Source organism: Pseudomonas sp. NPDC086251 (assembly GCF_044746405.1).
In the GTDB taxonomy this organism is placed as follows: Bacteria; Pseudomonadota; Gammaproteobacteria; order Pseudomonadales; family Pseudomonadaceae; genus Aquipseudomonas.
Genome location: NZ_JBIVBY010000014.1, coordinates 1 through 57,671, shown reverse-complemented (window position 1 = coordinate 57,671; position 57,671 = coordinate 1). Strand labels below are relative to the sequence as shown.

Sequence of the window (57,671 nt, the reverse complement as noted above, 5' to 3'; positions counted from 1 at the left end):
CTCTCCATTCTGCTCGGGCACATGCTCAACCAGGACGCGTGGATTCTCAGTCGCCACCCGGGCCTCAACACCCTGGCCGAACAGTGGACGCAAACCTACGAATCCCAAGGTGAGGACGCGGCCCAGGACATTCTGGAACAGCGCAAACGCCAGTATCACATCGACGTTCAAGTCCTGAACGAGAGCGGCGATCCGGTGGTGCGCGGTACCTTCCCACGGCGTGCGGCGGCCTTTGAAGCGCGCCAGAACAACGATGACCGACGCCTGCCGTGGCGTCGCCTGACCGATGAATACACCAGCGCAAAAACCGGCGACACCTACCTGTTGATCTACCGCATTCCGCACCCGGAACTGGACGCCTGGCACCGCGAAAGCCTGCTCTGGCCATTGAGTGCACTGGGGATCGCCCTGGTCGTACTGACCTTGTTCAGCCTGTTCGTGACCTTGTCCATCACGCGCCCACTCAATCGTCTGCGTGGCGCGGTGCATGACCTGGGGCAAACCACTTACCAGCAGAACAGCCTGGTGAAACTGGCCAACCGGCGCGACGAATTCGGCGTGCTGGCCAATGACTTCAACCGCATGGGTGCGCGTCTGCAAAGTTTGATTGGCAGTCAGCGCCAACTGCTGCGCGACGTATCCCACGAACTGCGCTCGCCCCTCGCCCGACTGCGCATCGCGCTGGCACTGGCCGAACGGGCCAACCCCGAGGAGCGGGAAAAACTCTGGCCGCGCCTGACCCGCGAGTGCGACCGCCTGGAAGCGCTGATCAGCGAAATCCTGGTATTGGCGCGGGTCGATGCCGACAACGCCAGCGCCGAAGACGTCGATCTCAACACGCTGCTCAACACCTTGCAAAAGGATGCTCAATTGGGTTCGCCGGAGCAGAGCGTGCGCCTTGAGGCCGAGCCGCAGCTGAACCTCAAAGGCTGGCCGACGATGATCGAGCGCGCCGTCGACAACCTGCTGCGCAACGCCCAGCGCTTTAACCCGGAGGGGCAATCGATTGAAATGCAGGCGGTGCGTCAGGGCGAGCGGATTGTGGTCAGTGTGCGTGACCATGGGCCCGGTGTAGACGCCGAGCATTTGAGCCAGTTGGGTGAGCCGTTCTATCGGGCGCCGGGGCAGACGGCGGCCGGGCATGGCCTGGGGCTGGCCATTGCGCGCCGGGCAGCGGAACGACACGGCGGGAGCCTGGTGCTGGCCAATCATCCAGATGGCGGATTTGTTGCCAGTCTGGAATTGCCGTTGGTGCCAGGAGCGGTGGTACAGCCCTGAGCCCAAAGCTGATCTGTGATGAACGCGGTATTTATGTACGACCTCAATTCAGTGTGGGAGCGGGCTTGCTCGCGAAAGCGGTGTGCCAGTCAACGTAGATGTTGAATGTGCTGACCTCTTCGCGAGCAAGCCCGCTCCCACATTAGATCGGTGGCGTCAGGATTTTCCGGGCCAGGCGCTGACGAATTCGGCGAGGTCAACCTTCTCCGCCACACGCGGCTCTTTCTGTGGCGTGCCCAGGTACAAGAACGCGATTACCTCTTCCCCTTCCGCCAACCCCAATCCTTTGGCCACGTGCGCCGAATAGGCCAGTTCACCGGTGCGCCACACCGCGCCAATGCCTTGCGCATACGCCGCCAGCAAAATCCCGTGGGCCGCGCAGCCGGCCGCCAGCAGTTGTTCGGACTTCGGATATTTGACGTGATCCTGTAAACGCGCGATCACCACCACAACCAGCGGCGCACGCAGCGGACCATTGCGCGCCTTGTCCAGCGCCGCTTCAGAGACTTCGCTGTCCTGCAACTTCGCGGCTTCAGCCAGCAGCTCGCCCATTTGCTCGCGTGCCGCACCTTCAACCGTCAGGAAACGCCAAGGCTGCAAGTGGCCGTGGTCCGGCGCCCGCATCGCGGCGGCGAACAGCACTTCGCGCTGCTCCGCGGTGGGTGCCGGGTCGAGCAGTCGTGGAACGGAAACACGGTTGAGCAAAGCGTCGAGAGCCTGCATCGGCCACCTCCTGAAAAAATTGTCCGGCCATTCTAGCGGTATCTACCGCCGGCATGCCCGTTTACATGCCCTGTCCCACAGGTAGAATGGCGCCCTTCCTTATTTCAGCCGAGCGGATTTCATGGCGTTGCCGACCTTACGTCTCATTGGATTCATCATCGGCCTCTTCCTGATCACGCTGGCCATCGCCATGGTCGTACCCATGGCCACGCTGGTGATTTTCGACCGCACCGGCGACCTGCCCTCGTTCCTCTGGGCCAGCATGATTACTTTTGTCGCCGGCCTGGCGCTGGTCATCCCCGGCCGCCCCGAGCACGTCCACCTGCGCCCGCGCGACATGTACCTGCTGACTGTCAGCAGCTGGCTGGTGGTGTGCATCTTCGCCGCGCTGCCGTTTTTGCTGACCCAGCACATCAGCTACACCGACTCGTTTTTCGAAAGCATGTCCGGCATCACTGCCACCGGTTCGACCGTGCTCAATCACCTGGACGACATGTCCCCCGGCATTCTGATGTGGCGCTCATTGCTGCACTGGATCGGCGGCATCGGGTTTATCGGCATGGCGGTAGCGATTCTGCCACTGCTGCGCATCGGTGGCATGCGGCTGTTTCAGACAGAGTCGTCGGACCGTTCCGAAAAGGTCATGCCCCGTTCGCACATGGTGGCGCGTTTGATCGTTGCGGCCTACGTCGGCATCACCATTTTCGGCAGCCTGGCGTTCTGGTGGGCCGGGATGAGCCCGTTCGACGCGGTCAACCATGCCATGTCAGCGATTTCCACTGGCGGTTTCTCCACCTCCGACCAGTCCCTGGCCAAGTGGACGCAACCGGCGGTGCACTGGGTCGCGATCGTCATCATGATTCTCGGCAGCCTGCCGTTCACCCTGTATGTGGCGACCTTGCGCGGTAACCGCAAAGCCCTGATCAAGGACCAGCAGGTGCAAGGCTTGCTCGGCATGTTGCTGGTGACCTGGCTGGTGCTCGGCACCTGGTACTGGTGGACCACCCAGCTGCATTGGCTGGACGCCTTGCGGCATGTGGCGCTGAACGTGACGTCAGTGGTCACGACGACAGGATTTGCACTGGGGGACTACAGCCTGTGGGGTAATTTCTCGCTGATGCTGTTCTTTTATCTGGGCTTCGTTGGCGGGTGTTCAGGTTCGACCGCCGGCGGGATCAAGATTTTCCGCTTCCAGGTCGCCTACATCCTGCTCAAGGCCAACCTTAACCAGCTGATACACCCGCGCGCAGTGATCAAGCAGAAGTACAACGGTCACCGCCTCGACGAAGAGATCGTGCGCTCGATTCTGACCTTTTCGTTCTTCTTCGCCATCACCATCTGCGTGATCGCGCTGCTGCTGTCACTGCTCGGCGTCGACTGGATGACCGCCCTCACCGGCGCGGCCAGCACGGTGTCTGGCGTCGGTCCGGGACTGGGCGAGACCATCGGCCCGGCAGGCAACTTCGCCACCCTGCCGGACGCCGCCAAGTGGATTCTCTCGTTCGGCATGCTGTTGGGCCGACTGGAGATCATCACCGTGTTTGTGCTGTGTATTCCGGCGTTCTGGCGTCACTGACAAGCACCGGCGCCGCCATCAGCCGCACCCGGTACTCGCCGGGGGTGGCATCGAACCAGCGGCGGAAAGCACGGAAAAAGTTGCTCGGATCGGCGAACCCCAACAAGTAGGCAATTTCCAGCAGGGTCATGTTGGGCTGCGCCAGATACTGCTCCGCCAGTTCGCGCCGGGTGTCATCCAGCAACGTCTGAAAACTCGTGCCCTCTTCCTGCAAGCGGCGCTGCAAGGTCCGTTGCGACAGGTGCAGCGTCTGCGCCACGGTGTCGCGCTTGGGTTCGCCCTGGGGCAGTAATCGGCACAACACCTGCCGCGCCTTGTGGGTCACGCGACTCTCGGAAAACCGCGCCAGGTACTCGCCGGCAAACCGGTCATGCAGCAGCGCCATGGCCTCGTTGGCCGTCGGCAGCGGCGCCTCCATGTCGGCACGCTCGAAGATCAGCGCGTCGTATGGCGCGTTGAACACCAGCGGCGCATGAAAGGCCTGTTTATAGGGTTCGAGATTGGCCGGCTCATCGGCCTGGACCAAGACCTTGCGCGGTTGCAGGGTGCGCCCGGTCAACCAGCCACACAGCGCCAGGGCGCAGGCCAGGGAGGCTTCGGCACTCTGCCGGGTCGGGGGCAGATGGTCGCCGTGGACCGTCAGAATCAGCGCATAGCCTTCATCCAGCAGTCGGAAACTCAGGTCGGCACTTTCAGCAATGATCCGCTGATAACGCACCAGTCGCTGAAAGCCCTCGGCCAGGGTCTGGCTGGACATCAAGGCGTAACCGGCAACATGGAAGGAGGCCGGTCGCACCACCTTGCCCATGTTCAGGCCGATCGCCGGATTGCCGGACAGCTCAACCGCGCGCTGCCACAGTCGTGTCATGGAATCTTGCGGGAAGCGTGCATCCGGATCATCCAGTGCCGCGTAGTCGAGCCCCAGCTGCTTGAACAGAACCCGGCAATCCAGGCCGTCCATCTCCAGTGCTTTGACAATCCCCATCGCCCAGCTTGCAGAAGTCGTTCGTTCGCTCATGGCGTTTTCTTACATGATGAGCCGCATGCTACGGCCAATTTCCGAAGGATACTAAAGTGGCGCCTATTGTCACTGGCTGATGCCAATGTTCACTCTAGACTCAAATAAGCTACCCGCAGAACAACTTGCAGTCATAACAATAACCACAGAGATCGCAGTCGTGGAAAACGTCAAACGTTTCAACAGCTTCGCTGAGTTCTACCCGTATTACCTCAGCGAGCACAGCAACAGCACCTGCCGACGATTGCACTTCATCGGCACGACGCTGGTCATTTTAATCCTGGCGTTGACCATCGGCCAAGGCGCCTGGCTGTTCCTTTGGGCCCTTCCGCTGGCCGGTTACAGCTTCGCCTGGGCCGGGCATTTTTTCTTCGAGAAGAATCGTCCTGCGACCTTTCAACATCCGTTTTACAGCCTGCTCGGCGATTTCGTCATGTACCGCGACATGATTCTGGGTCGAGTGCCGTTCTAGGTGCAATCCGTCACAACAAGAGGATAGGCGATGAATGCCAATGCCCGCTTCACCCACATGCAGGACGGTACGCAAGAGGACTGGGCGATCATCGCCGCCGATTTCAGTGCCTATGCGAGGCAATTGCCAACACGGATTGTCGCGCACCTGAAGCTGCTGGAGGGTGATTTTGGCGGCTTCCCGGTGGATCGCCTGACCCATTCCCTGCAAACCGCCAGCCGCGCGTGGCGCGATGGCCGCGACGAAGAATACGTGGTCTGCGCGTTGCTGCACGACATCGGCGACACCCTGGGCTCCTACAACCACCCGGACATCGCCGCGGCAATCCTCAAGCCGTTCGTCAGTGCCGAGAACCTGTGGATGGTGGAGAAACACGGGATTTTCCAGGGTTACTACTTCTTCCATCATCTGGGCATGGACCGGCATCTGCGCGAGCAATTCAGTGATCATCCGCAGTATCAGGCGACCATCGAGTTCTGCGCCAAGTACGATGCGGCAGCGTTTGATCCGGGGTACGACACGCTGCCGTTGAGCTTCTTTGAGCCGATGATGGCGCGGTTGTTTGCCCAGCCGAAGAATTCGATTTACAAGGCGGCGATGGAAGAACACGCGCCGGCCTGACATCAAGGGTGATCGTAATGACCTCTTCGCGGGCAAGCCTCGCTCCTACCGTTGGAATGCGTTCCCCTGTAGGAGCGAGGCTTGCCCGCGAAGGCGTCTGACCTGCCTACGCCGGCTCCGGGACCTTCAGCGCCTTCAACTCAGCCTCCCGCGCCTGCGCATCCGCCAACCGATACAACTCGATCGAGCCATCCCAATGCTCGATCAGCGCCGTGCACGATTCGACCCAATCGCCACAGTTGAGGTAATCCACCCCGCCGACCTTGCGAATTTCAGCATGGTGAATGTGCCCGCACACCACGCCATGCAATTCGCGCTTGACGCATTCGTGGGCGATGGCTTCCTCGAAATCGCTGATAAAGCTGACCGCGGTTTTCACCTTGTGCTTGAGGTACGCCGACAACGACCAATAGCCATAACCATAGCGGGCGCGCCAGTGGTTGAGCCAGCGGTTGAGGGTCAAGGTGAACTCGTAGGCCGAGTCGCCGAGAAAGGCCAGCCAGCGATGATAGCGGGTGATCACGTCGAACTGGTCGCCGTGGATCACCAGCAGATGACGGCCATCGGCGGTCACGTGCACGGCTTCGTCGACCAGTTGGATGTTGCCCAGAATCAGCTTCGAATAACGACGCAGGAATTCGTCGTGGTTGCCGGTAACGTAGATCACCTCGGTGCCGCGCTTGCTCATGGTCAGCAGGCGACGAATCACGTTGGTGTGCGCTTGCGGCCAGTACATGCCGCTGCGCAGTTTCCAGCCGTCGATGATGTCACCGACCAGGTAGACCTTGTCCGCGTGGTAGCCCTTGAGAAACTGCGACAGGTGTTCGGCCTGGCAATCCCGCGTGCCCAAATGCACATCGGAAATCCATAGGGTCCGCACACGTTGCTTACGACTGGGTTTGGCGAGCTCGGCGCTGGTCATGGGCAACCCTCTGGAAAAGTTTTTGCAAGCTTGCGCCGGCCCGGTGAACTGCCCATGACAGCGGCAAGTCAGTCCTGTGACAGCGCTCGCCGGTGTAGACTGGCGCCCTGCCTCAGGAGACCTGCGATGAGACCGATCCTCACGCTTCGCCACTACACAGACGACCTGATCGTCCACAGCCACGACCACGCGCAACTGGTGTTCGGGTTGTCGGGTGCGCTGGAGGTCGAGGTCGATGGGCGTGGCAGCCAGGTGGTTCAGCAGAGTTTCGCGGTGGTGCCGTCCGGGGCGCATCACGCCTGCGGCAGCGCCAATGGCAGCCGTTGCCTGGTGCTGGATGTGCCCGGTGACGATTGGGTTGCTCAGTCATTGGGGGATCACGCCGACGCCAGCCGTCGCTTGCTCGACAACGCCGGGCGGCTGTCGCTGGACGCCGGGCAAAGCCAATTGGTGAGTTGGCTGGCGGGCAGTCAGGTCGGCGATCCACTGATTGCGCAGCAAGGCGCGGTGCTGTTGTTGGCCAGCCTCAACCACGCCAAACCCGAGCGTGTCGGCGGCCGACGCCTGCCGTATGCGGCGCTGAATGCACACATCGATCAGTACGTTGCCTATCCGCTGCAAGTCGCCGATCTGGCGCGCCTGGCGGGCCTGTCCAGCGCCAGGCTGCATGCTCGATTCGTGGCCGAATGCGGGCAAACACCGATGGACTACATTCGCAGTCGGCGACTGCACAGGGCGGTGGAATTGCTGCGGGACTCGGCGCTGCCCATTGGCGAGATTGCCAGCCGAGTGGGTTACAGCTCCCAGAGTGCCTTTGCCGCGGCGGTGTTGCGGGAATTCGGTGCATCGCCGGGCCAGTTGCGCCGCGAGGCTGGCGACAAAGGACGATAGTCTGGCGACAGACACAGCGGGCTTCACACGGTTCAATGTAGGAGCTGCCGGCGGTGTCTGTTGGCCTGGCTCACTCTGTTTATCAAGGATTGCAATGACTCCCCGCTCCGCCCTCGGCGCCCTGCATATCGGCGCACTCATGTTCGGCCTGACCGGTGTGTTCGGCAAACTGGCGACGGCCTCCCCCGCCGTCATCGTCTTCGGTCGCGCGGCGTTCGCCGTGCTGGCGTTGGCGGTTTTTGCACGGTTTGCCAGCAACACGCGCTGGCAGAAACTACAAGCCGTGGACTGGCGCCGCCTGCTGCTCAGCGGCTTGCTGCTAGCCGGGCACTGGGTGAGTTTCTTTATCGCGGTGAAGGTGGCGGGCGTGGCGATCGCGACGCTGGGCTTTGCCAGTTTCCCGGCCTTTACCGTGATCCTCGAAGGGCTGATCTTTCGCGAACGAATCCGCGCCAACGAAATCCTGCTGGTGGTGCTGGTGAGTATCGGATTGGTATTGGTCACGCCGGACTTCGACCTGGCCAGCGGCGCCACCACCGGCCTGCTCTGGGCGGTGGGTTCGGGTTTGCTGTTTTCGCTGCTCTCGCTGACCAACCGCGCCAGCTCCGGGCGGATTGCGCCCGTGCAGGCGGCGCTGTGTCAGAACGTCGTGGTCGCGCTGTGCCTGCTGCCGGTGGCGGCACCGCAGTTGAGCGAAGTGCGCGCCATCGACTGGCTGTGGATCGGTCTGCTCGGGGTGTTCTGCACCGCTGTCGCACACAGCCTGTTCGTCGCCAGCCTGGCGGTGATCAAGGCACGAACGGCAGCGGTGGTCTTCGCGCTCGAGCCGGTGTACGGCATCACCGTGGCCTGGCTGTTGTTCAACGAAAACCCGACCCTGCGCATGTTGATCGGCGGTGCGTTGATCATCGTGGCGATCGTGGTTTCCAGTCGACTCTCGGGTGGTTCAAACAAGAAAGTCGTGGCCGCAGAAGCTGCGTCTCACTGAGTCCGGTCGTTGTGCCCCAGGTCGCGGTCCGGATCAATTTGATCGCGGACCCGCTGCTTGAGCACCTTGGCCTCGGGGAAACCACCGTCGGCCTTGCGCTCCCAGATTTGCACATCGTCACAGAAAATGTGAAAGACCCCACCGGTGCCGGGCACCAGTGACACTTTGCCCAGATCGTCGCCGAAGGTGCTGAGCAGTTCCTGGGCCAGCCAGGCGGCGCGCAACAGCCACTGGCACTGCGTGCAATAGGTGATGACGATTTCTGCTTTGTGGGCGGTCATGATCGGCGAAGCTCCTGAGCCTGAGGGCGTCATCATAACTGCCTTTTTGGCTCGAACGCCGTCAAAATGTGGGAGCGGGCTTGCTCGCGAAAGCGGTGCATCAGGCGCCATTGATGTTGCCTGACACACCGCTTTCGCAAGCAAGCCCGCTCCCACATTTTGATTAGCGGTGCGGCATTATCGGATGCCAGCCAACAGATTCCGGGCGGTCTGCTTGAGTGGCTCGTTACCTTCCTTGAGCAGTTCGTTGAGCAGTTCGATGGCACTGTCCAGGTCACCGTCGTCGATGCAGGTCTGGGCTTGCTCCAGTTTGCTGGAGCTGCCCGGCTCGGTCGGTTCCGGATGTAGCGGCTCCAGTTCCAGAGACTCGCCGGCATCGCTGAACTCGTTGAGAAAGGCGTCGTCCAGGGACTGTGAGTCCGGTTCCGCGACCCACTCGATTTCCGGCTCGTCCAGTATCGCGTCGTCGGGCATTTCGAACACCTCGGGCAACACGTGCAGGTTCGAGATGAACGCAGGCTCGTCGACGTGCGGCGGCGACACAGTCGACGGTTTCGCGGCGGCCGGTGGGTTTTCAAAGGGACTGATCAAGTCCCAGTTGGAATCCATCGACAAATCATCCAGGTTCAACTGGAACTCATCGCTGGGCATTGCTTCAGCGATTGATGCTTGGGTTGGCGTGACTGCCACGGCGGCAGCCAACGGTGCCGCACCGCTCAATTTCGGGAAGCGAGCGCGCAGGTCGTTGAGTTTTTGCACGTCGTACCCGGTGTCACGCAGGCTGTTTTCCTGCGCTTCATAGGCCGTCGCGTCCCCTTGTTTACCCAGGACTTCCAGCAGTTGCACGGCCAGATCGGTGCGATGCGGTTCCTTGATCAGCGCTTCTCGCAACAAACCGATCGCTTCGGAAAAACGACCATAGGCCAGATAGATGCCGACCCCTTCGAGCACATCGCCCGCTGGAGCTTCTTCAGCCGACCCGGTTGCTGATGGCCGCGCGGTCGCCTGCGTAACCGGTTCTGGCTTGGGTTTGAGCACCGGTTCATGCCGCGATGGCAACACCGCCAAAGGCTCGGGCAACACCTGGGTCTGCTGACGTTGACGCCGAACGAACAGCCCCAGCAACAGCAGAATCAGCAGCGCCAGTACCCCGAAGATCGGCAGCCAGTGGGTCGGTTCGGACTCGTTGTCCACCACCGGCGCAGGCGTCACAGCGACCGGTGCAACCGGCTCTGCTGGCGCTTGCCGGACCTCTGCCAATTGGGTTTGCAGTTCGGTCACCTGCTTTTTCTGGCCGGCGATCTGCTCGTCTTGAGCCTGGAGTTTCGCGTTCAGCTGATCGAGGCTGGCTTGCAGCTGCTGGTTTTGCAGCACGCTGGCGGCCAGTTGTTCAGCAACAGGATCAGGCACCGGCGCAGCGGCAGGTTGTTCGACACGAGGGGTTGTTGGCGGCTTCTTGCCTTTCGACGCGGGCGGGGGTGCAACACTCGGTTCGACGGTCGGGAATGCGGAAGACCGGGAATCGGCGACCGGTTCATCACTGACAGGAACAATCCCCGGTGAACCCGGTGGATCGATCAATACCGTGAACTCGCGCAGCACGCGACCGTTCGGCTGATTGAGCTGCACGAGGAAATTCAGGAACGGCTCTTTGACCGGTTTGTTCGAGCTGACCCGGATCAGGCTGCGGTTGCCGCGCAGAATCGGTGTGAACTTCAGATCGTTGAGGAAGAACACCCGCTCGACGCCGGCGCGGCTGAATTCGTCCGCTGTTGCCAGGCTGACGGAGAGCTCGCCCTCCTCCAGGCCGGCGGCATCCACCAGGGCGATGTCGGCGCGCAGCGGTTGATTCAGCGCCGAATGCAGGGTGATGTCACCCAAGCCCAGCGCAGGCGCCAATGCCGAGTAAGTGACAGCACCACCAACCAGAAGCCACCTGGCGCAACACCGCGAAACCATGTGCCAACTCTCGAGCATGAGCATCCCTTAAATAACCAGAACCAACCTTGTACGTATTCGCACATCCGGTACGAACACGATATTGCCTAGTAGTTCTTTATAGTCTGCCCAACGGGGTATCTCAAAAGTCCAGCGCGCGGTTATGCCTCAAGATTTTTCCAGGTTGGCCAGAATATGCCCGTGGACACGCATGCAGACCTTCAAGTCCGCCTCATCGACGCCTTCGAACAATTCGCGGCGCAGTTGGGTGGCAATGGTTTCAATTTGTTCGATCAAGGGCAGGGCTGGCGCGCAGAGGACGATTTTTTTCGCCCGACGGTCTTCCAGCACCGATTGACGTTGCACCAATCCCTGACTTTCGAGACTGTCCAGCAGGCGGGCCAGGGTCGGGCCTTCTACGCCGACGCTTTGCGCCAGTTCCCGTTGGGTCGGGGCCTCCTCGAATCGCGCCAGGTGCAGCAGCACCAGCCAGCGGGCCTGGGACAATCCAAGGCCGGCCAGCCGGCGGTCCAGCTCGGCACGCCAGCCGCGCGACATCTGGGCCAGTTGCATGCCAAAGCGGTGTTGATCGGTTAACGGCATAAAACACTCATGATCAGACTGAAATAGAGAAATACTAATTATTAGTCAGCTAAGCATGACCCTTGGCTGGAGGCAAGGCTTGGTCTGTACTGAATCGTTACATCTATGAGGCGGGTCATCTAAATCTCGAATTCCGATTGCAGCGCCGCCCGAACACAGTACAAAACCCCTTCCGGCACGCGACCGGCGAACAGCGCGGCGATCTCCGCCACGGGCGGCAATTCGCCTTCGCCGTCGAGGAACGCATCCTGGATTTCGCCCATCAGCTCTTCGGGCAGATCCAGCGCCTGCTCCAGTGACAACTGCTGTTTGCCAATCGCTTCGGCCAGCATCGTGTAGACATTCTTTTCCGAGCATTGCAACTGCCCGGCGATCTGCAGCGGCGTCATGCCGGCGCGGGCCAGGGTGATCAGTTCGTGGCGCACGTCGGCCACCACTTTCGGCGCCTCGACTTGGCCGCTGAGAACTTCCAGGAAAGCTTCGCCGTAACGCTCCAGCTTGCGCGCGCCGACGCCGCTGACCGTGGCCATCTCCGCCAGCGAGGTCGGCTGGCTGCGGAGCATTTCCAGCAAGGTCGAGTCGGGGAAGATGACGTACGGCGGCACGCCATGTTCTTCGGCGAGCTTGCGACGCAGGGCGCGCAAGGCTTCCCACTGCTCGCGTTCTTCGCCGCGCACCAGTTGGCTCGCCTGGCTCTTGCTGCTTTTCGCGGTGGTTTGCGGCTTTAGGTCGCGGCGCAGTTCCAGGGTGACTTCACCCTTGAGCAGCGGTCGGCAGGTGTCGCTCAGGCGAAGGCCGCCGTAGCCTTCAAGGTCGATGTCCGCCAGACCACGGGCAACCAGCTGTCGAAACAGCGAGCGCCATTCACTCTCGCCCATTGCCTTGCCGACACCGTACACCGACAGATGCTGATGGCCGAAGCTGCGGACCTTTTCGTTGTCCTTGCCCAGCAGCACGTCCACCAGATGCCCGACGCCGTAGCGCTGGCCGGTGCGATAGATCGCCGAGAGCGCCTGGCGGGCGGGTTCGGTGGCGTCCCAGGTCTGCACGCCATCGACGCAGTTGTCGCAATGGCCGCAGGGTTCGGGCATGTCTTCGTCGAAGTAGGCCAGCAGCGTCTGGCGGCGGCAGCGGGTTTCTTCGCAGAGCGAGAGCATGGCGTCGAGCTTGTGTTGCTCCAGACGCTTGTGACGCTCGTCGCCTTCGGAGTTCTGCAGCATCTGCTTGAGCATCACCACGTCTTGCAGGCCGTAGGCCATCCAGGCATCCGCCGGCAGGCCGTCACGACCACCGCGACCGGTTTCCTGGTAATACGCCTCAAGGGATTTCGGCAAATCGAGGTGCGCGACGAAGCGCACGTTGGGCTTGTCGATGCCCATGCCGAACGCCACGGTGGCGACCATGATCAGGCCTTCCTCGTTGAGGAAGCGCTTCTGGTGGTGGGCCCGCGTGTCGTTGGGCAGACCGGCGTGGTACGGCAGCGCCGGGAAGCCTTGTTCGCTGAGGAACACCGCCACTTCATCAACTTTTTTGCGCGACAGGCAATAGACAATGCCGGCATCGCTGCGCCGCTCGGCGAGGAATGCCAGCAATTGTTTGCGTGGCTGCTCCTTGGGCACGATGCGGTAGAAAATGTTCGGCCGGTCGAAACTCGAGAGGAAACGCTCGGCATTCTGCAGATGCAGACGGTCGACGATTTCTTCCCGGGTGCGCTTGTCCGCCGTCGCCGTCAGGGCGATGCGCGGGACGTTGGGGAACAGCTCCGCCAATTGGCCCAGTTGCAGGTATTCGCGGCGGAAGTCGTGGCCCCATTGGGACACACAGTGAGCTTCGTCGATGGCGAACAGGGAAATCTCGAGGCTTTGCAGGAAGGCCAGCATGCGCGGCTGCACCAGACGCTCGGGCGCGAGGTAGAGCATTTTTACTTCGCCGCGCTTGATCCGTGCGGCCAGGTCGCGCTGTTGCTCGGCACTCAATGTCGAGTTCAATGCGGCAGCGGCGACGCCCAGCTCTTCGAGGGTCGCGACCTGGTCGTCCATCAGCGCGATCAGCGGCGACACCACCACCGCCAGGCCTTCGCGCAACAGCGCAGGCACCTGGAAGCACAAGGATTTGCCGCCACCAGTAGGCATCAGCACCAGGGCGTCGCCGCCACTGGCCACGCGCTCAATGATTGCACCCTGACGGCCACGGAAACTGTCGTAGCCGAAGATGTCCTTGAGGACGCGTTGAGCCTGTTCGAGCATAAAAACTCCAAAAATCACCGAAACATCCCTGCAAGGCTGGTTCAGAACCACGAAGGCTGCACCGACAAATCGTAAGTGCGCATTGCATGACGCTTCACATTTCAGCCGTGACGCCAGCAGGGCATCACAAAACGCGCGAGTATACCCGACGCCTGCCCGGCAAAGGGCGCCGCTGAGAAGACACACAAATGCGATGCAACACAAAACCTGTGGGAGCGAGCCTGCTCGCGATAGCGGCAGCCCCGTCAACATTGATATTGAATGTAACGTTGCCATCGCGAGCAGGCTCGCTCCCACAGGGATTGCGGCGTTCCATACTCCTGCATGGGTGCAAATATGCCGCGCGGCTGGCCTGAGTGCTCAAGAAGGCCTAGAATTCCCGCATCTGTTTAATTCCCAAGGTAGCCCTTTAATGTCCTTCGCTGAGCAACTAACCCGCCTGCAAGTCTTCCTCGACGCCGACGAACTGCATGACGAGGCGCTGGACTACGTGGCCGCCCACGGCTACCTCACTGCGCTGTCGATCTGTTCCGAGACCGTTCCCGACCGTGAATGGATCGACGCCCTCTTCGCCGAAGAGCCGCATTACGCCGACGACACCGAGCGTGAAGCGATCGAATCCACCCTGCTGGCCCTCAAGGCTCACATCGCCCGCCAACTGGCGTCCGACGAAGAGTTCGAGCTGCCGTGCGACCTGGACCTGGGCGAAGAGCCGGACGATTCCGACCTGCGCGGCTGGTGCATCGGTTTCATGGAAGGCGTGTTCCTGCGCGAAGCGGCCTGGTTCGAAACCGCCGAAGATGAAGTCAGCGAAATGCTGCTGCCGATCATGGTCGGTTCGGGTCTGTTCGACGAGCAGCCTGAGTTCGAAGACATCGCCAAAGACGCCAACCTGATGGACGACATGATCGTCCAGATCCCGGAAGCCCTGACCGCGCTGTACCTGCTGTGCCAGGCGCCAGACGAAAAACCGGCGATCCTCAAGCCACGTCATCACTAAGGTTTTGCCTATGGACAACCCCATAGGCAACCGCTCCCTGATGTTGCGCTACGTACTGCTGGCCATCGGCTGGCTGAGCGTAGCGTTGGGGGTGATCGGGATTTTCCTGCCGGTATTGCCCACCACGCCTTTCCTGCTGCTGGCGGCCGCCTGTTTCGCCCGCAGTTCGCCGCGTTTCTATCAGTGGCTGGTGGAGCACCCACGGCTTGGGCCGTGGATTCGCGACTACCTCGAGGGCAACGGCATTCCGCTCAAGGGCAAGGTTTACGCCATCGGCCTGATGTGGGTGAGCATTCTGTTTTCCTGCTACCTGGTGCCGCTGCCTTGGGCGCGAGGGTTCATGTTGACCAGTGCGGTGTTGGTGACGGTCTATATCCTCAGGCAGAAAACTTTGCGCAAGTTTTGAGTCTGTTTTTTTGGGGTTTTTGATTGGGGGTATATCCGTTGCTGCGGTAACGGCTGCTTTTGGTTCCGCCCTTACGGCGGGTCACTTGGAAAAGCCCCAAGTAACCAAGGGCTCTTGCCCCGCCATTCGGTGCCTCGCTAAGGCTCGGCATGCCCTCACTCCGGCATTGCTCCGGGGGCCCGCCGCCATCGGCCATCCATGGCCGGGGGCGGCTACCGCGGCATCCTTGCCGCGGTACCCCCTGCGCAACGCCTGCGTTCGGCCTCTGGGAAAAGGGGCAACAGATCAAGATCAAAAGCCAAAGCAAAGCAAAGCAAAGCAAAGCAAAGCAAAGCAAAGCAAAGCAAAGCAAAGCAAAGCAAAGCAACGGCAAGATCAAAAGATCGCAGCCTTCGGCAGCTCCTACATTGACCGTGTTCGACCCTCTATTTGTATCGCACCGATCCCCTGTAGGAGCTAGCTTGCTCGCGATGGAATCATAGGCACCGCGTTTATCCTGTTAAAACGCGCCATCATTGGCGTTCTTCGCGAGCAAGCTCGCTCCTACAGGGGCTAGGTCGAGCGTTAGCTCGCCTGCTTTTGATCTTGATCTGAGCGCACCCTCGAGAGGCCGAGCGCAGGTTCTGCGCAGTGGGCAACCCGGCAGGGATGCCGGGTTAGCCGCCCCCGGCCATGGATGGCCGATGGCGGCGGGCCCACGGAGCAGGACCGGAGCGAGGGCATGCCGAGCCTTAGCGAGGCACCGAACGAAAGGGGCAAGAGCCCTTGGTTACTTGGGGCTTTTCCAAGTGACCCGCCGTAAGGGCGGAACCCATAGCAGCCGTTACCCAAGAAACGGATATGCACCCCATCAAAGACCCATAGACCCGACGACCAACCCGCCCTCGACAAAAACACCGCCTAGACTCTAGACATCTGCACTTGAGCAGCCAGACATGTCCCGTAGTCTGCGTAGTCCAGGATGGTCAACGCTCCGACTTCGGTTCGGCGGATGGCTACTGCTGTCGGTTTTGCTGCTGACTGGGCTTGGCAGCGTCTGGGCCGACTGGAATTTTGCGCAGATTATGCAAACCGCTGAAAACCGCTGAAAACCGCTACGGCCCGCTCGGCCCGGCCCAGGGACGGATCATGGCCTGGAGCCAAATGCTGCAAAGCGAAATCAACGCACCCGCTCCCGAGCAACTGAATGCAGTCAATCTCTTCTTCAATCAACAACTGACCTTTCAGGACGACACCCGCATCTGGCGTCAGACCGATTACTGGGCCACCCCCGTCGAATCCCTGATCAAGGGTGCCGCCGACTGCGAAGACTACGCCCTGGCGAAGTATTTCAGCCTGCGCCACCTCGGCATTCCCAGCGAGCAACTGCGCATCACCTACGTCAAAGCCCTGAGCCAGAATCAGGCGCACATGGTGCTGACCTTCTACAGCAGCCCCACGGCCGAACCGCTGGTGCTGGACAACCTCATTGGCGACATCCGCCCCGCCTCCCAACGCAAAGACCTGCTGCCGGTGTACGCCTTCAACGCCGAAGGCCTGTACTTGCCAGGAACCAATGGCGGCCAACGCAGCAGCGACTCGAAAAAACTGTCGCGCTGGCAAGACGTACTGAAAAAGATGCAGGCCGAAGGGTTCGCCGTGGGCGACGGCTAGCCATCCAGCAAGGAGCGATTTATGTCACTGCGCAAACAGTTGTTTCTGGCCATCTGCCTGTTCTTGCTGGTGGCGTTCAGCGGCAGTTTTTTTGTCGGCCTGGAAAGCTCTCGCGAGCAGACGCTCGGCCAGTTGCGCTCCCACGCCCAGGACGCCGCCACCGCGCTGGGTTTGTCGCTGACTGCGCAAATCGACGACCCGGCGATGATCGAGTTGATGGTCAGCTCGATTTTCGACAGCGGTTATTTCAACAGCATCCGGGTCGTCAACATTGTCGATGAGCACGTGTTGGTAGAGCGCAGCGCGTCTTCGCACATCAAAGGCGTTCCCGGTTGGTTCGTGAACCTGGTCAACCTGCGTCCACAAGGAGGCGAAGCGCTGATCATGCGCGGCTGGGAGCAAGTGGCGCGGGTCGAAGTGCTGAGCAATCCACAGTTCGCCCTGGCCAAACTCTGGGACAGCACCCTCGGCAGCCTGATCTGGCTGCTGCTGTGCGGACTGCTCAGCGCGGTGTTCGGTGGCTGGTTGTTGCGCCGGCAATTTCGCCCGCTCGACAGCATGGTCAAACAGGCCGAAGCCATCAGCAAACGCGAGTTTGCAAGCCTGCCGAAACTGCCGCGCACCCCGGAGTTGAAACGCGTGGTCCTGGCCATGAACCAGATGGTCGAAAAACTCAAGGCGCTGTTTGCCGAGGAGGCGGCGCGCAGTGAACAGCTGCGCGCCGAATCTTATCAGGACAGCCTGACAGGCCTGGCCAATCGGCGTTTACTCGACGAACAACTGGCCGACCATTTGCTCGAGTCCGAGCAGAGCAGCGACGGCCATTTGTTGATGTTGCGGATCAACGATCTGGTCGGCCTCAATCAGCGTATTGGCGGCCAACGCACCGACGCCTTGATCAGGTCCGTCGGTGAACTGCTCACTCGTCTGACCCAATTACCGGAGCGTCGGACCTGGCTCGCGGCGCGTAATCGAGGCGGCGAATTCAGCCTGCTGACGCCGGGTGTCGACATCAAGGAGGCCGTGCGATTGGCCTCGGAAATCAGCGCCACCCTGGAAAACCTGCGCCTGACCGGTGCCAGCGATTGCATGCCGGTCGCGCATTTGGGCATCGTCGCCTATCACCCCGGCGAACCGGCCAGCGACGTGCTGATGCGCCTCGATCACGCGCTGACCGAAGTCCGGCAACATCCCGAACGGCCGTGGATGCACCTGGCCTACTCCGCGAACGCGACGAACCAGACCCAACACGACTGGCGAAGCTGGATCGACGACGCCCTGACCGACGGCAAGCTGCAGTTGTATTTCCAGCCGGTGGTGCAATGCAGCGACACCAGCCAGGTCCTGCATCACAAAGTCCTGGCCCGCCTGCTCGACCCGCAGGGCCAAGCGATCGCCGCCGGGCATTTCCTGCCGTGGGTCGAGCGTCTCGGCTGGTCGGCGCGGTTCGACCTGGTCATGCTCGAAACCACGCTGGAATACCTCGTCGTCAACCGCTGGCCGTTGGCGTTGAGCGTGTCCGGCAGCACCCTGCGCGATCGAGCCCAGTTGCAGCAAATCCTCGACATGCTCGAATCGCTGCCCGACCTCGCACCGCTGCTGACCCTGGAAATCGATGAACGCCAACTGCCGCCTCCCGACGAATTGCAACGCCTGAGCCACAGCCTGCTCGACACCGGATACCGCATCGGCTTGCAGCACTTCGGCGGCAGCTTCAGCCAGATCGGCAACCTGACTCAACTGGGATTGGCTTACTTGAAAATCGATGGCGCCTACATTCGTGGCATCGATGAGCAACGTGACAAGCGACTGTTCATTGAGGCGATCTTCAGGGCCACTAACAGCATCGATTTGCCGTTGATTGCGGAGAGGGTCGAGACGCAGGGGGAATTGGAGACGATCAAGGAATTGGGGGTATTCGGGGTGATGGGACGGTTGATCGGGCCGCCGGAGCCGATGTGAGTTTTACAGGTACATAGCGGCATCATTCATTGCGGACAAGCTCGGTCCATGCCGCTACGCTCTCTGCCGAATCCTGTAGGAGCGAGGCTTGCCCGCGAAAGCGATCTTGCAGTTTTTTACATCAGGTTGTCGTTGCCACTGACCGAACGGCCTGATCGACCGTTTATCGAAAACACTTCATGACCTGTCATTTATGACAGTAGTCAGCCCCGCCAAAGAAGAGCCGAATAGAACGGACTTCATCAAGAATTGAAGCAGCGCCATCCCATTCGAACAGGAGTATCTGCCGTGACACTTCAAGAGACTATATTGCCCTCCCAAGCCCCGGAACTTCCCAAGTTCCAAGTACCTGAATCCGACGGCGAATTCCTCGACATGCTATCAATCCCCGGTGACGCAACCCTCATCACAGAGAGATGGTCACCGGCACACATATGGCTGCAAGTCGTGGGAAAAAACAGCGAGGGAGAGGATCTTTCTATTTCGCTGCTTGAGAATCATGAACTGTCCGACATCCAGTTCGAAAATGGACTGCGCGAGATGCTGCCCAGAGATAGATTGATGGAATTGGCGAACAATTCCTCTGCCATTCTGCAGTGTTTGATTACCTTCGACGGCAGCTCGGATGTCTCTACGGCCACAGCATTTCCAATGCTTCAACTGACCATTAAGAATCAGGAAGACACACTGGATGATTTCATCGACTTCAACGACCAAACACTGGGAGGTTGGGAGAAAGGTAGTGCAGGCAGAGAAATTCAGTTTTTAAAAGATGAATTATTTGGGGGATATTACTTATTCAACAACACCTCTGAACAATTCGACAACCATAGCGGCATTGTTCTGAAAAAAACATTTCCGACCACTACCGGCAAGAAATACAAATTCACCCTTGACGTAAAAAAAGAAAATACCGGCTCTCCCAACCCCCCAAAACTGGTACTACGAGTCGGAGACCACAGCTCCGTAACACACACCATCAGCAACATGAACTGGAGTTCGTACTCATTTGTCGGCACGGCAACGTCTGCCTCAACAACTATTAGCCTTGACAATCTGGAGCAAAAATGGAACGGCAATGATTTTTCCATTGATAATTTCAGAGTAGAAAGCCTAGGCGAAAAATAACAAAAGCCACTCATTACTTATCGATCACACCAGCACCGTTCGACAGCAATTAATTCCTACTCTGTATATTGCGACATGGAGAAAGTCATGACGTCTCGCGAATCTTCAACCTCGCTCGCAGCCGCACAATTGCCACAGCCCAAGGTACTGGAAGCCGAGGGTAACGGCGATGTACTGGATTTGACCAAGCATTTAGGAAACTTTACGATTACGGTCGACAAATGGGCAAAACCACTAATATCGTTATTTGTACGTGGCCGCAATGAATCAGGCGGCCTCATAAACCTCGACAAGTATTACAGAGAGGAGATATCGCCTGCCCAATTTAAAAACGGCCTCAATGAAACAATCGATAGAACCGAACTAATGAAGCTAGGCCACCTTACACCTCTAGAAGTCACCGGAATACTTAATCTTGACGGATCCACCAACTTCGCTCACACGAGGGAGTTTGACCTATTATCACTCACCATTAAAACAAAAGACCTTTCACTTGATGACCTGACAAACTTCAATAATGAAACACTAGGAGGCTGGCAAAAAGGTATTGCCGGCAGAGAACTAGCTTTCATCAGGGACAGCGCAAAAGGGGGCTTTTATTTACTCAACAACACTTCCGACCAATCAAGTGGCCATGCCGGAGTAATTTTGGAAAAAACCTTCCCAGCCATTCCAGGGTCAGATTACGAATTTACGATAGACGCAAGAAATCAAAATTCAGGCACTCCCAGACGGGCAAAGCTTGTACTGAGCATCGATAATAAAAGTTCCTCAGAATTTCCGATCGATGATACAGCATGGAAAAGCTATTCATTCGTAGCTACCGCGACATCTAACCGCATTACCGTGCGACTCGAAAATCGTCAAGCAGCATGGGACGGAAATGACTTTTGCATTGACAACCTGCGAGTAAGATCACAATTGTAAAGACAGGGCCGAAAAGCAATTATCACTCAACGAAAAACGATAAATTTCGTTGTTTTTGCTATTAATAAATCCAAGCAAAAAGCCCGCCACTCCCGAATTCAAAGAGTAGCGGGCTTTATCACCTCAGATCAAACCGTATCCACCTTCAACGAATGATCATTCAGCATCCCGTTGATAATCGTCGCCGTATCATGCCCCCCGGCAACCACCCCGCCCGCCCCCGGCGTCACCCCGTAATGGCTGGCCAGGTTTACCCCCGCCAGGTCGATGGTCTGGTTCGGCGCAGCGCCGGCCATGCCGCTGACGTCGATGCTGGTGACCAGTGATGCGCCGCTGCCGGTGACTTTGAAGTGCAGGTAGTCATCCAGCGAGGCGGTGCTGCCGTTTTCGCCTTGCAGCAGTTGCGACAGGTCGAGCTTGTCGGTGCCTGGGGTGAAGTCGGTGACGACGTCGTGGCCGCTGTTGCCTTTGAGCCACTGGAAGGTGTCGGCACCGCTGCCGCCGGTGAGGGTGTTGTTGCCCAGCCCGCCGATCAGGAAGTCGTCGCCGCCCCCGCCCTTGAGGATGTCGTCGCCCAAGCCGCCGTTGATGATGTTGCTGTTGTTGTCACCGGTGAGGCTGTCGTTGAAGTTCGAACCGGTGAGGTTTTCGATCCCCGTCAAAGTGTCAGTGCCGGCGCCAAGGGTGTTTTGCGCGGTGAGCAAGCTCAAGTCGACAGTGACCCCGGCCGTGGCGTGGGTATAACTGGCGGTGTCGTTGCTGGTGCCGCCGTCAAGCAGGTCGTTGCCGGCGCCGCTGAACAGCAAGTCATTGCCGGCGCCACCGTGCAGCTCGTTGTTGCCTGAACCGGCGGTGAGCACGTCGTTGCCGTCGCCGGCATTGATGACGTTGTTGCCCGTGCCGGCTATCAACACATCATCGCCCGCCGTGCCGGTGAGGGTGTGGCCTTCCTGATAGCTGATGGTCACGCCGGCGCTGTCGCTGCCGCCATGGTTGTCGTTGGCGGTGTAGGTGCCGTGGTAGTCCGGGGTGATGTCGTGCGCCCCGGCGTAGTTGACGGTCATGGTCAACTTGTAATCTTCCGAGCCCTTGCCGCCACTGCCCGAGCCATTGTCGTCGATGTTGATGAGATGGATCTGGTAGGTGCCATCCGCCGCCGCGGTGATGGTCTGGCCATCAGCGACGGCAATGAACGCGCCGCCGTTGACCGAGTACTCCATGACGATATGACCGGCCGCCAGATTGTGATCCAGGTTGAGGGTTTCACCCTGCTTCAGATTGACGGTGATCCGGTCTTCATCATTGGCGCTGCTGGTGGAGACCTGGCCCAGATAACCACTGACCACCAGCACCGCTGTCATGGTGGCCGCGTTGGCAGCAAAGGCGCTGCGCACATTGGCCAAGGCCTGGTTAGCTGCGAGGTTGCCGCTGTTGGCAAAACTGATGGCGCCGCTGCCGGTGAAGTCCCCACCCTTGGCGACCCAGCCGGTGTTGAAGGTCGTCGGCGAGGCCGTGAGCTGATCGCCGTTGGGATCGGTGTCGTTGGCCACCAGCAAATCACCCGGCACCACTACACTGCCCGACAGCACGTTGGTGATGACGTGATCATCGACCGCCACCGGCGGCGCGTTCGGAAGTACTTTGACCACCAGCGTGGAGCTGGCCAGGTCACCGTCGTTATCGCTGACGGTGAAGCCGATGTTTTCGGTGAGCACCACCCCCGTGGTTTGTTGCGAGGTGTAGGTGTACTCGCCGGTATCGAGGTTCACCACCAGCGTGCCTTTGTGGTCGGTAGCGATGCTCAGGGTGTTGTTGACCGTGTTGAACGTGCCGTGGTTGAGGCCACCGCTGAAGGCCAGCGAACCCTGGTTGCTGTTGCCTTTGGGGTCAAAGGTGTAAGTGGTGCCGTCCACCGTGATGGTTTTGATGAAACCGCCATCGGCGCCGAATGTACCGCCTTCACCCAGCAGCGAGCCAGTAACCGGCGCGCCGACCACGGTGCCCGACAGCACCGAATTGAGTTGGTTGAGGTCGGTCACCACCACGGCGTTGGTGTTGGTGTGGGAACTGCCGTCGTAAGCCAGTGGATCGAGGTTGGCGTTGCTGACACCGCTCCCCAGGCCAATCGCGTAGTTCTTGATGTCATTGGCGTCGAGGAACGCTTTCCAGGCCGCCTCATCCGCGGCACTGATCGTTCCAATGTTGGGCTTGCCGTCGGAGAAGAAGTAACCGACGTTCTGTGCCCCCGTCAGTTTGCCGCTGGTGTCGAACGCGTCTTGCGCCACGGCCACGGCCGCGTCGTAGTTGGTGTTACCGCCCGGCGTCAGGCCGGCGATGATCGACTTGGCCGTGGCCACATCGACCCAGACCGAAGTCTTGTCGGTGGCACCGGTGCTGAAGGTGACGATCTGCACTTTCACATCGCCCAGATCGTCGTACTTGTCGAGCAAGGCGCTGATCGCCTTTTGGGCCAGCTCCAGTCGCGACAGGCCATCCACACGGGAAGCTTCGGCCATGCTGCTGGACACGTCGATCACCAGCAGCAGGTTGGAGTCGATCTCCATGGCCGCCACCGAACGTTCCGACGCCACGGCTTTGGGCACGTCATCGACGATGTTGACCACGATGGTGCTGGTGGTGCTGTTGCCCAGCGCATCGGTGGCTTTGTAGGTGAAGCTTTCGCTCAGGGTGTTCGGTCCGTCGTTGGCGTTCGGCGAAGTTTTCGGCGCCGAGGTCAGGGTGTAGGTGTAGGTGCCGTTGGGATTGAGGAGGATTTGCCCAAAGGTGCCGGTGGCGCTGCCGACCAGCGTGTACGTCACTGCGCCACTGGCGCCGGTGACCGAGCCGACCAACGTGCCGGAAGCGGTTTCGCCGGTGTTGCCGGGCTCACTGCCGGTGACGGTACCCGCCGCCAGGTCCTGGCCGTCCTTGCTCAGATCCAGGGCTTTTTCGTAGACGGTCACGTCGGTATCGCTGACCGCCCTGATGCAACTGTTGCTGACATCGATGGTGATGGTGGTGGTGCTTTGATCGCCATCGGCATCGCGCACGGTGTAGGTGAACGTGTCCGTGGCGCCCGCTGCGCCCACCGAACCCGGATTGCTGTGATAGACCGCATTGCCATGGGCATCAAGGGTCAGGTAACCGTAGGTGCCGTTAATTTGTGAACCGAGGCCGCCAATGGCCGAGGTCGAGGTGTCACTGCCTGCGCGAACGCCGACCACCGCGCCACTGAGTGCAGGGCCGTCAGCGCCGCCGATGTCATTGTCGAGCACGTTGCCACTGACGGTGCCGCCTTCGACCACGCTGGCCGAATCCGCTTTTGCGGTCGGCAGATCATCAACGATGTTGACGTTGATTTGCCCCGACGCCGTGCTGCCATCGCTATCGGTGGCCACCACGTTGATGTTCTCGGTGAGGCTGTTGGCACCGTTGGCGTTCGGGTGGGTTTCGTTATCCACCAGGGTGTAGCTGTAGCTGACAACGCCCGTGGCCGGGTTGTAACCGGTGATGGTCAGGGTGCTGCCCAACGGTGTGACGATCGATTGCGGGAAGCCAGCCGCCACGCCGCCGGTCAACACACTGATGCCGCCCACGGTCAGGGTTTGCAGGCCATCGAGCGCGGTGACCGTAAAGGTGCCGCTCTGGGTCAGGGCTGCCGCGTCTGGATGGGTGCCGTCGCTGAGGTTTTTCTCGTAGACCGTCAGTTCACCACAATCGATATCCAGGCCTTTGATGACGACGGGATCGTTATTGTTGTGGACGTTCAGCACCAGGGTCGCGGTGCTGGTGTCGCCGTCGGAATCAGTGATGGTGTAGGTGAAATTCTCAGTGCCGTTGCCATTGCCGTGCAGCGCTTTGAAGTCGGCATCGCTGGTGTTCAGGGTGTAGGTGTACGTACCGTTGGCGTTCAACACCAGGGTGCCGTAAGTACCGGTAAAGGTGCCGGGAGTCACGGGGCCGGCGTTCGGGCCGGTCGGCACGCGGTCGGCGCCTTGCACGTCGTTGGTCAGCACGTTGCCGTCGAGGGTCAGCAAGGTTTCCGAAGCCGTGTGAGCGTTGCTGTCGTTCACCGCTTTGGGCACGTCATCGACAATGTTCACCACGATGGTGCTGGTGGTGCTGTTGCCCAGCGCATCGGTGGCTTTGTAGGTGAAACTTTCGCTCAGGGTGTTGGCGCCATCATCTGCATGGGGCGTCGTGCTCGGCGGCGTTGTCAGGGTGTAGGTGTACGTGCCGTTGGGGTTGAGCTGGATCTGCCCGTAGGTGCCGGTGGCGCTGCCGACCAGGGTGTAGGTGATCGCGCCAGCGGCGCCGGTGACCGAGCCGACCAACGTGCCGGAAGCGGTTTCGCCGGTGCTGCCAGGCTGGCTGCCGATGGCGGTGCCGGGCGCCAGGTCCTGACCGTCCTGGGTCAGGTCGAGGGCTTTTTCGTAGACGGTCACGTCGGTATCGCTGACCGCCTTGATGCAGCTGTTGCTGACATCGATGGTGATCGTAGTGGTGCTTTCATCGCCATCGGCATCGCGCACGGTGTAGGTGAAAACATCGGTCGCGCCAGGGCCGTTCACGGCGTTCGGGTTGCTGTGATAAACCGCGTTGCCATTGGCATCGAGGGTCAGGTAACCGTAGGTGCCGTTGATCTGTGAACCGAGGCCACCAATGGCCGAAGTCGAGGTGTCGCTGCCGGCACGTACGCCGACCACCGCGCCACTGAGGGCCGGGCCGTCGGCGCCGCCGATGTCGTTGTCCAGCACATTACCCGACACCGTTGCCCCCTCGGCCACCGAGGCGTGATCCGGGTTGGCGGTGGGCAGGTCGTCGACGATGTTGACGTTGATCTGCCCCGACGCGGTGCTGCCATCGCTGTCGGTGGCGACCACGTTGAAATTCTCGGTGAGGCTGTTGGCACCGTTGGCGTTTGGATGGGCTTCGTTGTCCACCAGGGTGTAGGTGTAACTGACCACGCCCGTGCTGGCGTTGTAACCGGTGATGGTCAAGGTGCTGCCCAACGGCGTGACGATCGACTGCGGAAAGCCCGCGGCCACGCCGCCGGTGACCACGTTGATCCCGCCCACGGTCAGCGTTTGCAGACCATCGAGGGCGGTCACCGTAAAGGTGCCGCTCTGGGTCAGTGCCGGTGCGTTGGGGCTGGTGCCGTCACCGAGGTTTTTCTCGTAGACGGTCAGTTCGCCGCCATTGGTATCCAGACCGCCGATGGTCACCGGATCATCGTTGTTGTGGATGTTCAGCACCAGGGTCGCGGTGCTGGTGTCGCCATCGGAATCGGTAATGGTGTAGACGAAGTTTTCCGTGCCGCTGCCATTGCCGTGCAGCGCTTTGAAATCGGCGTCGCTGGTGTTCAGGGTGTAGGTGTACGTGCCGTTGGCGTTGAGCACCAAGGTCCCGTAAGTACCGACGAAGGTGCCGGGGGTGATCGGCCCGGCACTCGGGCCGACAGGTACGCGGTCGGCGCCTTGCACGTCATTGGTCAGCACGTTACCGTCAAGGGTCAGCAAGGTTTCCGAGGCCGTGTGGGTGTTGCTGTCGTCCACGCCTTTGGGCACGTCATCGACGATGTTCACGTCCAGATTGCCATTGGCCGTGGTGCCGTTGTCGTCGACCACGACCACGGCAAATTGCTCGGAAATACTGTTGGCGCCGCTGGCGGCCGGATGCGCTTCGTTATCGGCCAGGGTGTAACTGTAGCTGACCACGCCGGTCGCGCTGTCGTACCCGGTGATGGTCAGCGTGCTGCCCAACGGCGTGACGACCGATTGCGGGAAGCCTGCGCTCACGCCGCCGACCACCACGTTGATGCCGCCGACGCTGAGGGTTTGCACCCCGTCGAGGGCGGTGATGGTGAAGGTGCCGCTTTGGGTCAGCGCGGTGGAATTCGGTGCGCTGCCGTCGCTGAGGTTTTTTTCATAGACGGTCAGCTCGCCGCCTTCAGCATTGAGGCCGCCAATCGTGACCGGGTCATCGTTGTTATGGATGTTCAGCACCAGGTTTGCGGTGCTGGTGTCGCCGTCGGCATCGGTCAGGGTGTAGGTGAAGGTTTCCGTGCCACTGCCGCCACCGTGCAAGGCTTTGAAGTCGGCATCGTTGGTGTTCAGGGTGTAGGTGTACGTGCCGTTGGGATTGAGTACCAGGGTGCCGTAAGTCCCGGTGAACGTGCCGCCGATAATCGGCCCGCTGTCAGGACCGGTGGGAATGCGATCTGCGCCCTGGGAGTCGTTGGGCAGCACGCTGCCGGTCAGGGTCACCAGTGTTTCCGAGGCGGTATGGGCGTTGCTGTCGTCGACGGCCTTGGGCACATCGTCGGTGATGTTGACGTCCAGCGTGCCAGTGGCCGTATCGCCGTTGGAATCACCGGCAACCACCGTGAACTGTTCGCTGAGGTTGTTGATGCCGTCACCGGCCGAATGGGTTTCGTTGCCGTTGAGGGTGTAGCTGTAACTGACCACGCCCGTGGCCGGGTTGTAGCCGGTGACGGTCAGGGTGTTGCCCAATTGCGTGGTGATCGATTGCGGGAAACCGACGACCACACCGCCGCTGATCACGTTGATCCCGCCGATGCTCAGGCTGGTCAGACCATCCGGCGCAGACACGGTGAACGTACTGTTCTGGGTCAATGCACCGGGGTTGCTGGCCGAACCGTCGGCCAGGTTGGCTTCGTTGAGGGTCAACTCACCCCCAACCACTGACAGCCCGGTGAGGGTGACCGGGTTGTTCGGTACCGGCGGAATAACGCCGGTGCCGCCGTCACCTGCACCGTTGTCGCCGTTGTCCGGATCACCGGCCAGACGTTCCAACGGAAATTCGGGAATGCCATTGAAGCCTGCCGTAGGGAACCCGATGGTCGGGTCGACCCGACCACCCACTTCTTCGAGCATCACAAAACTGTGCCCGCCACCCGCCGCACCGGGCGCCCCGGTTGCAGTCGGGCCGGCCGCCGTGGCTTCACCGGTCTGGGTCGGGTCATCCCCCGCCGCGATGGCTTTTTGCAGTTGCTCGACATCCGTCAGTTGCGCCTGAGTCGGCGTCACCGCTTCAGCGGTGTCGACATGGGGCGCCTGATGCGCGAGCAGCTGGGAGGTCATTTGCAGGCTGCTGCCACGCCCGAGCGTCAGTTCCTGGCCATTTTGCAGGTGCACCGCCACCGCGCCTTCGGCCCCGGTGATCAGCTGATCGCCGGCGAACAACCGGTCCCCCTCGACCAAGGCACGCCGGGTGCCGTCGCTTGCTTGCGCGAACACCTGACCAATGACCTTACTGACGATACCGATGAGCGTAGCCATGTGCATTTCCTCCGCTGCCAACCGCTGTCGGCGCCCTGTTTGTGCGAAGAACTGCTCATGGTGTAAGCGGGTTGACTGGCGGATCGTCTGCCGGGAAGCGGTTACTTGAAGTAAGCCGCTGCCCCGGCGACGTTCTCGCCAAGCGTGTCGCTCGAGGACGACGTGCCCGGTTCTGGATAAAACCCTATGCAATCAACGGCATCGGGATCCATTTCCAAACACGACTGCCCTGTGAGCGATGCGTAACAGTCCTGATCCACCTAAGTGACAAAAAACCGTCGCCACCAGACTGTTCCGTTTCCCTCCCCTCCAGCACTTCTCCGCCCTATGTCGCTAAGTGGATGAAACTATCCTCAGGCCCGAAATGAACTCCCTAAAGCTCATAAATCAAGGGCTTTCGCATTGAACAATGTGCTGGATTTTGCAGAGCGCATAAGTTTTTTTTGGCATAGGCGTTATGAAAAACAGTTCTTAGGTTCTCTCTAGAATGTTCTTAGCTCTGTTGTTACAAGCATGAAACGGTTTTACCTATAAAAGTCGTCAAATAATTGGCGACTGATAAGCACCATCAGGACTTCAGGGAGATGTATCCATGCGCGCCTTAACCCCTCTTTGCAGCGCAATTCTGTTGGCTATGGCCTTCACGTCCCACGCCCAAGCCATGTCATTGACCGAAGCGATCCAGAGCACCATTGCGACCCACCCGGAGCTGGCGTCGCGAGTGGACAGTCGCCTTTCGGCCGATGAAGACGTGAAAGTCGCCAAAGGGGGCTTTTATCCATCGGTTGATCTGAATGCCGCCTACGGGCGCGGGTACAGCGATAACACCAACACTCGGGCGTTCGGCAATCACCACACCGAAATCCTCACCTACACCCAATCGGAGCTGCGCCTGCGGCAGATGCTCTTCGATGGTTTCAATACCGCCAACGAAGTCGAACGCACCAAAGGCGTGGTCAACTCCCGGGCCTATTACGCGCAAGGCACCGCTCAGGATCTGGCCTTGCGCACCATCGAGGTCTACCTCGAAGTGCTCAAGCGCCGCGAGCTGGTGACCCTGGCCACCAACAACCTGCAAGCTCACCTGCGGGTCAATGACCAGATCGGCTTGCGGACGCAGCGCGGTATCGGCAGTAACGCCGACGCCGACCAGTCCACCGCGCGCCGGGCACTGGCGCAAAACAACCTCGACACCGCCGAAGTCGATCTCGCCGATGCCGAGTCGAATTTCTACGCCGTGGTCGGGCGCCTGCCCGATGAACTCGAAGCACCGCCGTCGATCCGTGGCGAGCTGCCCACTTCCCTGCCGGAAGCACAGCAGAGCATGGTGGAAAACAACCCGTACCTGAAATCCGCCCAGGCCGACGTGCAATCGGCCGAGAGCCAGTACGAAGTCGCCAAGTCGCCGTTCTACCCACGCTTCGACGCCGAAGCAGCGGTGGGCGCGAACAACAACGTGCAGGGTGAAGAAGGCCACGACAACGAGTGGCGGGTCGGCATCGTGATGAACTACAACCTGTTCCGCGGCGGCAGCGACAAGGCGCGCCTGCAGTCCGATGCGCACAAGATCAATCAGGCGATGGACATCCGCAACAACGCCTTGCGCCAGCTCAACGAGAATATTCACCTGGCCTGGAACGCCATGGTCAACGCGAAGAAACAAACCCCGACCGCCCGCGAATACGCTGACACCAGCCGACGCGTGCGCGTGGCGTATCAGGACCAGTTCGGCCTCGGCCAACGCACCCTGCTCGATTTGCTCGACAGTGAAAACGAGCTCTACAACGCCAACCGCCGCTACACCGAAGTGCGCTACACCGAGGAGTACTCGATGTACCGCGTGCTGGCGAACATGGGCCAATTGTTGAGCAAGCAACGGGTGGTGCTGCCCGCCGATGCGATCGCCCAGACCGAAGTGAAAAGCGAAGCCCGTCTGCCTGAGCTGAGATAGCCCACTGGAGCGATCACTGTGACCAGCTTGCAATCCGCCAACACCGGTATCGATCCACGCCTGAGCTTCGATGACCCGCTTCTGGACGGTCTGCTGATTCTCTGCAAACTTCATGGCGCGACGGTCAGTCGCGCCAGCCTGAGTGCCGGGCTGCCAATGGCACACCAACGCATGAGCCTGGACCTGCTGCCACGTGCGGCGGCCCGGGCCAGTTTGCAGGCGCGCTTGCTGCGCCGGAACCTGGCGGATATTTCCGCGCTCAACCTGCCGGTGATGCTGATCCTCAACAACGGCCGCACCGCGATTCTGCGGCGCTTCGGCGATGACGATCGCTTGCTGATTCTGCCCAGTGAAGCCGATGGCGGTGAGCAATGGGTGAGCCGTGAAGAACTGGCCGAAAACTACAGCGGCCAGGCGTTGTTCGCTCGGCCACGCCATGAACTCGAAGACCTGCGCTCGCCGCTGGTGCCACGCGTGGAAGCGTGGTTCCGCGACACCCTCAAGCTGTCGAAATGGCTGTACAGCGATGCGATCCTGGCCAGTTTCCTGATCAACCTGCTGGGGCTGATGGTGCCCTTGTTCGTCATGCAGACTTACGATCGCGTGGTGCCCAACCAGGCGACGTCAACCTTGTGGGTATTGTCCATCGGCTTGCTGATCGGCACCGGTTTCGAACTGGTGCTGCGCGTGGTACGCGCACACTTGCTGGACACCGCCGGGAAGAAAACCGATGTGATCCTGTCCGCCACGCTGTTCGAACGCATCACCGGCATGGCGATGAAAGCGCGGCCAGCCACCATCGGCGGTTTTGCCCAGAGCATCCATGACTTCCAGGGCCTGCGCGAATTCCTCACCGCCGTGACCCTGACCAGCCTGATCGACCTGCCCTTCGCCGTACTGATGCTGGTGGTGATCGGCCTGCTCGGCGGCTGGCTGGTGGTGATTCCGTTGCTGGCGTTCCCGATCACCATCCTCTTCGCCATGATCATTCAGGTCCGTCTGCGCGACACCGTGCAGAAAAGCCTGAGCCTCGGCGCCGAACGCCAGGCGCTGCTGATCGAAACCCTCGGCGGCCTGGAAACCCTCAAGGCCTGCAGCGCCGAAAGCGAACGCCAGCACACATGGGAAAGCACCCACGGCGCCCTCACCCGCCTCGACAGCCACGCGCGCAACCTCTCGGCGCTGGCCACCAATGGCACGCTGTTCATCCAGCAATTCTCCGGCATGGCGACCATCGTCGCCGGCGTCTACAGCATCATCGCCGGCAACCTCAGCGTCGGTGCGCTGGTGGCGACCTACATGCTCGGCAGCCGCGTACTCGCGCCGCTGGGGCAGATCGCCGGGCTGATCACGCGCTACCAACAAGCGCAATTGACCATGAAAAGCACCGATGCGCTGATGTCCTTGCCGCAAGAACGCGACGCCAAACAACGGCCGCTGGAACGCACGCAACTGCAAGGCGCACTGGACGTCAGCGGCGTGACGTTCCACTACAACGGCCAGAATGCCCCGGCGTTGGCCAACGTCAGTTTCAGTGTGAAACCCGGCGAACGGATCGGCATCATCGGCCGCAGCGGCTCGGGCAAAAGCACCCTGGCGCGGCTGGTAATGGGTTTCTATGCACCGGAAGAAGGTCAACTGCTGCTCGACGGCCTGGACCTGCGGCAACTGGACGTCGCCGACCTGCGCCAGCAAATCGGCTACGTCGCTCACGACCTGCCGCTGCTGGCCGGCAGCCTGCGCGACAACCTGACCCTCGGCGCACGCTACATCAGCGATTCACGGATGCTCGAAGTGGCCGAACTGACCGGCGTCACCGAACTGGCCCGTCAGCATCCGCAAGGTTTCGACCGGCCGGTGGGTGAACGCGGGCAACTGCTGTCTGGCGGTCAACGCCAGGCAGTATTGCTGGCCCGGGCCTTGTTGCTCGACCCGCCGATCATGCTGCTCGACGAACCCACCAGCGCCATGGACAACAGCAGCGAAGACGTTCTTCGGCAAAAACTCCACGGCTGGGTCCAGGGCAAAACCTTGCTGCTGGTCACCCACCGCACCTCGATGCTCAGCCTGGTGGATCGGCTGGTGGTGCTGGACAACGGGCGGATCGTCGCCGACGGTCCGAAAGAAGCGGTCATCGATGCACTGCGCAAGGGCCGTGTCGGCTCTGCGGCTGTCTAGGAGCTAGCCATGGCCCGTTCATCCTCCGACACATCCAAGGACAGGGGTTACTTCGGCAGTTTCAGCAAAAGCGCCGAAAACGAGTTCATGCCGGAAACCGCCGGCGCCTCGTTGCAGGATTCGCCGCGTTGGTCGCGAATCACCGTGTGGCTGGCCGCCGGGCTGATTATCAGCGCAGTGGTCTGGGCCAAGTTTGCGGTGCTGCAAGAAGTCACCATGGGCGAAGGCAAGGCGATTCCGTCGAGCAAGGTCCAGGTGATCCAGAACCTGGAGGGCGGCATCGTCACCGAGATCTTCGTTCGCGAAGGGCAAATGGTGAACAAGGGCGATACGCTGCTGCGCCTGGACGACACGCGGTTCCTGTCGAACAAGGGCGAAAGCGAGGCCGATCGTTATGCGCTGACGGCGCAGGTGGAACGTCTGTCAGCCGAGGCGGAAGGCCGGCCGTTCAAGTTGTCGCCGGAAGTGATCGCCAAGGCGCCACAAGTGGCTGAAGACGAACGCTCGCTGTACGAACAGCGCCAGCGTCGACTGGCCAGTGAGCAGCGCACCTTGAGCGAACAACTTCGGCAAAAAACCCAGGAACTGGCGGAATTCCGCTCTAAACAGGGCCAATACAGTTCCAGCCTGGGGCTGTTGCAGCAAGAGATGAACATGTCGGCGCCGCTGGTGGGCACCGGGGCGGTTTCGCCGGTTGAAATCCTTCGGCTCAAACGCAGCGCGGTGGAAATTCGCGGCTCGCTGAACGCCACGACCCTGGCGATTCCCCGCGCCGAATCGGCGATTAACGAGATCAAAAGCAAGATCGACGAGTCGGAACAATCCTTCCGCTCGGACGCGGCGAAAGAGCTCAACGAGAAACGCACCGACCTGTCGAAAATCACAGCGTCGAGCATCGCCATCGACGACCGCGTGACCCGCACCACGGTGGTCTCGCCGGTGCACGGGATTATCAAGGTGCTGAAGGTCAACACCATCGGCGGCGTGGTCCAGCCGGGCAGCGACATGGTGGAAATCGTACCGCTGGAAGATAACCTGCTGATCGAGGCCAAGGTCCGGCCACAGGACGTGGCGTTCCTGCATCCCGGGCAGAAGGCGATGGTCAAGTTCAGCGCTTACGACTACACGATTTATGGCGGGTTGAGTGCCAAGCTTGAGCTTATTGGCGCGGACACGATTACCGATGACAAGGGCAACAGCTTTTATCTGATTCAGGTGAGGACTGATAAAAATCACTTGGGCGGGGATGTGAAACCGTTGCTGATTATTCCGGGGATGGTGGCGACGGTGGATATCATTACTGGGGAAAAGAGTGTGTTGGATTATTTGCTGAAACCAGTGCTTAAAGCCCGGACGGAGGCGATGCGCGAAAGGTAGTCATTTTGCTGAGGCTGCGGTGATTGATCCGCCGCCTTCGCGAGCAAGCCCGCTCCCACATTCGACTGCGTTCTGCCAGGAAGAAATACGATCAAATGTGGGAGCGGGCTTGCTCGCGAAGAGGCCCTCATAGGCGACAACTATTTCGGCCCATGATTACGCAGAAAGGTCTCCTCCCCCATCGCCGCAATCTGCCCCTCGATCAACGCCTCGAACGGCTTTAACAACGGCTCGAAAGAAGTCGGCGCCTCTAGAGTCTGCAACGCCTGCACAATCGCCTCCACCGTCGACAACGCCCCAGGCCCCGGTGCCTTGCGCAATCGATACCGCGACACGCCGCCATCAACCAAGGTCACTCTCGGCAACGCCGCCAATAGCGGATTAAGGTGCAGCATCTTGCGCGCCTTGCGCCAGGTGCCGTCCGGGACCACCAGTAACAGCGGTTCGTCGGCTTCGCTGTATGCCTGCATCGGCTGCGCATCTTCAGCGGGAAACAACAAGCGCGCCCTATAACCCGGTTGATTCAACAACCCCGGCAAATCCTCAAACACCTCGCCGACAATCAACTCGGCATTCTTCAGACCCAACACCGCCAACCGCGCAGTGTTCAGCGCATGGTTCACTTCGCTCGGATGCTGCAACAGCAACACCCGGGTGCGGCTGTCGAGGCTCGGGATCAGCGGGCACAGGCAATGCGTTTGTGGGCGCAGGCAACGGGAACACTGGAGTCTGGACATCGATCACGCCTGATTCAGTTGTGCTTTAAGTAAATCGCGGAAGGTCTGGATCAGCGGTTCGCGGCTGCGGCCACGGCGCACGATCATCGAGAACGGTGCCTGATAACCGAATGTCGCCGGCAGCAAAACCCGTAAGTCGCCCTTGTCCGCCCAGGCTTGAGCGTAGTGCTCCGGGAGGTAACCGATGTAGGCGCCGGACAGCACCAGAATCAGCTGCGCCTCCATACTTTCCACGGTCGCCGCGCTGTGTTTGAAGCCGTGTCGGGCCAGTTCGGCCTGGCTCCAGTAACCGCGACCGACCATGCGTTGCTGCGTGATGACTTGCTCGGGAATGCGCCGCTCGGTGAACAGCGGATGCCGGCTGCTGCAATACAACCAGTGTTGTTCGCGGTACAGCGGCATGTAGACCAACCCGCTCATGCGCGTGGAGAACGCGCCGATGGCCAGGTCGAGACGATTGTCCTGCACGCCGAGTTGCAGTTCGTACGGGCTCATCACCGACAAGTGCAAATGCACCGCCGGGTGCTCCTGGCTGTAGGCGCCGATGGCTTCGGCAAACGGCAAGGCCTTGTCGCTGACGGTGGAGTCGATCACCCCGAGGTTTAGCGTACCGCGCAATTCGCCCTTGAGCGCGGCGGCGTACTGCTCGAAGCCTTCGAGCTCGCCGAGCAGGCGCAGGGTTTCCTGATGGAACAGCTCGCCTTTGCTGGTCAGGCTGAAACCACCGCGACCGCGATGGCAAAGCACCAGGCCCAGCGCCGCTTCGAGCTGGCTCATGTAGGTGCTGATGGCCGAGGTCGAGAGGTTGAGCTCTTGCTGCGCGTTGGCAAACCCCTGATGGCGGACCACGCTGACGAAGATGCGCAAGAGTTTCAGGTCGGGTAAAGCGTTGGCCATGGGGGGCTCCGAACATCAGCGAAATCATTTCCTGAGCGCAACCCTTTGTAGGAGCTGTCGAGTGAAACGAGGCTGCGATCTTTTGATTTTGATTGTTCAAGGTCAAAAGATCGCAGCCTCGTTTCACTCGACAGCTTCTACGAGGGCCATCGTCTCCGGCTGAAGTCTATCGCCGTCGTCGCCATTAGTTTAGAAAAATATGAACTAAGTATTTGCCCGTAGCGATTCTTCCCGGCCACTACATTTCGCAGAATCGGCCCACAGCGGTACCCGTGTCTCCCCGACCGGCGTCACCGACATAAATAAAACAACGACGATGAGGCCTTACCCGTGGACAAGATTCTTCACCAACCACTGGGCGGCAATGAAATGCCGCGCTTCGGCGGCATCGCCACCATGATGCGACTCCCCCACGTGCCCACCGCTGCCGGCCTGGATGCGGCTTTTGTCGGCGTCCCGCTGGACATCGGCACCTCGCTGCGCCCTGGCACCCGTTTCGGGCCTCGCGAAATCCGCGCTGAATCGGTGATGATTCGCCCCTACAACATGGCGACCGGTGCTGCACCGTTCGACTCGCTGTCGGTTGCCGACATCGGTGACGTGGCGATCAACACCTTCAACCTGCTGGACGCCGTACGGATCATCGAAGAATCCTACGACAACATCCTCGAACACGATGTGATCCCCCTGACCCTGGGCGGCGACCACACCATCACCCTGCCGATTCTGCGTGCCATCCACAAGAAACATGGCAAGGTTGGCCTGGTGCACATCGACGCTCACGCTGACGTGAACGATCACATGTTCGGCGAGAAAATCGCCCACGGCACCACCTTCCGTCGTGCTGTCGAAGAAGGCCTGCTGGACCCGGACCGCGTTGTGCAAATCGGTCTGCGCGCCCAGGGCTACACCGCTGACGACTTCAACTGGAGCCGCAACCAGGGCTTCCGTGTGGTTCAGGCCGAAGAGTGCTGGCACAAATCCCTGGCCCCGTTGATGGCCGAAGTTCGCGAGAAAGTCGGCGGCGGTCCGGTGTACCTGAGTTTCGACATCGACGGCATCGACCCCGCGTGGGCGCCAGGTACCGGCACCCCGGAAATCGGTGGTCTGACGACCATTCAGGCGATTGAAATCGTTCGCGGCTGCCAAGGCCTCGACCTGGTCGGTTGCGATCTGGTAGAAGTCTCGCCCGCTTATGACACCACCGGCAACACCTCGCTGCTGGCCGCCAACCTGCTGTACGAAATGCTCTGCGTACTGCCTGGCGTTGTCCACCGCTGAGGATGGGTCATGACCGAACATGATCAGGTTTTGAACGCGGCGGCCGATCTGGTCTCCGCCTTCGCCCGTAACGATCGCGAAGCCTACTTCGGCGCGTTCAGCGCCGATGCCAGCTTCGTCTTCTACACCCTCGAACAGCCTCTGCTGTCGCGCGATGCCTATCAGGCGTTGTGGGACACCTGGCGTTCCGAGGACGGCTTCGAGGTGCTTTCGTGCACCTCGAGCAACGCCTTCGTCAGCCTGCAGGGTGACGTGGCGATTTTCATTCATGACGTGGCCACCGAGCTGCGCATGCAAGGGGAGCAACACTTCAGCCAGGAGCGCGAGACGATTGTTTTCAAGAAACAAGCGTCTGGCCAAGAACAACAAGGCCTATGGCTGGCCTGCCACGAACACTTGTCCGCCTTGCCGGAAGGGCTGCCAACCCCTTAGCCAAACAGGTGACGCTCACGCACGATGAGCGCGCCTTTATGATCGGAGCTGATCATGAATAACAACAACAAAGACCAAAGCCTTACGCAAATCGAAACCTACGGGGTCGAACAGATCCCGGACAGCGAACGCACCGCAGGCCCGACGGATTTGTTCCGGATGATCTTCGGCGGTTCCAACACCTTTGCCACCGCCGTGCTCGGCAGCTTCCCGGTCCTGTTCGGCCTGTCTTTTCAGGCCGGCGTCTGCGCCATTGTGCTGGGCGTGTTGCTGGGCTCGCTGATCCTCGCGCCGATGGGCCTGTTCGGTCCGATCAACGGCACCAACAACGCCGTGTCTTCCGGTGCGCACTTTGGCGTGCACGGGCGGATCGTCGGTTCGTTCCTGTCGCTACTGACCGCCATCGCCTTCTTCTCGCTCTCGGTGTGGAGTTCGGGTGATGCGCTGATCGGCGGTGCGAAACGCCTGATCGGTCTGCCGGAAACCGACCTGACCCTGGGCCTGGCCTACGGTCTGTTCGCGATCCTGGTGCTGACCGTGTGCATTTATGGCTTCCGCTTCCTGCTGTGGGTCAACAAGATCGCGGTGTGGAGTGCCAGCCTGCTGTTCCTGCTGGGCATCTTCGCCTTCGCCGGTCCTTTCGATGTGAACTACGCCGGCACTGTGAGCATGGGGCAACCGGGTTTCTGGGCCGCCTTTATCGGTGCTGCGCTGGTGGCCATGAGCAACCCGATTTCCTTCGGTGCGTTCCTTGGTGACTGGTCGCGCTACATCCCCCGCGAAACGCCAAAAGGCCGGATCATGGCGGCCGTGGTGATCTCGCAGGTCGCGACCTTTATCCCATTCCTGTTCGGCCTCGCCACCGCCACTATCGTAGCGATCAAGGCGCCGGACTACATCGCCGCCAACAACTACGTCGGCGGCCTGCTGGCTGTCTCGCCGAGCTGGTTCTTCCTGCCGGTGTGCCTGATTGCAGTGATCGGCGGCATGTCCACCGGCACCACCTCGCTGTATGGCACCGGGCTGGACATGTCCAGCGTGTTCCCTCGCGTGCTGTCGCGGGTCAAGGCGACGCTGCTGATCGGTGTGATGTCGATTGCGTTCATCTTCATCGGACGCTTCGCCGCGAACCTGGTGCAGAGCGTGTCGACTTTCGCCGTGCTGATCATCACCTGCACCACCCCGTGGATGGTGATCATGATCATCGGCCTGGTTGTGCGTCGCGGTTTCTACTGCCCGGATGACCTGCAAGTCTTCACCCGTGGCGAGAAAGGCGGTCGTTACTGGTTCACGCACGGCTGGAACTGGCGTGGTCTGGGTGCCTGGATCCCGAGTGCACTGGTGGGTCTGTGCTTTGTGAACCTGCCGGGGCAGTTTGTCGGTGTGCTGGGCGATCTGGCTGGCGGCATCGATGTCAGCCTGCCGGTCACCCTGGGTCTGGCCTCGCTGGTGTACCTGACGCTGCTGAGCCTGTTCCCGGAATCGCGGGAAGTGTTTGGCCCAAACGATGCACGCAGCAAGGGCACGGATTCGCTCGCTAAACCGTCGGTGCGACAAGTCGCCTGATTAAACGCATTACCTGTGATCAACACATGACCTGTAGGAGCGAGGCTCGCCCGCGAAGAACGATGACGCGGTCTGCCTGACAGACCGAGGCGTCCCCTTCGCGGGCAAGTCGGATCGCCGCACCGCTTGCTCCTACAGGGATTGAGAGACCACAGGGATTGATTTCAGCCTCACCATAAAAAAGACAATCGGAGACACGCCATCATGGCATTGGATTTATTCGTCGTACTCATCTACGCCGCCGCGATGCTGATACTCGGCTACTACGGCATGCGCAAAGCCAAGACCAACGAAGACTTTTTGGTCGCCGGTCGTAACCTCGGTCCAAGCCTGTACATGGGCACCATGGCCGCCACCGTTCTGGGTGGTGCTTCCACCGTCGGCACCGTGCGTCTGGGTTACGTCCACGGCATCTCCGGTTTCTGGCTGTGTGCCGCACTGGGTTGCGGGATCGTGGCGCTGAACCTGTTCCTCGCCAAACCGCTGCTGAAACTGAAGATCTACACCGTTACCCAAGTGTTGGAGAAACGCTACAACCCGATGGCCCGCTCGGCGAGCGCGGTGATCATGCTGGCGTATGCGCTGATGATCGGCGTGGTCTCGATCCTGGCAATCGGCACCGTGCTGCAAGTGCTGTTCGACCTGCCGTTCTGGCTGTCGGTATTGGTCGGCGGTGGTGTGGTGGTGATTTACTCGGCGATCGGCGGCATGTGGTCCCTGACCCTGACCGACATCGTCCAGTTCATCATCAAGACCGTGGGCCTGATGTTCATCCTGTTGCCAATCTGCCTGTACCGCGTCGGTGGTTGGGATGAGTTGGTGTTGAAACTGCCGGCAACCGCCTTCAGCTTCACCACGATTGGCTGGGACACCATCATCACCTACTTCATGATCTACTTCTTCGGGATCCTGATCGGCCAGGATATCTGGCAGCGTGTGTTCACCGTCAAGAGCGCCAAAGTGGCTCAGGTCGCCGGTACGGCTGCCGGTATCTACTGCATCGTTTACGGACTGGCCTGCGCCCTGATCGGCATGGCCGCTCATGTGCTGATCCCGGACCTGGACAACGTCAACAACGCGTTCGCCGCCATCGTCAAATTGTCCCTGCCGGACGGTATTCGTGGCCTGGTAATCGCGGCCGCACTGGCGGCCATGATGTCCACCGCCAGCGCCGGCCTGCTCGCCGCCGCCACCACCCTGACCGAAGACCTGCTGCCGAAACTGCGCGGCGGTAAGCAGTCGAGCCTGGGTATCAACCGCCTGTTCACCCTGCTGACCGGCATCGCCGTGCTGGGTATCGCGCTGGTGGTGAACGACGTGATCAGTGCCTTGACCCTGGCCTACAACCTGTTGGTGGGCGGCATGCTGATCCCGCTGATCGGTGCCATCTTCTGGAAACGCGCAACCACCGCCGGCGCTATCGCCAGCATGGGCATGGGCTTTGCCACCGCGCTGCTGTTCATGATCAAGGACGGTATGGACGCCAACACCCCGATCTACTACAGCCTCGCCGTAGGCCTCGTGAGCTTCGTGGTGGTCAGCTTGCTGTCCCCTCGCCCGGCAACCGTGGCCAGCGCCGCCTAAGCTGAACATAACGACTTGATGCTTTCTTCGACGGGTGTGGCGTCGGTTGCCACACCCGTTTTTTTTCGCCTGGAGAAAACCTTGGATGAAGATTGTTTCTCGCGACCAGTGGTTCGAGGTCAAACAGCTTAGCGACGGCATCCGCCTGATTCACGAGCCGTACATCCGGCCCTTTTATCGCTGCAACCTCTGGCACATCCAGGGTCGCGACAAGGACCTGCTGCTGGACAGCGGTTCCGGGCTGGTGAGCCTGCGCGAGCAACTGCCGTGGATCACCGAGCGGCCGCTGGTGGCGGTGGCGAGTCATTGCCATTTCGATCACATCGCCGGGCATCACGAATTTCCCGAACGCCTGGTGCACCCGGCCGAAGCGCAGATCCTGGCCGCCCCGGACGGTGAAAACACCTTGAGCACGGCGTTCGTCGGCGACGATATGTTCGAGGCGCACCCCGATTGCCCGTTGTGCTACGCCGAGTATCGGGTCAAGGCCGCGCCTGCTACGGGTTTGATTGAAGAAGGTGACGTGCTGGACCTGGGTGACCGGGTGCTGCAAGTGCTGCACACACCGGGGCATTCGCCGGGTGGCATCAGCTTGTACGAAGCCGCCACCGAGACGCTGTTCAGCGGCGACATCATCTACGACGGGCCACTGATCGAAGACGCCTACCACTCCAACCTCGACAATTACGCCCGCAGCCTGCAACGCTTGCACGCGCTGCCGATCCGCACGGTGCATGGCGGGCATTTCGGGAGTTTCTCCGGGGAACATTTGCGCACGATGATTGACGAGTGGCAGCGCCTGCACGGCTGAAGCCTGCTGTACTCAGAAGCAGGGAAAACAACAAAAACGCCCTCGAAGAACCGCCATGAAAAAAGCCGCCGTGCGTGCCGCCGTGCATCGCTTGATCAGCCGCCTGCTGGAGGGTCGGGATGACTTCGACGACAACGCCAGCCTGGCGCAGTTGGGATTGGATAAAAAAGACATTGAAGAACTGATCTTCCATCTGGAGGATGAGCTGGGGTTGACCGCGTTTACGGCCGAAGAAGACCAGATGCTCAAGACGGCGAGAACGGCGAATGACTTGAGCCGGTTTTTGCTGGAGATTGGGCGGCATTGAGTTTGCCTGTACCGCTGCAATTCCCTGTAGCAGCTGTCGAGCCCGCGAGGCTGCGTTCGGCGGCGGAGCTGCCGTAAAATCAGCCGACGCGGTGTGTCAGGAATAACTCGCGCTCAGGCTTTGCGACGGCTGCGCCGCCGAACGCAGCCTCGCACGCTCGGCAGCTGCTACATCTGCTACAGCTGCTCCATCGGCCGCGTCGCGGTTACCGGCGGCGCTGCTGGCGTCGGCGTTGTTCGTCGTCAGTGCGAATAGGCACAGGTTGCAGAGGCGGTTCGATCAAACCGAGTGCGACACCCAGGTCGTGCAGCCAGTTTTGGATTTTCTCTTTCATGGTGCCCCCTTCAGGGTAGTGCCGAGCGACCGGAATTCTGTAGTCGCTTCGCACTGATAATAGTCGGAAGTCCTACGCATTGCTCGGCAAAAGTCGCAATGATCTGTTACTGAATTGATCAAAATACCTGACCGTTAGTTCAAGCCGCCCTATCAGGCCTGGCCAAGCGCTTTGCGCAAACGGCGGCGCACCCACTGCTCAGCGCTGACAAAGGTGATGCCGAGCAACACCAATACCGCCCCGATCACAAAATTTGTGCTCAGCTTTTCGCCCAGCAGCACCACGCCAAACGTGACGCCGAACAGCGGCGTCATGAACGAGAACACCGCCAGGTTCGCCGCCAGATAGCGGCGCAGCAGCCAGAACCACGTCAGGTAACTGAAGAACGACACCACCAAGCCCTGAAACAGCACACTGGCCACCGCGACGGTGGTCAGGCTGACATGGCTGACCTGACCACTGACGATCGCGATCAACAGCAGGCCGACGAAGCCGATGATCAATTGATAGAACAAAGTCAGGGTCACCGGCGCTTCCGACAGGCGCGAAGCGCGCACCACCACCGTGGTCGCGCCCCAGGATGCGCCGGCCAGCACGCCCAGCGCATCGCCCATCAACATGCGGTGATCGAGGTTGTCCCACGACACGCCCCCGGCAAACGCGATGGCGATCCCAACGAAAGCGAGGAAAATGCCCAGCCACTGGACGGGCCGTAAACGTTCGCTGGGCAACAGCCAATGAACGCCCAATGCGGTAAAGATTGGTGCGGTGTAGAGGAACACCGACATGTGCGCCGCCGTGGTCAGTTGCAGGCCTTCGGAAATAAAGAAGAACTCCAGGCCGAACAGTGCACCGGCCAGCAAACCGCCGCGCCACGTACTTGAGACTTGATCCCTACCACCCTTCCAGCAGATCAGCAATCCTACAAGCAACGCGGAAATGCCTGACCGCCCGGCAGCCTGCATGACCGGGGCGATGTCTGGCGCCGCCCACTTGATCATCACCTGCTGTACACCCCAGATCAGGCACAACCCGATCATCACTTGCAAGGCAAACCCATCGGCGCTACGCCGGGCGGCGCTCACCGGACAACCTCGACAACACAATCCATGGCAGTGACTCGACAGTAAAAAGCAAAGCCCCGGCCTGTTTGTTGAACAAACGGCGCCGGGGCGAAAAAATCATGCTGTCGATTATTAACCACTTGGCCAGAAAAAAGAGCCCGAGGGAGACCTTTAAATCGCCATCAGCGTCATCCGGCCGTGGCCGGTGAGCGGTCAGCTCAGCTCAATGCGGTCGGCATGAATGACGATCTGGCCGTTCTTGTACAGCGCACCGATCGCCTTCTTGAAGTTGCCCTTGCTGACACCGAACATACTGCTGATCAGCGTCGGGTCGCTCTTGTCGCTGACCGGCAGCGTGCCGTTGTTGTCGCGCAACTTGGCGAGGATCTTTGAGTTGAGGCTGGTGGCGGCTTCTTCACCGACCGGTTGCAGGCTCAGGCTGATCTTGCCGTCGGCACGGACTTCTTTGATAAAGCCCTTCTCTTCTTTACCAGCGCGCATGAACTTGAAGATTTCGTTCTTGTGGATCAAGCCCCAGTGCTTGTTGTTGATGATCGCCTTGAAGCCCATGTCGGTAGCTTCGGCCACCAGCAAATCAACTTCCTGGCCAGGGGTGTAGTTGGCCGGGGTCTTGTCCAGGTAACGGTCCAGGCGCGCTGTCGCGGTAATGCGGCGGGTGTGCTTGTCGAGGTAGACGTGCACCACCACGTACTCGCCAGCGGTCATCTGGCGTTTTTCTTCGGAGTACGGCAGCAACAGATCCTTCGGCAGACCCCAATCCAGGAACACGCCGATGCTGTTGACTTCAACGACTTTCAAACTGGCGAATTCACCGACCTGAACTTTCGGCTTTTCGGTAGTTGCGATGAGTTTGTCATCGCTGTCCAGATAAACAAAAACGTTGAGCCAATCTTCATCTTCGCTGGGAATATCTTTGGGAATATAACGATTAGGCAGGAGGATTTCGCCGTCCGCGCCACCGTCCAGATATAAACCGAAGTTAGTGTGTTTAACCACTTGCAAACTGTTGTAGCGCCCGACTAAAGCCATTTCCAATACCCTCATTGCGTGGGCGGCATTCTACCCGGTTTTGCCGGCGGTGTTTGGTGGCCAGCCCGGTGGCGCGGGAAAATCCGCTGAAGGCCTTAATTTTCCTGGATTTTCTCCTTGGGCTCGCGGCCACTCGTCAGACCGATCCGGCTCCCCTGGCACGACCTCGGCGAGCTGCTTATGCTTTTTCCTGGCAGGTGTTCTTATTTAAAACAGCAGCTTAGCCAGATAACTCGAACAATTAGAGGTGATTAATCAAGTGCGGCGCACGCTATTTCAGGGAGATATTTGCCAAGCAATTGTCAAGTATTTCCTGTACGATGCCTGGCCAAGTTAATTTTCTACAGGTTAATGGCCGCCATGCGTGTAAAAGCATCCAACAGCAAAGCAAAGCCAGCTCCAGCCGTTGAAACCAGCGAATCGATCAACAACCAGATTGCTGCGTTCCTCAAGTCCGGTGGCGAGATCCAGCAAATTGCCAAAGGCGTCAGCGGCCAGACATTCGGCCCGTCCAAGCAGATCACGCTAGGCAAGAAGTAACGCTTTACCAGATCCCCCGCGTTACCTGGTCCATAAGCGCTTTGAGCTTCGAAGCGCTTGGGCTGGAACCCTCCCGTAATACCCCGCCAAACACATCAATATTTCAAAAATCGACGAACGGCCCTCGATGCCGAGCATTCGCCGGTATGCTTGCACACGTCTAGATCAAGCGTTTTGGCAGGTTTCGCAACCTGCGCCTCGCTGTCAATGGAGTGACGCATGCTCAAATCCTCTCTTGTATTGCTCGTTGCCCTGCTGTCGTGTTCGATCGCCAACGCGCAAATCTTCCAGCGTGAACTGGGCGACTTCGATCTCAAACTCGGCACCACGCCCAGCCGCAGCATGGCCCAAGGGCTGGTCAAACCCTCCAGCACCGGCTCGTTCCACGGTGGCCTCGACCTGAGCCATGAAAGCGGCTTCTACGTGGGCCAGTGGGCACCGAGCATGGGGCTGACGCCAGGGGCCAACCTTGAAGTCGACTCCTACATGGGCTTTAAACAGCCTTTCGACAATACCCTCGGCTACGAAGTCGGCATGATCCGTTACAGCTACCCGAAGGTGGAGACCCTCGACAGCCAGGAGCTTTTCGGTGGCCTGACCTTTCTGGGCAGCCGTTTCGGCGCCGCGTTCAGTAACGACCCCGACAAACAGAACAGCACCGTGTTCGCCGACCTCGGTGGCAATCAGCCGTTCGGCATCGGGATCAGCATGAAATACACCACACATCAGCTCAATACGCCGGTGTCCGTCGATGGCGGCTATGTCGGCAGTTTCACCGATTGGTCGGTGCAATTTTCCCGTCCGTTCATGGGCGTCGACCTGGACCTGATCTACAGTGGTTCCAGCCTCAGCGGCAGCGACTGTTCCGCCTATTCCGGGCACAACAGCCAGTGCGACGGGCTGGTAACCCTCAAGGCCGAACGCGCCTTTTATTGATCGGCTGAACTGCCGGGATCATTGTGCGTTCACATGAGAACCTACGCTTTCGCAAGGACTCGCCCATGTCGCGCTGGTTGAAATGTCTCGCCGTCATCCTCTCCCTCAGTCTTGCGCTCGGCGCGTGCAGCCGCGTGGGCCTGGCTTATCGCAACCTCGACGTGATCATCCCGTGGACGCTCAGCGATTACCTGGACATGAACGGCGAGCAGAAAGGCTGGTTCAATGAGCGTCTCAAGGAGCACCTGAGCTGGCACTGCACCACGCAACTGCCGGGCTACCTCGACTGGCTGGACCGCTTGCAGGTGATGGTGGAAACCAATCAGGTCACCGACGCGGCCCTGCAAACCCGCACTCAGGAAGCCAAAGCCGCCATCGCCCAGACTGCGCGGGAAATCACCCCATCGGCGATCGAGTTGCTGCAGGGCCTGGATGACAAGCAAGTGGCGGAGATGAATGACGCCTTCGCCAAGGACCAGCGCAAACGCCAGGAGGACTACGTCAAACCGTCGCTTGATCAGCAGATCAAGCAGCGCGGTGAGCGTATGGAAAAGCGCCTGGCCGACTGGCTGGGCCCGCTCAGCGCCACCCAGCGACTCCGAATTGCGGCGTGGTCGAGCGCCTTGGGCGACCAGAATACCCAATGGATTGCCAACCGCGCCCATTGGCAAAAGCAGTTCAGTGCAGCGGTTGCCCAGCGCCATAGTCCAGAGTTCCCACAGCGAATCGAGACGCTTCTGGTCAATCGCGAGAGTTTGTGGACGTCCGCTTACCGACAGGCCTACGCCAATACCGAAGCCCAGGCGCGGGGATTGTTTGTGGATTTGATGGCCGAGAGCACACCGGAACAACGTCAGCGGCTGCTGAAAAAAATCGAAGGCGTGCGCAAGGATTTCAACGATTTGAAGTGTTTGAAAGCGGCCAAGCAAGTTTAATCAGGCAACAACAATCCAATGTGGGAGCGGGCTTGCTCGCGAAAGCGGTTCAACATTCAACATTTATGTCGACTGTTACGCCGCTTTCGCGAGCAAGCCCGCTCCCACATTGAACATGTGCGTTTCAGGCAATCTGCGCCTTCGACGCCACCTGATCAAACGTCACTTCATCCAGCGCATCCTCCTGCTCATCCAGTACCTGCCGCGGATGGTCATTACCCGGAATGCTGCTGTCGATCAGGCTCAATAAGCTCGAGCCCCGTGGCGTCAAAATGTAGTTCGAACCGGTGCCACCCTGTTCCTCGGGCCGTGGTTCGATATAACCGCGCTCCAGCAGTAATTTTTCGTACTCGCCGGCCACCGCTTTCAGGTGATCCAGGTTTTCAGTCTCCTCGCCTTCCGACGCTTTCTCCGCCGCGTACTGCTCGGCGTAGGGCCGTGGGGTGAAGCTGCTTGCACCGTTCTGCACCTCGTGCAGCAACCGCTCAATCAAATCCCAGTTATAAGTCGTCATCCTGATTCAACCTCCGGTACCCGTGAGAGAGATGGCCTTCATAGGTTGTGACCGACGCCGTGGGCAGCCGTTCAGCTTGGGTTTTGAACAGCACCGACCGGCGGTATGTCGAATTGGGCACATGTCAAACGACTAGGCTGTGTAAGCCACCTCCCCGCACTTTGCAGGAGAATCCCGATGAACATTCAGAATCATCCCGTCGTGTCCCGAGAAGAATGGCTCGCCGCCCGCAAGCAACACCTGGCCCACGAAAAGGCCTTCACCCGGGAACGCGACAAACTCAGCGCCGAACGCCGCGCCTTGCCTTGGGTGAAGATCGATAAGGACTACCGCTTCCAGGGCCCTAACGGTGAACTGAAACTGGCCGATCTGTTCGGCGGTCGCAGCCAATTGGTGATCTACCACTTCATGTTTGCCGATGGCTGGGACGAAGGTTGCCCCGGTTGCTCGTTCCTCTCCGACCACATCGACGGCGCCAACCAGCACCTGGCGCATCATGACGTCGCGGTCGTGGCGGTTTCCCACGCACCGTTTGCCGAATTCCAGGCGTTCAAGCGGCGCATGGGCTGGAAATTCGACTGGGTGTCGTCGGCAGGCTGCGACTTCAACTATGACTTCGGCGTTTCGGCACGCGCAGAAGACGTGGCGGCCGGTACGGCGACCTACAACTATGAAAAAACCGACGGCTCGGAGGAGGAACTGCCTGGCCTCAGCGTGTTTTATCGCAATGAAGCCGGTGAGATTTTCCACACCTATTCCACGTATGCCCGAGGCCTGGACATGTTGGTCGGTGCCTACAACTACCTCGATCTCACGCCCAAGGGCCGTAATGAAGTGGAAATCATGGAATGGGTGCAGCATCACGACCGATATGATGACAAAGCCCCGGCCAGCTGCTGCCATGGTTGATAGGCCGTAGGGACCGGGTCGCGACCTTCGCGAGCAAGCCCGCTCCCACATTTGACCGCATGCTATCCAGCAACTCGGTCAAATGTGGGAGCGGGCTTGCTCGCGAAGGCTGACTAACATCCAACACCGCTTACCCCGTCACTGAACTTTTCCCCTGTCCCAACCCTCAACCGGATAACCCGCCTTAACCGGAACTGAGGCCCACCCTTATGAAAACCCTGCTGAAACTCACCCTCGCCACCACCCTCGCCTGCGCCCTGCCCGTTTGGGCCTGTACGCCCGAGGAAGCCACCGCCAAGCGCGAACAACTGGCCAAGGAAGTGACCAAGCTCACCGAGCAGAATCCGGCGAAGGCCAAGGAGATCAACGCTGAGTTACAGAAGATGGATCTGGGGACGGCCAGTAAGGATTTGCCGGACAAGTGCCAGTTGATTGATCAGCGGTTGAAGGAATTGGGGGTGGCCGAGAAGAAGGCTGAGGGTTAAACACGCAAAGTCAAAAGATCGCAGCCTCGTTGCACTCGACAGCTCCTACAAGGGGATACGCATTCCAACTGTAGGAGCTGTCGAGTAAAACGAGGCTGCGATCTTTTGCCATAAAAAAACCGGACATCAGTCCGGTTTTTTTATGGGATCGCTACAGCGCCTTACTCAGCAGCCGGCGCTTCCGGCTTGCGGCGCTTGAGCGGGGCCATGCCGTCCTTGCTGACCAGCGACAGGGCGTCGGTCTTCGGGCGGTTGGCGATCTTGCGCTTGGTCGGGGCCTTGGCGCCGGTTTTCTTCTTGTCGCCCTTGGCGTCGACCTTTTTCTTCTTCACGCCAACGGCTTTGCCCGAGGCCTTGACCTTTTTCGGTCCGCCGTAAGTGCCTTTGACTTCCTTGATGGTGCGGCGCTCGAAGCTCTGCTTGAGGTAGCGCTCGACGCTCGACATCAGGTTCCAGTCGCCGTGGCAGATCAGCGAGATGGCCAGGCCGTCGTTACCGGCGCGGCCAGTACGACCGATGCGGTGAACGTATTCGTCGCCGCTGCGCGGCATGTCGAAGTTGATCACCAGGTCCAGGCCATCCACGTCCAGGCCGCGAGCCGCGACATCGGTGGCGACCAGGATCTTCACGCCGCCCTGCTTCAGGCGGTCGATGGCCAGTTTGCGGTCTTTCTGGTCCTTGTCACCGTGCAGCACGAACGCTTTGTATTCCTGCGCCACCAGACGGCCGTAGATACGGTCCGCCATGGCCCGGGTGTTGGTGAACACGATGGCCTTCTGATAGGTCTCGTTGGCCAGCAGCCAGTTGACGATCTGTTCTTTGTGCTGGTTGTGGTCAGCGGTGATGATCTGCTGACGGGTGGTCGCGTTCAGGTCGCTGACGTTGTTGAGCTGCAAGTGCTCAGGGTCGTTCAGCACCTTGGCGACCATCTCGCGCAGGCCCGAACCACCGGTGGTGGCGGAGAACAGCATGGTCTGCTGACGGTTGGTGCACTCTGCCACCAGACGCTGCACGTCTTCGGCAAAACCCATGTCGAGCATGCGGTCGGCTTCGTCGAGGACCAGCACTTCGACTTCTTTCAGGTCGAGGTTGCCGGCGTTCAGTTGCTCGATCATCCGGCCCGGCGTACCGATCAGGATGTCCGGCACCTTGCGCAGCATGGCGGCCTGGACCTTGAAGTCTTCACCGCCGGTGATCAGGCCGGACTTGATGAACGTGTACTGAGCGAAGCGCTCGACTTCCTTGATGGTCTGCTGGGCCAGCTCGCGGGTCGGCAGCAGGATCAGGGTCTTGATGCTGACGCGGACTTTCGCAGGGCCGATCAAGCGGTTGAGGATCGGCAAAACGAAGGCTGCGGTTTTGCCGCTACCGGTTTGCGCTGTCACCCGCAGGTCACGCCCTTGGAGCGCCAGCGGAATAGCCGCTGCTTGCACAGGCGTTGGCTCGACAAATTTAAGCTCGGCCACGGCTTTGAGCAGGCGTTCGTGCAGGGCGAATTGGGAAAACACGGGTGCTACCTCGAAGAAATACAAAAAAACAGCTGCATAGGGTAACGGTTTCGAGCGCCAAGGCCGAGTTTCTTTATACAAACGGCGTGAAACAGTGGCTTTTTTGTTGCCTGATTTGTCCCCGAACGTAATACGAAGCGTCTTAAATGCTCTAATCGCCCCGTCGCGTCCTACAGAAGAACCGTTTTTGCCCATGGATATCAAACAGCTCTGGCTCAACGTCCAAGACCTTTGGGGTGCCCTCGATCAGCACCCGCTCCTGCATTCCACCCTCGCGCTGATGGTGTTGCTGGTGATTGCGCTGGTCCTCGGACGAGTGGCGCGCTACCTGATCCTGCACGCCACCAAACTGCTCGGCCGCCAGCCGGCCCTGCACTGGATCAACGACTTTCGGCAGAACAAGGTCTTTCATCGGCTGGCGCAGATGACGCCGTCGCTGGTGATCCAGTTCGGCCTGCACCTGGTGCCGGAACTGAGCAAAAACAGCCTGATCTTTCTCGGCAATGTGGCGCTGGCGTTCACCATTCTGTTTCTGGTGCTGGCTATCAGCGCCTTGCTCAGCGCCCTGCTGGACATCTACGCGCGCACCGAACACGCCCGCACCCGCTCGATCAAAGGCTACGTGCAACTGGCAAAAATGGTCCTGTACGTGTTTGGCGCGATCATCATCGTCGCCACGCTGATCGACCGCTCGCCGCTGTTGCTGTTGTCGGGTCTGGGCGCGATGTCGGCGGTGATTTTGTTGGTCTACAAGGACACGCTGCTGTCGTTCGTCGCCAGCGTGCAGCTGACCAGCAACGACATGCTGAGGGTCGGTGACTGGATCGAGATGCCGCAGGTGGGCGCTGACGGTGATGTGGTCGACATCACGTTGCACACGGTCAAGGTGCAGAATTTTGATAAGACCATTGTGTCGATACCGACCTGGCGCCTGATGTCCGAATCGTTCAAGAACTGGCGCGGCATGCAGCAGTCTGGAGGGCGCCGGATCAAGCGCAGCCTGTTCATCGACGCCAGCGGCGTGCGTTTCGTGCGCGATGACGAAGAATCGAAACTGGCCCAGGTGCACCTGTTGACCGACTACATCAGCCGCAAACAGGCCGAGCTCAAGGCCTGGAACGAAGCCCAGGGCAACGTCGCGGCGATGTCGGCCAACCGTCGACGGATGACCAATATCGGGACGTTTCGCGCCTATGCCCTGGCGTATTTGAAGAGTCACCCGGAGATCCAGCCAAACATGACCTGCATGGTCCGTCAGATGCAGACCACCGCCCAGGGCATTCCGCTGGAAATCTACTGCTTCACCGGCACCACCGTGTGGGCCGATTACGAGCGGATTCAGGGGGATATTTTCGATTACCTGCTGGCGGTGCTGCCGGAGTTTGGCTTGAGCCTTTATCAGCAGCCCAGCGGCGGGGATTTGCGCGCCGGGTTGTTGCCGGCGGTACTGGGCGCGAGCCACATTCCCGAGCCCGAAAAACACATCATGTAGCACCACAAAATCCAATGTGGGAGCTAGCCTGCTAGCGATTGCGGTGTATCAGTCACCTCTATATCGACTGACACTCCGCTATCGCCAGCAGGCTGGCTCCCACAGGGGTTATGCGGTGGCTGGGGATTTACGGATGCCCAGCCGGCTGATCCACACCGCCATCAATATCACCGAACCACCGAGCAACAACCGCCCCAGTTCCTCATGCTGATTCCAGATCAGCAGATTGATCAACAATCCCACCGGCACGTGCAGGTTGTTCATCACCGCCAGCGTCCCGCCATTCACCAGGCACGCGCCCTTGTTCCACCAGTACAAACCCAGCGCCGTCGAGACCAGGCCGAGGAACACCAGCACGCCCCATTGCAGCGGTGCTTCGGGCAGGAAGTTCTGTTTGCCGAACAGCAGAAACGCTGGCAACGCCACCGCCAAGGCGCCGAGGTAGAAGTAGCCGAAGCGCCGGTAATGCGGCAGGTCGCTCGGATGGCGGGCCACCAAGTGTTTATAGAGCACTTGCCCGGCGGCGTAGGTGAAGTTGGCCAGTTGCAGCAGCAGGAAGCCCATGAAGAAATCCGGGTTGATCCGGTCGTAGCGAATCACCGCCGCGCCCATCACCGCCACCAGTGCCGCAACCAGCGCCCAGGGATTGAAGCGCCGGTTCAGCGCATCTTCGATCAGGGTCACGTGCAACGGCGTGAGGATGGTGAACAGCAACACTTCCGGCACCGTCAGCACGCGAAAACTCAGGTACAGGCAAACGTACGTGACACCGAATTGCAATGCGCCGATCAGCAGCATGCCACGCATGAACGCCGGCTCGACCTGACGCCAGCGGGTCAGCGGTATAAACACCAACCCCGCCAGCAGCACCCGCACCAGCACCGCGAAGTAACTGTCGACATGACCGGCCAGGTATTCGCCGATCAGACTGAAGGAAAACGCCTGGATCAGCGTGACAAAAAGTAGATAGCCCATGCTCGCCTCGTTTCGAATGGCGGCGACGATAGCGGGTTTTGCCTGTGATCGCGAGAACACACCGCCCCCTGTAGGAGCCGAGCTTGCTCGCGAAGGCGATGTCACATGCAGCATTGATGTTGGCTGACACACCGCCTTCGCGAGCAAGCTCGGCTCCTACAGGTCCTTGTCCTGTCCAGTAAATCGCAGGCAAAAAAAAGCCCGATCTCGCTAAAGCGTTCAATCGGGCTACAGCACTCAGGAGCAACAAGTGCAAAGGGAGGTCGATGCGCGTACAGGCTTGAAGGGTTGCGCCAGGTCACTTGAACATCCAGCGATTATCTGGCGATTAACGCCTCAAGCGACTTGCGAAAGCTTGGCGTTGGCCTGGTTCAGGCCTTTCTCCTGGAAGTCACCGCCCAGGTTCATGCCTTCGGCGTGAATGAACGTCACGTCGTGGATTCCGATGAAACCCATGACCTGACGCAGGTAGGGTTCCTGGTGATCCGCCGTGCTGCCGGCGTAGATCCCGCCGCGAGCGGTCAGCACGTAGGCACGCTTGCCGCTGAGCAAACCCTGAGGGCCGGTGTCGGTGTACTTGAAGGTCACGCCGGCACGCAGTACGTGGTCGAGCCAGGCTTTCAAGGTGCTCGGGATGGCGAAGTTGTACATCGGCGCGGCCATGACCAGCACATCGGCGGCCAGCAGCTCGTCAGTCAATTGGTTGGAGCGCTCCAGGGAAACCTGTTCAATGTCGTTACGCTGTTCGGCGGGTTTCATCCAGCCGCCCAGCAGGTTGATATCCAGGTGCGGCACCGGGTTGACGGCCAGGTCACGAACGGTGATCTGGTCGGCCGGGTGAGCGGCTTTCCACTGGCTGATGAAGGTCTTGGTCAGTTGACGGGAAACCGAGTCTTGCTGACGGGCGCTGCTTTCGATGATCAGAACGCGTGACATGGGATGTAGGCTCCATCTGAGAATGTTGTAAGTCGATGGAGTGAAGGTTAAACAGAGTCATATCGATGAAAAAGCGCAAATAACTGCTATAACCCATCAATAAATTCGTTTATAAGCGGAGCGTATCCCGTTGGATGGCTCCACTTTCAGTCATATTGGGGTGCAGGTCAGTTTGATCCGCAGCTTGATAATGGAGCGGGTGAACTTGGCGGTGGCATTTTTGTGCTTGCCGGCCGCTACCTCGATATTGCGAGTGCGCGGTGCTTCCGGGCCATTGCTGAAGACTACTTTGCAGCTTGCATCGGTGTCGCCGTAGTTGTTGACCTGAATGGAGCCGATGTCGTTGTCCGTGTCATAGGTGTTGTAGTCGATCTTCATGCCGTTGAGATTCTTCTCCACATCGATCGGATAGGCAAACGCCGTCAGCGGCACTATCGCCAGCAGCACCAAACAACAGAATTTTTTCATTCAGCAGTCTCCAATAGGGACCGCCACTTTAGGACAAGAGGAGCTATACATGAAAGCGCCCCGCGTGACCCTTGATCAATGGCGAACGCTTCAGGCCGTGGTCGACCACGGTGGTTTCGCCCAGGCCGCCGAAGCGCTGCACCGCTCGCAATCATCAGTCAGCTACACCGTGGCGCGCATGCAGGACCAGCTCGGTGTGCCACTGCTGCGCATCGACGGCCGCAAAGCGGTGCTCACCGAAGCCGGCGGCGTGCTGCTGCGCCGCTCGCGGCAACTGGTGAAACAGGCCAGCCAGCTGGAAGACCTGGCCCATCACATGGAACAGGGCTGGGAAGCCGAGGTGCGGCTGGTGGTCGATGCCGCGTACCCGAGCGCCCGCCTCGTCCGCGCGTTGACCGCGTTCATGCCGCAAAGCCGTGGCTGCCGGGTGCGTCTGCGCGAAGAAGTGTTGTCGGGTGTGGAAGAAGTCTTGCTTGAAGGCGTGGCCGACCTGGCCATCAGCGGTTTCAGCATTCCCGGTTATCTGGGCGCGGAATTGAGCGACGTCGAGTTCGTGGCGGTCGCCCACCCCGAACATCCGCTACATCGCCTCAACCGCGAACTGAACTTCCAGGACCTGGAAAGCCAGCTGCAAGTAGTGATCCGCGACTCCGGCCGGCAACAGCCACGGGATGTCGGCTGGCTCGGCGCCGAACAGCGCTGGACGGTGGGCAGCCTGGCCACCGCCGCGACGTTTGTCAGCAGCGGCCTGGGTTTTGCCTGGTTGCCTCGGCACATGATCGAACGGGAAATCAAGGAAGGTACGCTCAAGCTGCTACCGTTGGATCAGGGTGGCAGTCGCAACCCGAGCTTCTACCTGTATTCGAACAAGGAAAAACCGCTCGGCCCGGCCACGCAGATTCTCATCGAACTGCTGCGCACCTTCGACACCGCGCCGCTGGATGCCCCTTTCGCCGCCCCTGAACAAGCCTGACACGGAGTGTATGCATGGCCTATTTCGAACACGAAGGTTGCAACCTGCACTATGAGGAATATGGCCACGGCACACCGTTGCTGCTCGTCCACGGGCTCGGTTCCAGCACCCTGGACTGGGAAAAGCAGATTCCGGCGCTGTCGGCCCACTACCGCGTGATCGTCCCGGACGTGCGTGGCCACGGTCGCTCGGACAAACCCCGCGAGCGTTACAGCATCGCCGGGTTCAGCGCCGACCTGATCGCCCTGATGGAGCATTTGAACCTCGGCCCGACGCATTATGTAGGGCTTTCGATGGGCGGCATGATCGGCTTTCAACTGGCGGTGGATCAGCCGCAACTGCTCAAAAGCCTGTGCATCGTCAACAGCGCGCCCGAGGTCAAACTGCGCAGCCGCGATGACTATTGGCAGTGGTTCAAGCGTTGGAGCCTGACGCGTGTGCTCAGTCTCGGCGCCATCGGCACGGCCCTTGGAGGCAAGTTGTTCCCCAAACCGGAACAGGCGGATTTGCGACAAAAAATGGCCGAGCGCTGGGCAAAAAACGACAAACATGCTTATCTCGCCAGCTTCGATGCAATCGTTGGGTGGGGGGTTCAGGAACGACTTTCGAAGGTCTCCTGTCCAACCCTCATCGTCAGCGCCGACCGTGACTACACACCGGTCTCGCTGAAAGAGACGTACGTAAAACTGCTGCCCGATGCGCGGCTGGTGGTGATCGCCGATTCGCGCCACGCCACCCCGCTGGATCAACCCGAACGCTTCAACCAAACCCTGCTCGAGTTTCTCACCGCAGTCGACACCACCACACTCAGGATCACTGACCCATGCTGAAAAAAATCGCCCTCGTCGCTGGCTCCGTTCTGTTCGCCGCCAACCTGATGGCCGCCACGCCCGCCAAGGCGCCGCACGTGCTGCTGGACACCACCAATGGTCAGATCGAAATCGAACTGGACCCGGTCAAGGCGCCGATCAGTACCAAGAACTTCCTTGAATACGTCGACAGCGGCTTCTACAACAACACGATTTTCCACCGTGTGATTCCGGGCTTCATGGTCCAGGGCGGCGGTTTCACTAAGGAAATGCAGCAAAAAGATACCAAAGCGCCAATCACGAACGAATCGAAAAACGGCCTGCATAACGTCCGTGGCACCTTGTCCATGGCCCGTACCTCAAACCCTAACTCGGCCACCAGCCAGTTCTTCATCAACGTCAAGGACAACGATTTCCTCGACCAGGGTGACGGTTATGCGGTGTTCGGCAAAGTCGTCAAAGGCATGGACGTGGTGGACATCATCGTCAACTCGCAAACCACCGTTCGTGGCGGCATGAAAGATGTGCCGGCCGATCCGGTGTTCATCAAGTCGGCCAAGCGCATCGACTGAGACTAAGCTGAACAGGGAGTTCTGAGCGGCGCCGGTTTTCCCGGCACCGCTCATTGTGCTTAAAGGAGAGCCCGCACGCGGGCGGAGAACTGATGCTTTATCGCCGTTTTGAGAAACTGATCGACATATTCCGCGATGCCCCGACGGCGGCTCCGCCGGATCGGGTTCTCCCCTTCTATACCTATTACTTGAAGCAGGTCTGGCCAAGTTTCGCCGTCCTGCTGATCGTCGGCCTGTTTGGCGCGCTGATCGAAGTGGCGCTGTTCAGCTACCTGAGCCGCATCATCGACCTGGCCCAGGGCACGCCGAACGTCAATTTCTTCAAGGAACACGGCATCGAACTGGCCTGGATGGCCGTGGTGGCGCTGATTTTGCGCCCGGTGTTCGTGGGCCTGCATGACCTGCTGGTGCACCAGACCCTGAGCCCCAGCATGACCAGCATGATCCGCTGGCAGAACCACAGTTACGTGCTCAAACAGAGCCTGAATTTCTTCCAGAACGACTTCGCCGGGCGCATCGCCCAACGCATCATGCAGACCGGCAACTCGTTGCGCGATTCCGCCGTGCAAGCGGTTGATGCGTTGTGGCACGTGCTGATCTACGCGATCAGTTCGCTGGTGCTGTTCGCCGAGGCCGACTGGCGCCTGATGATTCCGCTGCTGACCTGGATCGTTGCGTTCATCAGCGCCCTCTATTACTTCGTGCCACGGGTCAAGGAGCGCTCGGTGGTGTCTTCCGATGCGCGCTCAAAACTGATGGGGCGGATCGTCGACGGCTACACCAACATCACCACGCTGAAGCTGTTCGCCCACACCAATTTCGAGCAGCAATACGCGCGTGAAGCGATCAAGGAGCAAACCGAAAAAGCCCAACTGGCAGGCCGGGTGGTCACCAGCATGGACGTGGTGATTACCAGCATGAACGGCTTGCTGATCGTCGGCACCACCGGCCTGGCGTTGTGGCTGTGGACGCAGTCGCTGATCACCGTGGGCGCCATTGCCCTGGCCACGGGGCTGGTGATCCGTATCGTCAACATGTCCGGCTGGATCATGTGGGTGGTCACGGGTATTTTCGAAAACATCGGTATGGTTCAGGACGGTTTGCAGACCATTTCGCAACCGGTCAGCGTGACGGATCGCGAGCAGGCCAAACCGCTGGCGGTCAGCCGTGGCGAAGTGCGTTTCGAGCATGTGGATTTCCACTACGGCAAGAAGAGCGGGATCATTGGCGACCTCAACCTGACGATTAAGCCTGGCGAGAAAATCGGCTTGATCGGGCCGTCCGGTGCCGGCAAATCGACTTTGGTGAATTTGCTGTTGCGGCTGTATGACGTGCAGGGCGGGCGCATTCTTATCGACGGCCAGAACATTGCCGAAGTCGGTCAGGAAAGCTTGCGTGAACGCATTGGCATGATCACCCAGGACACTTCGCTGTTGCACCGTTCGATCCGCGACAATTTGTTGTACGGCAAACCTGATGCCACCGACCTCGAACTGTGGGAAGCGGTGCACAAGGCTCGGGCCGACGAATTTATTCCGTTGTTGTCGGACGCTGAAGGCCGGACCGGTTTTGATGCTCACGTGGGTGAACGTGGGGTGAAACTGTCCGGGGGCCAGCGGCAGCGGATTGCCATTGCTCGTGTACTGCTCAAGGACGCGCCGATTCTGATTATGGACGAGGCGACGTCGGCACTGGATTCGGAGGTTGAAGCGGCTATTCAGGAGAGCCTGGAAACGTTGATGCAGGGTAAGACGGTGATCGCCATCGCGCACCGTCTTTCGACCATTGCCCGGATGGATCGGTTGGTGGTGCTGGAGAAAGGCAGGATTGCCGAGACGGGCAGTCATGCTGAGTTGCTGGCGCATGGCGGGTTGTATGCGCGGTTGTGGCAGCATCAGACGGGAGGATTTGTCGGGATTGATTGAGGTTGGGTGTATATCCGTTATTCGGTAATGGCGGCTATTGGTTCCGCCCTTACGGCGGGTTACTTGGAAAAGCGCCAAGTAACCAAGCGCTTTTGCCCCTTTCGTTCGGTGCCTCGCTTAGGCTCGGCATGCCCTCGCTCCGGTCCTGCTCCGTGGGCCCGCCGCCATCGGCCATCCATGGCCGGGGGCGG

Annotated in this window: 47 protein-coding genes and 2 pseudogenes (1 of these 49 running past the window's edge); 31 read left to right on the top strand and 18 right to left on the bottom strand. The window is 59.9% G+C overall.

Annotated elements, in window-relative coordinates; genetic code table 11:
• On the top strand, positions 1-1,278 hold the 3' portion of the coding sequence (locus tag ACIPL2_RS17930) for a sensor histidine kinase (protein WP_401358290.1). It extends 63 nt beyond the left edge of the window; 1,278 of the gene's 1,341 nt are visible here — the last part of the coding sequence; its start codon lies beyond the left edge, outside the window; it ends in the stop codon at positions 1,276-1,278.
• Positions 1,279-1,434: 156 nt separating this feature from the next.
• Here ACIPL2_RS17930 and ACIPL2_RS17925 read toward each other — a convergent pair whose 3' ends face one another.
• Positions 1,435-2,001: an NAD(P)H nitroreductase gene (locus ACIPL2_RS17925; RefSeq protein ID WP_401358288.1), complete on the bottom strand. Its 567-nt coding sequence runs from the start codon at positions 1,999-2,001 to the stop codon at positions 1,435-1,437.
• Between the two features lie 121 nt (positions 2,002-2,122).
• Between ACIPL2_RS17925 and ACIPL2_RS17920 the strand changes: the two genes are divergently transcribed.
• Positions 2,123-3,577, top strand: coding sequence for a TrkH family potassium uptake protein (locus tag ACIPL2_RS17920; protein ID WP_401358287.1), 1,455 nt, complete (start codon positions 2,123-2,125; stop codon positions 3,575-3,577).
• On the opposite strand, the gene ACIPL2_RS17915 is transcribed toward ACIPL2_RS17920, so the two are convergent.
• Positions 3,534-4,595, bottom strand: a complete 1,062-nt coding sequence (locus tag ACIPL2_RS17915) for an AraC family transcriptional regulator (RefSeq protein WP_401358285.1) — start codon at positions 4,593-4,595, stop codon at positions 3,534-3,536. The genes ACIPL2_RS17920 and ACIPL2_RS17915 overlap by 44 nt on opposite strands.
• 160 nt (positions 4,596-4,755) lie before the next feature.
• On the opposite strand from ACIPL2_RS17915, the gene ACIPL2_RS17910 reads away from it, so the two are divergent.
• Together ACIPL2_RS17910 and ACIPL2_RS17905 are read left to right on the top strand one after the other, a co-directional pair.
• Positions 4,756-5,067, top strand: coding sequence for an Mpo1-like protein (locus ACIPL2_RS17910; protein ID WP_401358284.1), 312 nt, complete (start codon positions 4,756-4,758; stop codon positions 5,065-5,067).
• A gap of 30 nt (positions 5,068-5,097) precedes the next feature.
• On the top strand, positions 5,098-5,688 hold the full coding sequence (locus ACIPL2_RS17905; protein WP_059407611.1) for an HD domain-containing protein: 591 nt from the start codon (positions 5,098-5,100) through the stop codon (positions 5,686-5,688).
• A gap of 106 nt (positions 5,689-5,794) precedes the next feature.
• On the opposite strand, the gene ACIPL2_RS17900 is transcribed toward ACIPL2_RS17905, so the two are convergent.
• A complete protein-coding gene (locus tag ACIPL2_RS17900; protein WP_401358283.1) occupies positions 5,795-6,610 on the bottom strand; it encodes a UDP-2,3-diacylglucosamine diphosphatase in 816 nt (271 codons plus the stop codon).
• 126 nt (positions 6,611-6,736) lie between these two features.
• On the opposite strand from ACIPL2_RS17900, the gene ACIPL2_RS17895 reads away from it, so the two are divergent.
• Together ACIPL2_RS17895 and ACIPL2_RS17890 are read left to right on the top strand one after the other, a co-directional pair.
• On the top strand, positions 6,737-7,501 hold the full coding sequence (locus ACIPL2_RS17895; protein WP_401358282.1) for an AraC family transcriptional regulator: 765 nt from the start codon (positions 6,737-6,739) through the stop codon (positions 7,499-7,501).
• A gap of 94 nt (positions 7,502-7,595) precedes the next feature.
• Positions 7,596-8,489 carry a DMT family transporter gene (locus ACIPL2_RS17890; RefSeq protein WP_401358281.1) on the top strand — a complete coding sequence of 298 codons (894 nt, stop codon included), beginning with the start codon at positions 7,596-7,598 and terminating at the stop codon, positions 8,487-8,489.
• Here ACIPL2_RS17890 and ACIPL2_RS17885 read toward each other — a convergent pair.
• From ACIPL2_RS17885 to recQ, 4 genes are all read right to left on the bottom strand, one after another.
• Positions 8,483-8,770, bottom strand: coding sequence for a SelT/SelW/SelH family protein (locus tag ACIPL2_RS17885; protein WP_401358280.1), 288 nt, complete (start codon positions 8,768-8,770; stop codon positions 8,483-8,485). The genes ACIPL2_RS17890 and ACIPL2_RS17885 overlap by 7 nt on opposite strands.
• Before the next feature lie 177 nt (positions 8,771-8,947).
• Positions 8,948-10,747 carry a FimV/HubP family polar landmark protein gene (locus ACIPL2_RS17880; protein WP_401358278.1) on the bottom strand — a complete coding sequence of 600 codons (1,800 nt, stop codon included), beginning with the start codon at positions 10,745-10,747 and terminating at the stop codon, positions 8,948-8,950.
• Between the two features lie 129 nt (positions 10,748-10,876).
• Positions 10,877-11,311: a MarR family transcriptional regulator gene (locus ACIPL2_RS17875; RefSeq protein ID WP_059407617.1), complete on the bottom strand. Its 435-nt coding sequence runs from the start codon at positions 11,309-11,311 to the stop codon at positions 10,877-10,879.
• Between the two features lie 119 nt (positions 11,312-11,430).
• Complete coding sequence (gene recQ, locus ACIPL2_RS17870; protein ID WP_401358277.1) at positions 11,431-13,557, bottom strand: DNA helicase RecQ; 2,127 nt, start codon at positions 13,555-13,557, stop codon at positions 11,431-11,433.
• A 412-nt stretch (positions 13,558-13,969) separates the two neighbouring features.
• Here recQ and ACIPL2_RS17865 point away from each other — a divergent pair, with 412 nt between their 5' ends.
• The 6 genes and pseudogenes from ACIPL2_RS17865 (at position 13,970) to ACIPL2_RS17840 (ending at position 20,633) form a co-directional block, all read left to right on the top strand.
• Positions 13,970-14,557 (top strand): YecA family protein, encoded by a 588-nt coding sequence (locus ACIPL2_RS17865; protein ID WP_008156162.1) that lies wholly within the window; start codon positions 13,970-13,972, stop codon positions 14,555-14,557.
• Positions 14,558-14,567: 10 nt separating this feature from the next.
• Entirely contained in the window at positions 14,568-14,963 is a 396-nt protein-coding gene (locus tag ACIPL2_RS17860) for a YbaN family protein (protein WP_059407620.1), read from the top strand.
• A gap of 935 nt (positions 14,964-15,898) precedes the next feature.
• Positions 15,899-16,616, top strand: a pseudogene (lapG, locus tag ACIPL2_RS17855) (cysteine protease LapG).
• A 21-nt stretch (positions 16,617-16,637) separates the two neighbouring features.
• Positions 16,638-18,578, top strand: coding sequence for a cyclic di-GMP receptor LapD (gene lapD, locus ACIPL2_RS17850; protein WP_401358275.1), 1,941 nt, complete (start codon positions 16,638-16,640; stop codon positions 18,576-18,578).
• 288 nt (positions 18,579-18,866) lie between these two features.
• Entirely contained in the window at positions 18,867-19,706 is an 840-nt protein-coding gene (locus ACIPL2_RS17845) for a hypothetical protein (protein ID WP_401358274.1), read from the top strand.
• Positions 19,707-19,793: 87 nt separating this feature from the next.
• The gene (locus ACIPL2_RS17840) at positions 19,794-20,633 is read left to right on the top strand and encodes a hypothetical protein (RefSeq protein WP_401358272.1); all 840 of its coding nucleotides are present in this window, start codon (positions 19,794-19,796) and stop codon (positions 20,631-20,633) included.
• A 128-nt stretch (positions 20,634-20,761) separates the two neighbouring features.
• On the opposite strand, the gene ACIPL2_RS17835 is transcribed toward ACIPL2_RS17840, so the two are convergent.
• Positions 20,762-27,934: a retention module-containing protein gene (locus ACIPL2_RS17835; protein WP_401358271.1), complete on the bottom strand. Its 7,173-nt coding sequence runs from the start codon at positions 27,932-27,934 to the stop codon at positions 20,762-20,764.
• A gap of 592 nt (positions 27,935-28,526) precedes the next feature.
• Between ACIPL2_RS17835 and ACIPL2_RS17830 the strand changes: the two genes are divergently transcribed.
• From ACIPL2_RS17830 to ACIPL2_RS17820, 3 genes are read left to right on the top strand one after another with little or no spacing between them, the layout of a single operon-like run.
• Positions 28,527-29,885: a TolC family outer membrane protein gene (locus ACIPL2_RS17830; RefSeq protein WP_401358270.1), complete on the top strand. Its 1,359-nt coding sequence runs from the start codon at positions 28,527-28,529 to the stop codon at positions 29,883-29,885.
• Between the two features lie 18 nt (positions 29,886-29,903).
• Positions 29,904-32,063, top strand: a complete 2,160-nt coding sequence (locus ACIPL2_RS17825; RefSeq protein ID WP_401358269.1) for a type I secretion system permease/ATPase — start codon at positions 29,904-29,906, stop codon at positions 32,061-32,063.
• Positions 32,064-32,072: 9 nt separating this feature from the next.
• Positions 32,073-33,440, top strand: coding sequence for an HlyD family type I secretion periplasmic adaptor subunit (locus tag ACIPL2_RS17820; RefSeq protein ID WP_401358267.1), 1,368 nt, complete (start codon positions 32,073-32,075; stop codon positions 33,438-33,440).
• Between the two features lie 140 nt (positions 33,441-33,580).
• On the opposite strand, the gene ACIPL2_RS17815 is transcribed toward ACIPL2_RS17820, so the two are convergent.
• Both ACIPL2_RS17815 and ACIPL2_RS17810 read right to left on the bottom strand, forming a co-directional pair.
• Positions 33,581-34,177 (bottom strand): tRNA-uridine aminocarboxypropyltransferase, encoded by a 597-nt coding sequence (locus tag ACIPL2_RS17815; protein ID WP_401358265.1) that lies wholly within the window; start codon positions 34,175-34,177, stop codon positions 33,581-33,583.
• Between the two features lie 3 nt (positions 34,178-34,180).
• Positions 34,181-35,074, bottom strand: a complete 894-nt coding sequence (locus tag ACIPL2_RS17810; RefSeq protein ID WP_007945995.1) for a LysR family transcriptional regulator — start codon at positions 35,072-35,074, stop codon at positions 34,181-34,183.
• A gap of 330 nt (positions 35,075-35,404) precedes the next feature.
• On the opposite strand from ACIPL2_RS17810, the gene speB reads away from it, so the two are divergent.
• From speB to ACIPL2_RS17780, 6 genes are all read left to right on the top strand, one after another.
• Positions 35,405-36,355 (top strand): agmatinase, encoded by a 951-nt coding sequence (gene speB / locus ACIPL2_RS17805; RefSeq protein WP_045058686.1) that lies wholly within the window; start codon positions 35,405-35,407, stop codon positions 36,353-36,355.
• Between the two features lie 9 nt (positions 36,356-36,364).
• Positions 36,365-36,787, top strand: coding sequence for a YybH family protein (locus ACIPL2_RS17800; protein ID WP_401358263.1), 423 nt, complete (start codon positions 36,365-36,367; stop codon positions 36,785-36,787).
• 54 nt (positions 36,788-36,841) lie between these two features.
• Positions 36,842-38,353 (top strand): purine-cytosine permease family protein, encoded by a 1,512-nt coding sequence (locus tag ACIPL2_RS17795; protein ID WP_401358261.1) that lies wholly within the window; start codon positions 36,842-36,844, stop codon positions 38,351-38,353.
• Between the two features lie 204 nt (positions 38,354-38,557).
• On the top strand, positions 38,558-39,937 hold the full coding sequence (locus tag ACIPL2_RS17790; RefSeq protein WP_401358260.1) for a sodium:solute symporter: 1,380 nt from the start codon (positions 38,558-38,560) through the stop codon (positions 39,935-39,937).
• 85 nt (positions 39,938-40,022) lie between these two features.
• Entirely contained in the window at positions 40,023-40,748 is a 726-nt protein-coding gene (locus tag ACIPL2_RS17785) for an MBL fold metallo-hydrolase (RefSeq protein WP_401358258.1), read from the top strand.
• A gap of 55 nt (positions 40,749-40,803) precedes the next feature.
• Positions 40,804-41,055, top strand: a complete 252-nt coding sequence (locus tag ACIPL2_RS17780; RefSeq protein ID WP_401358256.1) for an acyl carrier protein — start codon at positions 40,804-40,806, stop codon at positions 41,053-41,055.
• A gap of 205 nt (positions 41,056-41,260) precedes the next feature.
• Here ACIPL2_RS17780 and ACIPL2_RS17775 read toward each other — a convergent pair whose 3' ends face one another.
• The 3 genes from ACIPL2_RS17775 to ACIPL2_RS17765 form a co-directional block, all read right to left on the bottom strand.
• Entirely contained in the window at positions 41,261-41,389 is a 129-nt protein-coding gene (locus ACIPL2_RS17775) for a PA1414 family protein (RefSeq protein WP_007914492.1), read from the bottom strand.
• 152 nt (positions 41,390-41,541) lie between these two features.
• On the bottom strand, positions 41,542-42,474 hold the full coding sequence (locus ACIPL2_RS17770; protein WP_401358254.1) for a DMT family transporter: 933 nt from the start codon (positions 42,472-42,474) through the stop codon (positions 41,542-41,544).
• 192 nt (positions 42,475-42,666) lie between these two features.
• Positions 42,667-43,503: a S1 RNA-binding domain-containing protein gene (locus tag ACIPL2_RS17765; RefSeq protein ID WP_401358252.1), complete on the bottom strand. Its 837-nt coding sequence runs from the start codon at positions 43,501-43,503 to the stop codon at positions 42,667-42,669.
• Between the two features lie 351 nt (positions 43,504-43,854).
• Between ACIPL2_RS17765 and ACIPL2_RS17760 the strand changes: the two genes are divergently transcribed.
• The 3 genes from ACIPL2_RS17760 (at position 43,855) to ACIPL2_RS17750 (ending at position 45,914) form a co-directional block, all read left to right on the top strand.
• Positions 43,855-44,043, top strand: coding sequence for a hypothetical protein (locus tag ACIPL2_RS17760; protein ID WP_017337097.1), 189 nt, complete (start codon positions 43,855-43,857; stop codon positions 44,041-44,043).
• 219 nt (positions 44,044-44,262) lie between these two features.
• Entirely contained in the window at positions 44,263-44,979 is a 717-nt protein-coding gene (locus tag ACIPL2_RS17755; protein WP_401358251.1) for a TorF family putative porin, read from the top strand.
• 65 nt (positions 44,980-45,044) lie between these two features.
• Positions 45,045-45,914 (top strand): DUF6279 family lipoprotein, encoded by an 870-nt coding sequence (locus tag ACIPL2_RS17750; protein WP_401358249.1) that lies wholly within the window; start codon positions 45,045-45,047, stop codon positions 45,912-45,914.
• Positions 45,915-46,038: 124 nt separating this feature from the next.
• Here the strand turns inward: ACIPL2_RS17750 and ACIPL2_RS17745 are convergent, their stop codons facing one another.
• Positions 46,039-46,428, bottom strand: a complete 390-nt coding sequence (locus ACIPL2_RS17745) for a transcriptional regulator (RefSeq protein ID WP_401358248.1) — start codon at positions 46,426-46,428, stop codon at positions 46,039-46,041.
• Positions 46,429-46,605: 177 nt separating this feature from the next.
• Between ACIPL2_RS17745 and ACIPL2_RS17740 the strand changes: the two genes are divergently transcribed.
• Positions 46,606-47,337 carry a DUF899 domain-containing protein gene (locus tag ACIPL2_RS17740; RefSeq protein ID WP_401358247.1) on the top strand — a complete coding sequence of 244 codons (732 nt, stop codon included), beginning with the start codon at positions 46,606-46,608 and terminating at the stop codon, positions 47,335-47,337.
• 209 nt (positions 47,338-47,546) lie between these two features.
• Positions 47,547-47,822, top strand: coding sequence for a hypothetical protein (locus tag ACIPL2_RS17735; protein ID WP_401358246.1), 276 nt, complete (start codon positions 47,547-47,549; stop codon positions 47,820-47,822).
• A gap of 161 nt (positions 47,823-47,983) precedes the next feature.
• Here the strand turns inward: ACIPL2_RS17735 and ACIPL2_RS17730 are convergent, their stop codons facing one another.
• Positions 47,984-49,330, bottom strand: a complete 1,347-nt coding sequence (locus ACIPL2_RS17730; RefSeq protein ID WP_059404027.1) for a DEAD/DEAH box helicase — start codon at positions 49,328-49,330, stop codon at positions 47,984-47,986.
• A gap of 193 nt (positions 49,331-49,523) precedes the next feature.
• On the opposite strand from ACIPL2_RS17730, the gene ACIPL2_RS17725 reads away from it, so the two are divergent.
• Positions 49,524-50,822 (top strand): mechanosensitive ion channel family protein, encoded by a 1,299-nt coding sequence (locus ACIPL2_RS17725; protein ID WP_401358244.1) that lies wholly within the window; start codon positions 49,524-49,526, stop codon positions 50,820-50,822.
• A 108-nt stretch (positions 50,823-50,930) separates the two neighbouring features.
• On the opposite strand, the gene ACIPL2_RS17720 is transcribed toward ACIPL2_RS17725, so the two are convergent.
• The 3 genes from ACIPL2_RS17720 to ACIPL2_RS17710 all read right to left on the bottom strand — a co-directional run bounded on the left by ACIPL2_RS17720 (position 50,931) and on the right by ACIPL2_RS17710 (position 53,201).
• Positions 50,931-51,797 carry a carboxylate/amino acid/amine transporter gene (locus ACIPL2_RS17720; protein ID WP_401358243.1) on the bottom strand — a complete coding sequence of 289 codons (867 nt, stop codon included), beginning with the start codon at positions 51,795-51,797 and terminating at the stop codon, positions 50,931-50,933.
• A gap of 336 nt (positions 51,798-52,133) precedes the next feature.
• The gene (locus ACIPL2_RS17715; protein ID WP_401358242.1) at positions 52,134-52,733 is read right to left on the bottom strand and encodes an FMN-dependent NADH-azoreductase; all 600 of its coding nucleotides are present in this window, start codon (positions 52,731-52,733) and stop codon (positions 52,134-52,136) included.
• Between the two features lie 150 nt (positions 52,734-52,883).
• Positions 52,884-53,201: a 3-phosphoglycerate kinase gene (locus tag ACIPL2_RS17710; protein ID WP_401358241.1), complete on the bottom strand. Its 318-nt coding sequence runs from the start codon at positions 53,199-53,201 to the stop codon at positions 52,884-52,886.
• 49 nt (positions 53,202-53,250) lie between these two features.
• Between ACIPL2_RS17710 and ACIPL2_RS17705 the strand changes: the two genes are divergently transcribed.
• The 4 genes and pseudogenes from ACIPL2_RS17705 to ACIPL2_RS17690 all read left to right on the top strand — a co-directional run bounded on the left by ACIPL2_RS17705 (position 53,251) and on the right by ACIPL2_RS17690 (position 57,480).
• Positions 53,251-54,174 carry a LysR family transcriptional regulator gene (locus ACIPL2_RS17705; protein WP_401358240.1) on the top strand — a complete coding sequence of 308 codons (924 nt, stop codon included), beginning with the start codon at positions 53,251-53,253 and terminating at the stop codon, positions 54,172-54,174.
• Between the two features lie 14 nt (positions 54,175-54,188).
• Positions 54,189-54,994 (top strand): annotated as a pseudogene (locus tag ACIPL2_RS17700) (alpha/beta fold hydrolase).
• A 3-nt stretch (positions 54,995-54,997) separates the two neighbouring features.
• Positions 54,998-55,555, top strand: coding sequence for a peptidylprolyl isomerase (locus tag ACIPL2_RS17695; RefSeq protein WP_401358238.1), 558 nt, complete (start codon positions 54,998-55,000; stop codon positions 55,553-55,555).
• A gap of 92 nt (positions 55,556-55,647) precedes the next feature.
• On the top strand, positions 55,648-57,480 hold the full coding sequence (locus ACIPL2_RS17690) for an ABC transporter ATP-binding protein (RefSeq protein ID WP_401358237.1): 1,833 nt from the start codon (positions 55,648-55,650) through the stop codon (positions 57,478-57,480).
• Positions 57,481-57,671: the final 191 nt, after the last annotated feature.

Excerpts from the sequence above, each read along its gene's own strand:
- ACIPL2_RS17735 (WP_401358246.1), top strand. The coding sequence starts at position 47,547 with ATGAAAACCCTGCTGAAACTCACCCTCGCCACCACCCTCGCCTGCGCC.
- ACIPL2_RS17865 (WP_008156162.1), top strand. The coding sequence starts at position 13,970 with ATGTCCTTCGCTGAGCAACTAACCCGCCTGCAAGTCTTCCTCGACGCC.
- ACIPL2_RS17915 (WP_401358285.1), bottom strand. The coding sequence starts at position 4,595 with ATGAGCGAACGAACGACTTCTGCAAGCTGGGCGATGGGGATTGTCAAA.
- ACIPL2_RS17830 (WP_401358270.1), top strand. The coding sequence starts at position 28,527 with ATGCGCGCCTTAACCCCTCTTTGCAGCGCAATTCTGTTGGCTATGGCC.
- ACIPL2_RS17765 (WP_401358252.1), bottom strand. The coding sequence starts at position 43,503 with ATGGCTTTAGTCGGGCGCTACAACAGTTTGCAAGTGGTTAAACACACT.
- ACIPL2_RS17725 (WP_401358244.1), top strand. The coding sequence starts at position 49,524 with ATGGATATCAAACAGCTCTGGCTCAACGTCCAAGACCTTTGGGGTGCC.
- ACIPL2_RS17840 (WP_401358272.1), top strand. The coding sequence starts at position 19,794 with ATGACGTCTCGCGAATCTTCAACCTCGCTCGCAGCCGCACAATTGCCA.
- ACIPL2_RS17905 (WP_059407611.1), top strand. The coding sequence starts at position 5,098 with ATGAATGCCAATGCCCGCTTCACCCACATGCAGGACGGTACGCAAGAG.
- ACIPL2_RS17690 (WP_401358237.1), top strand. The coding sequence starts at position 55,648 with ATGCTTTATCGCCGTTTTGAGAAACTGATCGACATATTCCGCGATGCC.
- ACIPL2_RS17885 (WP_401358280.1), bottom strand. The coding sequence starts at position 8,770 with ATGACCGCCCACAAAGCAGAAATCGTCATCACCTATTGCACGCAGTGC.
- ACIPL2_RS17720 (WP_401358243.1), bottom strand. The coding sequence starts at position 51,797 with ATGGGCTATCTACTTTTTGTCACGCTGATCCAGGCGTTTTCCTTCAGT.
- ACIPL2_RS17715 (WP_401358242.1), bottom strand. The coding sequence starts at position 52,733 with ATGTCACGCGTTCTGATCATCGAAAGCAGCGCCCGTCAGCAAGACTCG.
- ACIPL2_RS17760 (WP_017337097.1), top strand. The coding sequence starts at position 43,855 with ATGGCCGCCATGCGTGTAAAAGCATCCAACAGCAAAGCAAAGCCAGCT.
- ACIPL2_RS17835 (WP_401358271.1), bottom strand. The coding sequence starts at position 27,934 with ATGGCTACGCTCATCGGTATCGTCAGTAAGGTCATTGGTCAGGTGTTC.
- ACIPL2_RS17800 (WP_401358263.1), top strand. The coding sequence starts at position 36,365 with ATGACCGAACATGATCAGGTTTTGAACGCGGCGGCCGATCTGGTCTCC.
- ACIPL2_RS17790 (WP_401358260.1), top strand. The coding sequence starts at position 38,558 with ATGGCATTGGATTTATTCGTCGTACTCATCTACGCCGCCGCGATGCTG.
- ACIPL2_RS17895 (WP_401358282.1), top strand. The coding sequence starts at position 6,737 with ATGAGACCGATCCTCACGCTTCGCCACTACACAGACGACCTGATCGTC.
- ACIPL2_RS17860 (WP_059407620.1), top strand. The coding sequence starts at position 14,568 with ATGGACAACCCCATAGGCAACCGCTCCCTGATGTTGCGCTACGTACTG.
- ACIPL2_RS17705 (WP_401358240.1), top strand. The coding sequence starts at position 53,251 with ATGAAAGCGCCCCGCGTGACCCTTGATCAATGGCGAACGCTTCAGGCC.
- ACIPL2_RS17740 (WP_401358247.1), top strand. The coding sequence starts at position 46,606 with ATGAACATTCAGAATCATCCCGTCGTGTCCCGAGAAGAATGGCTCGCC.
- ACIPL2_RS17710 (WP_401358241.1), bottom strand. The coding sequence starts at position 53,201 with ATGAAAAAATTCTGTTGTTTGGTGCTGCTGGCGATAGTGCCGCTGACG.
- ACIPL2_RS17820 (WP_401358267.1), top strand. The coding sequence starts at position 32,073 with ATGGCCCGTTCATCCTCCGACACATCCAAGGACAGGGGTTACTTCGGC.
- ACIPL2_RS17795 (WP_401358261.1), top strand. The coding sequence starts at position 36,842 with ATGAATAACAACAACAAAGACCAAAGCCTTACGCAAATCGAAACCTAC.
- ACIPL2_RS17875 (WP_059407617.1), bottom strand. The coding sequence starts at position 11,311 with ATGCCGTTAACCGATCAACACCGCTTTGGCATGCAACTGGCCCAGATG.
- recQ (WP_401358277.1), bottom strand. The coding sequence starts at position 13,557 with ATGCTCGAACAGGCTCAACGCGTCCTCAAGGACATCTTCGGCTACGAC.
- ACIPL2_RS17695 (WP_401358238.1), top strand. The coding sequence starts at position 54,998 with ATGCTGAAAAAAATCGCCCTCGTCGCTGGCTCCGTTCTGTTCGCCGCC.
- ACIPL2_RS17880 (WP_401358278.1), bottom strand. The coding sequence starts at position 10,747 with ATGCTCGAGAGTTGGCACATGGTTTCGCGGTGTTGCGCCAGGTGGCTT.
- ACIPL2_RS17920 (WP_401358287.1), top strand. The coding sequence starts at position 2,123 with ATGGCGTTGCCGACCTTACGTCTCATTGGATTCATCATCGGCCTCTTC.
- ACIPL2_RS17925 (WP_401358288.1), bottom strand. The coding sequence starts at position 2,001 with ATGCAGGCTCTCGACGCTTTGCTCAACCGTGTTTCCGTTCCACGACTG.
- ACIPL2_RS17785 (WP_401358258.1), top strand. The coding sequence starts at position 40,023 with ATGAAGATTGTTTCTCGCGACCAGTGGTTCGAGGTCAAACAGCTTAGC.
- ACIPL2_RS17775 (WP_007914492.1), bottom strand. The coding sequence starts at position 41,389 with ATGAAAGAGAAAATCCAAAACTGGCTGCACGACCTGGGTGTCGCACTC.
- ACIPL2_RS17755 (WP_401358251.1), top strand. The coding sequence starts at position 44,263 with ATGCTCAAATCCTCTCTTGTATTGCTCGTTGCCCTGCTGTCGTGTTCG.
- lapD (WP_401358275.1), top strand. The coding sequence starts at position 16,638 with ATGTCACTGCGCAAACAGTTGTTTCTGGCCATCTGCCTGTTCTTGCTG.
- ACIPL2_RS17810 (WP_007945995.1), bottom strand. The coding sequence starts at position 35,074 with ATGGCCAACGCTTTACCCGACCTGAAACTCTTGCGCATCTTCGTCAGC.
- ACIPL2_RS17750 (WP_401358249.1), top strand. The coding sequence starts at position 45,045 with ATGTCGCGCTGGTTGAAATGTCTCGCCGTCATCCTCTCCCTCAGTCTT.
- ACIPL2_RS17815 (WP_401358265.1), bottom strand. The coding sequence starts at position 34,177 with ATGTCCAGACTCCAGTGTTCCCGTTGCCTGCGCCCACAAACGCATTGC.
- ACIPL2_RS17780 (WP_401358256.1), top strand. The coding sequence starts at position 40,804 with ATGAAAAAAGCCGCCGTGCGTGCCGCCGTGCATCGCTTGATCAGCCGC.
- ACIPL2_RS17745 (WP_401358248.1), bottom strand. The coding sequence starts at position 46,428 with ATGACGACTTATAACTGGGATTTGATTGAGCGGTTGCTGCACGAGGTG.
- ACIPL2_RS17900 (WP_401358283.1), bottom strand. The coding sequence starts at position 6,610 with ATGACCAGCGCCGAGCTCGCCAAACCCAGTCGTAAGCAACGTGTGCGG.
- ACIPL2_RS17890 (WP_401358281.1), top strand. The coding sequence starts at position 7,596 with ATGACTCCCCGCTCCGCCCTCGGCGCCCTGCATATCGGCGCACTCATG.